The sequence below is a fragment of the Acidiphilium sp. JA12-A1 genome (assembly GCF_000724705.2).
In the GTDB taxonomy this organism is placed as follows: Bacteria; Pseudomonadota; Alphaproteobacteria; order Acetobacterales; family Acetobacteraceae; genus Acidiphilium; species Acidiphilium multivorum.
In genome coordinates this window covers 57,672-114,388 of sequence record NZ_JFHO01000053.1, presented here as the reverse complement: position 1 = coordinate 114,388, position 56,717 = coordinate 57,672, and the positions used below count along the sequence as shown (strand labels likewise).

Annotated in this window: 52 protein-coding genes, 1 tRNA gene and 1 pseudogene (2 of these 54 cut by a window edge); 32 read left to right on the top strand and 22 right to left on the bottom strand. The window is 68.4% G+C overall.

Annotated elements, in window-relative coordinates; translation table 11 throughout:
- The 3 genes in view from parC to RT91_RS10590 are tightly spaced (each overlapping or abutting the next) and all read left to right on the top strand, a layout consistent with a single transcriptional unit that may run on beyond the window.
- A protein-coding gene (gene parC, locus RT91_RS10600) for a DNA topoisomerase IV subunit A (RefSeq protein ID WP_035187166.1) crosses the window boundary here: on the top strand, positions 1-1,040 show its end. It extends 1,195 nt beyond the left edge of the window; only the last 1,040 of its 2,235 coding nucleotides appear in the window; its start codon lies off the left edge, out of view; its stop codon occupies positions 1,038-1,040.
- Positions 1,027-3,093, top strand: a complete 2,067-nt coding sequence (locus RT91_RS10595; protein ID WP_035187165.1) for an FUSC family protein — start codon at positions 1,027-1,029, stop codon at positions 3,091-3,093. The genes parC and RT91_RS10595 overlap by 14 nt, the downstream gene beginning before the upstream one ends.
- The gene (locus tag RT91_RS10590) at positions 3,090-3,617 is read left to right on the top strand and encodes a YqhA family protein (RefSeq protein WP_007421475.1); all 528 of its coding nucleotides are present in this window, start codon (positions 3,090-3,092) and stop codon (positions 3,615-3,617) included. Before RT91_RS10595 ends, RT91_RS10590 begins: the two co-directional genes overlap by 4 nt.
- Here the strand turns inward: RT91_RS10590 and RT91_RS10585 are convergent.
- Positions 3,608-4,606 (bottom strand): DUF563 domain-containing protein, encoded by a 999-nt coding sequence (locus RT91_RS10585; protein ID WP_240314263.1) that lies wholly within the window; start codon positions 4,604-4,606, stop codon positions 3,608-3,610. The genes RT91_RS10590 and RT91_RS10585 overlap by 10 nt on opposite strands.
- An 82-nt stretch (positions 4,607-4,688) precedes the next feature.
- A complete protein-coding gene (locus RT91_RS10580; RefSeq protein ID WP_011942073.1) occupies positions 4,689-6,233 on the bottom strand; it encodes a leucyl aminopeptidase in 1,545 nt (514 codons plus the stop codon).
- A gap of 92 nt (positions 6,234-6,325) precedes the next feature.
- Between RT91_RS10580 and cysQ the strand changes: the two genes are divergently transcribed.
- Positions 6,326-7,096, top strand: coding sequence for a 3'(2'),5'-bisphosphate nucleotidase CysQ (gene cysQ, locus RT91_RS10575; RefSeq protein ID WP_035187163.1), 771 nt, complete (start codon positions 6,326-6,328; stop codon positions 7,094-7,096).
- 9 nt (positions 7,097-7,105) lie between these two features.
- Here cysQ and RT91_RS10570 read toward each other — a convergent pair whose 3' ends face one another.
- Positions 7,106-8,002 (bottom strand): ROK family protein, encoded by an 897-nt coding sequence (locus tag RT91_RS10570; RefSeq protein WP_011942071.1) that lies wholly within the window; start codon positions 8,000-8,002, stop codon positions 7,106-7,108.
- A gap of 85 nt (positions 8,003-8,087) precedes the next feature.
- Between RT91_RS10570 and RT91_RS10565 the strand changes: the two genes are divergently transcribed.
- The 6 genes from RT91_RS10565 to RT91_RS10540 all read left to right on the top strand — a co-directional run bounded on the left by RT91_RS10565 (position 8,088) and on the right by RT91_RS10540 (position 12,154).
- Positions 8,088-8,366 (top strand): sulfurtransferase TusA family protein, encoded by a 279-nt coding sequence (locus RT91_RS10565; RefSeq protein WP_011942070.1) that lies wholly within the window; start codon positions 8,088-8,090, stop codon positions 8,364-8,366.
- A 28-nt stretch (positions 8,367-8,394) separates the two neighbouring features.
- Complete coding sequence (locus RT91_RS10560) at positions 8,395-9,324, top strand: histone deacetylase family protein (protein ID WP_013639561.1); 930 nt, start codon at positions 8,395-8,397, stop codon at positions 9,322-9,324.
- 38 nt (positions 9,325-9,362) lie between these two features.
- Positions 9,363-9,629, top strand: coding sequence for an exodeoxyribonuclease VII small subunit (locus RT91_RS10555; protein WP_011942068.1), 267 nt, complete (start codon positions 9,363-9,365; stop codon positions 9,627-9,629).
- Entirely contained in the window at positions 9,626-10,531 is a 906-nt protein-coding gene (locus RT91_RS10550) for a polyprenyl synthetase family protein (RefSeq protein ID WP_007421467.1), read from the top strand. Before RT91_RS10555 ends, RT91_RS10550 begins: the two co-directional genes overlap by 4 nt.
- Positions 10,532-10,541: 10 nt before the next feature.
- Positions 10,542-11,504 carry a glycosyltransferase family 2 protein gene (locus RT91_RS10545; RefSeq protein WP_035187162.1) on the top strand — a complete coding sequence of 321 codons (963 nt, stop codon included), beginning with the start codon at positions 10,542-10,544 and terminating at the stop codon, positions 11,502-11,504.
- A gap of 71 nt (positions 11,505-11,575) precedes the next feature.
- Positions 11,576-12,154 carry a TMEM175 family protein gene (locus RT91_RS10540; RefSeq protein WP_240314262.1) on the top strand — a complete coding sequence of 193 codons (579 nt, stop codon included), beginning with the start codon at positions 11,576-11,578 and terminating at the stop codon, positions 12,152-12,154.
- A gap of 7 nt (positions 12,155-12,161) precedes the next feature.
- Here the strand turns inward: RT91_RS10540 and RT91_RS10535 are convergent, their stop codons facing one another.
- On the bottom strand, positions 12,162-13,787 hold the full coding sequence (locus tag RT91_RS10535; protein ID WP_035187161.1) for an acyl-CoA synthetase: 1,626 nt from the start codon (positions 13,785-13,787) through the stop codon (positions 12,162-12,164).
- Between the two features lie 202 nt (positions 13,788-13,989).
- Between RT91_RS10535 and RT91_RS10530 the strand changes: the two genes are divergently transcribed.
- From RT91_RS10530 to RT91_RS10515, 4 genes are all read left to right on the top strand, one after another.
- Positions 13,990-14,547 (top strand): hypothetical protein, encoded by a 558-nt coding sequence (locus RT91_RS10530; RefSeq protein WP_039889184.1) that lies wholly within the window; start codon positions 13,990-13,992, stop codon positions 14,545-14,547.
- Positions 14,548-14,675: 128 nt separating this feature from the next.
- On the top strand, positions 14,676-16,175 hold the full coding sequence (gene guaB, locus RT91_RS10525) for an IMP dehydrogenase (RefSeq protein WP_011942064.1): 1,500 nt from the start codon (positions 14,676-14,678) through the stop codon (positions 16,173-16,175).
- A gap of 3 nt (positions 16,176-16,178) precedes the next feature.
- Positions 16,179-17,459 (top strand): RsmB/NOP family class I SAM-dependent RNA methyltransferase, encoded by a 1,281-nt coding sequence (locus RT91_RS10520; RefSeq protein ID WP_035187158.1) that lies wholly within the window; start codon positions 16,179-16,181, stop codon positions 17,457-17,459.
- Positions 17,456-17,989, top strand: a complete 534-nt coding sequence (locus RT91_RS10515; RefSeq protein WP_007424781.1) for a GNAT family N-acetyltransferase — start codon at positions 17,456-17,458, stop codon at positions 17,987-17,989. Before RT91_RS10520 ends, RT91_RS10515 begins: the two co-directional genes overlap by 4 nt.
- 2 nt (positions 17,990-17,991) lie before the next feature.
- Here RT91_RS10515 and RT91_RS10510 read toward each other — a convergent pair whose 3' ends face one another.
- The 9 genes from RT91_RS10510 to RT91_RS10470 form a co-directional block, all read right to left on the bottom strand.
- Complete coding sequence (locus tag RT91_RS10510) at positions 17,992-18,933, bottom strand: tyrosine recombinase XerC (RefSeq protein ID WP_035187157.1); 942 nt, start codon at positions 18,931-18,933, stop codon at positions 17,992-17,994.
- The gene (locus RT91_RS10505) at positions 18,899-19,312 is read right to left on the bottom strand and encodes a biopolymer transporter ExbD (protein WP_035187156.1); all 414 of its coding nucleotides are present in this window, start codon (positions 19,310-19,312) and stop codon (positions 18,899-18,901) included. Before RT91_RS10505 ends, RT91_RS10510 begins: the two co-directional genes overlap by 35 nt.
- A gap of 3 nt (positions 19,313-19,315) precedes the next feature.
- A complete protein-coding gene (locus RT91_RS10500) occupies positions 19,316-19,987 on the bottom strand; it encodes a MotA/TolQ/ExbB proton channel family protein (protein WP_007424784.1) in 672 nt (223 codons plus the stop codon).
- Positions 19,984-21,816: an ABC transporter ATP-binding protein gene (locus RT91_RS10495; protein WP_240314261.1), complete on the bottom strand. Its 1,833-nt coding sequence runs from the start codon at positions 21,814-21,816 to the stop codon at positions 19,984-19,986. The genes RT91_RS10500 and RT91_RS10495 overlap by 4 nt, the downstream gene beginning before the upstream one ends.
- Complete coding sequence (locus tag RT91_RS10490) at positions 21,813-22,676, bottom strand: ABC transporter permease (protein WP_013639572.1); 864 nt, start codon at positions 22,674-22,676, stop codon at positions 21,813-21,815. The genes RT91_RS10495 and RT91_RS10490 overlap by 4 nt, the downstream gene beginning before the upstream one ends.
- Positions 22,673-23,617, bottom strand: a complete 945-nt coding sequence (locus RT91_RS10485; RefSeq protein ID WP_011942059.1) for an ABC transporter permease — start codon at positions 23,615-23,617, stop codon at positions 22,673-22,675. Before RT91_RS10485 ends, RT91_RS10490 begins: the two co-directional genes overlap by 4 nt.
- 5 nt (positions 23,618-23,622) lie before the next feature.
- A complete protein-coding gene (locus RT91_RS10480) occupies positions 23,623-25,257 on the bottom strand; it encodes a peptide ABC transporter substrate-binding protein (RefSeq protein ID WP_138919257.1) in 1,635 nt (544 codons plus the stop codon).
- A 42-nt stretch (positions 25,258-25,299) separates the two neighbouring features.
- Positions 25,300-26,049: an energy transducer TonB gene (locus RT91_RS10475; protein ID WP_011942057.1), complete on the bottom strand. Its 750-nt coding sequence runs from the start codon at positions 26,047-26,049 to the stop codon at positions 25,300-25,302.
- Between the two features lie 66 nt (positions 26,050-26,115).
- A complete protein-coding gene (locus RT91_RS10470) occupies positions 26,116-26,985 on the bottom strand; it encodes an ATP-binding protein (protein WP_007424790.1) in 870 nt (289 codons plus the stop codon).
- 110 nt (positions 26,986-27,095) lie between these two features.
- Here RT91_RS10470 and yajC point away from each other — a divergent pair, with 110 nt between their 5' ends.
- Positions 27,096-27,455: a preprotein translocase subunit YajC gene (gene yajC / locus RT91_RS10465; protein ID WP_007424791.1), complete on the top strand. Its 360-nt coding sequence runs from the start codon at positions 27,096-27,098 to the stop codon at positions 27,453-27,455.
- Positions 27,456-27,524: 69 nt separating this feature from the next.
- Here the strand turns inward: yajC and RT91_RS10460 are convergent, their stop codons facing one another.
- Positions 27,525-28,130: a superoxide dismutase gene (locus tag RT91_RS10460; protein WP_007424792.1), complete on the bottom strand. Its 606-nt coding sequence runs from the start codon at positions 28,128-28,130 to the stop codon at positions 27,525-27,527.
- Between the two features lie 117 nt (positions 28,131-28,247).
- On the opposite strand from RT91_RS10460, the gene RT91_RS10455 reads away from it, so the two are divergent.
- From RT91_RS10455 to RT91_RS10425, 8 genes are all read left to right on the top strand, one after another.
- Entirely contained in the window at positions 28,248-28,958 is a 711-nt protein-coding gene (locus tag RT91_RS10455) for a squalene/phytoene synthase family protein (protein WP_035187155.1), read from the top strand.
- 45 nt (positions 28,959-29,003) lie between these two features.
- Positions 29,004-31,736: a DNA gyrase subunit A gene (gyrA, locus tag RT91_RS10450; protein WP_013639576.1), complete on the top strand. Its 2,733-nt coding sequence runs from the start codon at positions 29,004-29,006 to the stop codon at positions 31,734-31,736.
- Positions 31,729-32,238 carry a pantetheine-phosphate adenylyltransferase gene (gene coaD, locus RT91_RS10445; RefSeq protein WP_011942052.1) on the top strand — a complete coding sequence of 170 codons (510 nt, stop codon included), beginning with the start codon at positions 31,729-31,731 and terminating at the stop codon, positions 32,236-32,238. The genes gyrA and coaD overlap by 8 nt, the downstream gene beginning before the upstream one ends.
- The gene (locus RT91_RS10440; protein ID WP_007424414.1) at positions 32,235-32,789 is read left to right on the top strand and encodes a peptidylprolyl isomerase; all 555 of its coding nucleotides are present in this window, start codon (positions 32,235-32,237) and stop codon (positions 32,787-32,789) included. The genes coaD and RT91_RS10440 overlap by 4 nt, the downstream gene beginning before the upstream one ends.
- 70 nt (positions 32,790-32,859) lie before the next feature.
- Positions 32,860-32,935 (top strand) — tRNA-Lys (locus tag RT91_RS10435).
- Positions 32,936-33,023: 88 nt separating this feature from the next.
- Entirely contained in the window at positions 33,024-33,266 is a 243-nt protein-coding gene (locus tag RT91_RS21470) for a hypothetical protein (RefSeq protein ID WP_152982821.1), read from the top strand.
- 1,705 nt (positions 33,267-34,971) lie between these two features.
- Complete coding sequence (locus RT91_RS10430) at positions 34,972-36,171, top strand: Hint domain-containing protein (protein WP_205408964.1); 1,200 nt, start codon at positions 34,972-34,974, stop codon at positions 36,169-36,171.
- Positions 36,172-36,538: 367 nt separating this feature from the next.
- A complete protein-coding gene (locus tag RT91_RS10425) occupies positions 36,539-36,862 on the top strand; it encodes a hypothetical protein (RefSeq protein ID WP_055726015.1) in 324 nt (107 codons plus the stop codon).
- 3 nt (positions 36,863-36,865) lie between these two features.
- Here the strand turns inward: RT91_RS10425 and RT91_RS10420 are convergent, their stop codons facing one another.
- From RT91_RS10420 to gcl, 8 genes are read right to left on the bottom strand one after another with little or no spacing between them, the layout of a single operon-like run.
- Positions 36,866-37,789, bottom strand: a complete 924-nt coding sequence (locus RT91_RS10420) for a LysR substrate-binding domain-containing protein (protein ID WP_007422275.1) — start codon at positions 37,787-37,789, stop codon at positions 36,866-36,868.
- A 19-nt stretch (positions 37,790-37,808) separates the two neighbouring features.
- Positions 37,809-38,732, bottom strand: a complete 924-nt coding sequence (gene puuE / locus RT91_RS10415; protein WP_011942040.1) for an allantoinase PuuE — start codon at positions 38,730-38,732, stop codon at positions 37,809-37,811.
- 37 nt (positions 38,733-38,769) lie between these two features.
- The gene (locus RT91_RS10410) at positions 38,770-40,014 is read right to left on the bottom strand and encodes a M20/M25/M40 family metallo-hydrolase (RefSeq protein WP_007422273.1); all 1,245 of its coding nucleotides are present in this window, start codon (positions 40,012-40,014) and stop codon (positions 38,770-38,772) included.
- A 2-nt stretch (positions 40,015-40,016) separates the two neighbouring features.
- Positions 40,017-41,312: an allantoate amidohydrolase gene (locus RT91_RS10405; RefSeq protein ID WP_035187154.1), complete on the bottom strand. Its 1,296-nt coding sequence runs from the start codon at positions 41,310-41,312 to the stop codon at positions 40,017-40,019.
- A 5-nt stretch (positions 41,313-41,317) separates the two neighbouring features.
- Complete coding sequence (locus RT91_RS10400) at positions 41,318-42,637, bottom strand: glycerate kinase (RefSeq protein ID WP_035187153.1); 1,320 nt, start codon at positions 42,635-42,637, stop codon at positions 41,318-41,320.
- The gene (locus RT91_RS10395) at positions 42,637-43,515 is read right to left on the bottom strand and encodes a 2-hydroxy-3-oxopropionate reductase (RefSeq protein WP_035187152.1); all 879 of its coding nucleotides are present in this window, start codon (positions 43,513-43,515) and stop codon (positions 42,637-42,639) included. The genes RT91_RS10400 and RT91_RS10395 overlap by 1 nt, the downstream gene beginning before the upstream one ends.
- A complete protein-coding gene (hyi, locus tag RT91_RS10390) occupies positions 43,512-44,318 on the bottom strand; it encodes a hydroxypyruvate isomerase (protein ID WP_035187150.1) in 807 nt (268 codons plus the stop codon). Before hyi ends, RT91_RS10395 begins: the two co-directional genes overlap by 4 nt.
- Positions 44,319-44,337: 19 nt before the next feature.
- Positions 44,338-46,122, bottom strand: a complete 1,785-nt coding sequence (gcl, locus tag RT91_RS10385) for a glyoxylate carboligase (RefSeq protein WP_035187149.1) — start codon at positions 46,120-46,122, stop codon at positions 44,338-44,340.
- 169 nt (positions 46,123-46,291) lie between these two features.
- Between gcl and RT91_RS10380 the strand changes: the two genes are divergently transcribed.
- The 9 genes and pseudogenes from RT91_RS10380 to guaD all read left to right on the top strand — a co-directional run.
- Positions 46,292-47,197, top strand: a complete 906-nt coding sequence (locus tag RT91_RS10380; RefSeq protein WP_240314260.1) for a LysR family transcriptional regulator — start codon at positions 46,292-46,294, stop codon at positions 47,195-47,197.
- Between the two features lie 94 nt (positions 47,198-47,291).
- Positions 47,292-48,848: a xanthine dehydrogenase small subunit gene (gene xdhA / locus RT91_RS10375; RefSeq protein ID WP_035187147.1), complete on the top strand. Its 1,557-nt coding sequence runs from the start codon at positions 47,292-47,294 to the stop codon at positions 48,846-48,848.
- Positions 48,845-51,283 carry a xanthine dehydrogenase molybdopterin binding subunit gene (gene xdhB / locus RT91_RS10370; RefSeq protein WP_035187146.1) on the top strand — a complete coding sequence of 813 codons (2,439 nt, stop codon included), beginning with the start codon at positions 48,845-48,847 and terminating at the stop codon, positions 51,281-51,283. The genes xdhA and xdhB overlap by 4 nt, the downstream gene beginning before the upstream one ends.
- Positions 51,280-52,152 carry a xanthine dehydrogenase accessory protein XdhC gene (gene xdhC, locus RT91_RS10365; protein WP_035187145.1) on the top strand — a complete coding sequence of 291 codons (873 nt, stop codon included), beginning with the start codon at positions 51,280-51,282 and terminating at the stop codon, positions 52,150-52,152. The genes xdhB and xdhC overlap by 4 nt, the downstream gene beginning before the upstream one ends.
- An 88-nt stretch (positions 52,153-52,240) precedes the next feature.
- Positions 52,241-52,591 carry a hydroxyisourate hydrolase gene (uraH, locus tag RT91_RS10360; RefSeq protein WP_011942030.1) on the top strand — a complete coding sequence of 117 codons (351 nt, stop codon included), beginning with the start codon at positions 52,241-52,243 and terminating at the stop codon, positions 52,589-52,591.
- Positions 52,592-52,596: 5 nt separating this feature from the next.
- Positions 52,597-53,796 carry a urate hydroxylase PuuD gene (locus RT91_RS10355; protein ID WP_011942029.1) on the top strand — a complete coding sequence of 400 codons (1,200 nt, stop codon included), beginning with the start codon at positions 52,597-52,599 and terminating at the stop codon, positions 53,794-53,796.
- Positions 53,793-54,335, top strand: a complete 543-nt coding sequence (gene uraD, locus RT91_RS10350) for a 2-oxo-4-hydroxy-4-carboxy-5-ureidoimidazoline decarboxylase (RefSeq protein WP_007422261.1) — start codon at positions 53,793-53,795, stop codon at positions 54,333-54,335. The genes RT91_RS10355 and uraD overlap by 4 nt, the downstream gene beginning before the upstream one ends.
- Before the next feature lie 39 nt (positions 54,336-54,374).
- Complete coding sequence (locus tag RT91_RS10345; protein WP_007422260.1) at positions 54,375-55,763, top strand: cytosine permease; 1,389 nt, start codon at positions 54,375-54,377, stop codon at positions 55,761-55,763.
- Between the two features lie 9 nt (positions 55,764-55,772).
- Positions 55,773-56,717, top strand: a pseudogene (guaD, locus tag RT91_RS10340) (guanine deaminase) (its annotated part continues 357 nt past the right edge of the window); the annotation flags it as partial.

The following is a 56,717-nucleotide window of genomic DNA, read 5'->3' as shown; positions in this document are numbered from 1 at the left end:
TCCGCACCGAGGACGAGCCGAAACCCGCGCTCATCGCCGCCTTCACCCTGACCGACACCCAGGCCGAGGCGATCCTCAACATGCGGCTGCGCAGCCTGCGCAAGCTCGAGGAGATGGAAATCCGCAAGGAGCACAAGGCGCTGACCGCCGAGCGTAAGGCGCTGGATGCGATGCTGGCCGACCCGGCCAAGCGCTGGGCGCGGATCGAGACCGAAATCGAGGCGACGGCGAAGACATTCGGCGGCGGTCCGGGCGCGCGGCGCACCACGATCAGCGGTGCTGTGCCGGTGACCGAGGTGGCGGTCGAGGCGCTGGTGGAGCGCGAGCCGCTCACCGTGATCCTGTCGGAAAAAGGGTGGATCCGCGCGCTCAAGGGCCATGCCGTGGCCGAGGCCGAGCTGAAGTTCAAGGAAGGCGACCGGCTGAAGGCGCTGTTGCGCTGCTCCAGCCTCGACCGCGTGACGGTTTTCGCGACCAATGGACGCGTCTACAGCCTGCGCGCCGCCGACCTGCCGCGCGGGCGCGGCGATGGCCAGGCGATCCGGCTGATGGTCGATCTCGGCAACGAGGACGAGGTGGCGGCGCTTTTCATCGCCGACCCCGAGGCGCGCTATCTCGTTGCCGGCACTGACGGACGGGGCTTCATCATCGCCGGTGCCGAGCTTGGCGCGGAAAAACGCACCGGCAAGCAGATCCTCACCGTCCGGCCGGGGCAGGAGGCAATGCTGTGCCGGAAGGTCGCAGGCGATCATCTCGCGGTGATCGGGCAGAACCGCAAGCTGCTGGTCTTCCCGCTCGAGCAGGTGCCGGAGATGGCGCGCGGTGCCGGCGTGATCCTGCAGAAATACAAGGATGGCGGGCTGGCCGACGCCAAGGCCTTTACCCTTGCGTCCGGGCTGAGCTGGCGGCTGGGCGACAAGCAGCGGACGGAAACGCGGCTCGCCGAATGGCTCGGCGCGCGCGGCCAGGCCGGAAGGCTGCCGCCGACGGGCTTCCCGCGGTCGGGCACGTTCGGCCCGCCGGACGATGACGCCGGCTGATGCGCCCTCCCGGCTGACCGATCGTGCAGGGTTGCCGCTGACGGGCGGCAGCCTCGCGCTGAACTTCCGCGCCGTCTCCCTGCTCGAGGGAATTCGTGCCGCGATTGCGGTCGCCGGCACGCTCGCGGCGGGTGCCCTGCTGGACCAGCCGCAACTCGCCCTCGCGGCGCTCGGCGCGCTGCTCGCCTGCTTTACCGATCCAGGCGGCGCGCTGCCGGCGCGCCTGCCGCCGATGCTGATCTTCGGCGTGGCCGGCGCGATCTGCCTCGGAGGTTTCGGGCTGCTGGACGGCGCCAGCCCGTTGCTTGCCATTCCCGTCGCGGGGCTTGCCATCTTCTGCTGCAGCCTTGCCCGCATCTACGGGCAGGGCGGATTGCTGACCGGCAACCTGCTTGCCGTCACGATCGTGCTGGCGCTCGACATGCCGACCGGCTCGCCGGTCGCCGCATTGCATGCGGCCTTCGGCTTCTGGGCCGGCGCCGCGGAAGCCGCGATCCTGACCCTTGCGCTCTGGCGCATCCGTCCGTTCGGCCCGGCGCGCGCGGCCCTGGCGGATGCGGCGCTCGCGCTGGCCGAGCTCGCCCGCGATCTTGCCGAACGCGAGGCCGATGCCGGCGGCGAGACCGGGTTCGATTTGCACGCCCGCGGCCATCGCCGGGCCGTGCGCGAAGCGATCGAGCGCGCCCGCGCCGTCACCCAGGCCACCCTGCGCCGGCGCGGCGTGGCAAGCCAGCGGGCGAACGCGCTCGTTCTTCGCCTGGCCACTTTTGACCAGCTGTTCGGCGCGCTGATCGCGCTGGGTGAGGAAATGGCCGCGCGCGGCGCCGACGATCCCGCCGCTCGCCGCGCCCTCGCCGGCATCGGCGACCTTCTGGGAGCGATGGCGCCCGAACTCGAAGCCGGCCGCACGCTGGATACGGCGCCGCTCCGTGCCGGGCTGGAGGCTCTGCGCGGCACGGTCTCCGCGGCGAAGGGCGATCCCGCGCTGCGCCGTCCGCTGGCCGCCGCGCTCGACCGCCTTTCGGTGCTCATCACCGTCTCGAATGCGCCGGGCGTCACGGCCGCCGACGAGATCGTGCCGCCCGACCTGATGGCCACGATCCTTGGCCCGTTGCGGTCCAATCTCAGCCTGGCCTCGGTGCCGCTGCGCCACGCCCTGCGCTCCATGCTGGTCGCAATCCCGGCGCTCGCCTTCGTCGCCTGGCTCGGCAACCCGTTCGGCCATTGGCTCGCCATCACCGTGATCCTTGTGCTGCAGCCGCATTTCTCGGCCACATGGATCCGCGCGATCGAACGCGTCGGCGGTACCGCGGCGGGCGGGCTGGTTGCCGCCGCCATCGGCCTGCTGGTTCACACCAGGCTGGAACTCGCGGTGGCGATGGTGCCGCTCACGCTGTTCGCCTTCGCCGTGCGCGGGGTGAACTACAGCGCCTGGGTCGTTCTGCTCACGCCGATGATCGTGCTGCTGATCGAGCAGATCGATCCGGGGGCGAATCAGTGGGTCGTCGCCGCCTCGCGCGTCGGTTTCACGCTGGCCGGCGGCATCCTCGCGGTCGCCGCCAATCTCGTGCTCTGGCCGAGTTTCGAGGGTAACCGGCTTGGCGCGGCGCGGCGCGACGCCATTGCCGCGCACCGCGCCTATCTCGTCGCGACCTTCGCGCATCTGACCGCCGACGCGCCGCCGCCTGAGGCCGCGCGCCGGCAGGCGGGGCTGGCCAGCAACAATCTCGAAGCCTCGATTGCGCGGGTGATGATGGAGCCGCATCGCGACGACGACCCGCTGCTGCGCGCCGCGATCGTCACCGATGCCGCCCTGCGCCGCACGGCCGGCAGGCTGGCGGCACTCGCCCTCGAGCCCCGCCCGGAGGCAGCGGCCCGGGTCGGCTGCCGGGCCTGGGCCGAGGCGCTCGCCGCCTGGTTCGATCCCGACCTGCCGGACCCGCCGCCCTTGCCGCCGCCGGTGGGCCTGCCCGCGATCGATGACGGGCTTGCGCGGCTGGCCCGGCAGGCGGAACTTGTCCGTGAACCCGTGACTTCGGAGACCATCGCATGAGCGATCAAGGCCCAACCCGCCGCAATGGTGGCGTGGTGCGCATTATCGAGGCGCTGCTGTTTGGCGGGCGCTGGCTGCTGGCGCCGCTCTATCTCGCGATGCTGGTGCTGCTGGCGCTGATCGTCGCCCGTTTCATCGTCGAGCTCATCCATGCGGCACCCGGACTGATCGCGATGAGCGAGACGCAGGTGATCATGGCGACGCTGTCGCTGATCGACCTCTCGCTCACCGCCAACCTGATCGTGCTCGTGATTCTCTCGGGCTACGAGAATTTCGTCGCCCGCATCACCCTGGCGGAGGGCGACCGCCGGCCGGAATGGATGGGCAGCATCGATTTCGGCGCCCTCAAGCTGAAAATGCTGGGGTCGATCACGGTCATCGCCGCGGTCCATGTCACCCGCGTCTTCCTCGAGGTGCGCACCGAATCAGACCGCGTCGTGCTGTTCCAGTCCGGGCTGATGCTCGCGCTGGTGCTCACCGGCGTGCTTCTCGCGCTGACCGACCGGCTCGCCGGTCACGACTGAAGCAGCGCCGCGAGGAAGCGGCGGAACCGGTCGGGCTCGACCCTGTAGGCCTGCGGCGCGGTCTCGTGGATGCCTTCGCTCAGCAGGCCGATCCGCTGGCCGCGCAGTGCGGCGATCGCCGACTGGTCGAGCGCGTGGCAGCGGATCACCCCGGTCACGCAGTCCGGCCCGGCGAAGATCGCGTTGTGCAGGCCCGAGCCCATTGGCCCCACGATCGCCCGCGCGCCGGCGAACAGCCCGACCTGTTCGGCGAAGGGCAGGGTTTCCGGCCGCAGCACGGCGAAGCCGAATTCGTCGCGGGCGATGGCGGCGATCTCGCTCTCGTTGACGTAGCGGCGTTGCGGCGCATCGGGATTGGCGAAATCGCCGCGGGCGACGAAGATCCGTGGCACGGGTGCTGCGGGCGGGCGGGTTGTGCGGGCGATGAAATCGTCGATCAGCGATCCGGTCAGCGGATGATACCCGCCGCGCCGGCCGAGCAGCGGGAGGATGATGGCGCGGTCGAGATCGAGTTGCTCGTGCGCCGAGTCGAACCAGATGGCCTGTTCGGGATCGATGCCGAGATGATCGTGCAGGATCGCGCTGAACCAGTCCGGCATCTGGCGGTCGAGCACCGGGAGGGCGCCAGACAGCAGCGGCGAAAACCAGGCGGCGAGCAGCAGCTTCGGCAGCATCTCGATCAGCAGGTGGCCATAGACCCGAACGCCCCAGCCGTGAAAGACGAAGGCCGGCCGCGCCTCGCGCCGCGGCAGCAGGGTGGCGAGGCGCGCCGGCATCGCCCCGTCATCCTCATGCACGATGCGGCGGACATAGACGGGCATGACGCTCTCTTCATCGAGCAGCGCGCCGCCATGCCATACCAGCCCCGGCCCGGCGAGGCGCGCCCGCATCGGCCCGAGCAGGGCGAGATCGAAGGCCTCGCGCGGCGCCTCGGCGTGGAGCCGGATCCATTCCGGCGCAATGAATTCCGGATCCGCCGGGTGTGGCATGGGAAGCGGCGCCGGCATCGCGGCGGCGGCGAGGCGGATCCGCGGGATCGCGCCGCCCGCCGCGCGCAGCAGGCCGGACGGTTCAGCGCTCGTAATGGTCCGCCACCAGCCGGTCGAGCAGGCGGACGCCGAAGCCGGTCGCCCCCTTCGGGCCGACGGCGCCGTCCTTGGTCGCCCAGGCCATGCCGGCGATGTCCAGATGCGCCCAGGGCACCTTGTTGACGAAGCGCTGGAGGAACTGCGCCGCGGTGATCGAGCCGCCGGCGCGGCCGCCGCCGATATTCTTCATGTCGGCGATGTCGCAGTTGATCAGCTTGTCATAGGCCTCGCCCATCGGCATGCGCCATACGCCCTCGCCGGTGATCTTCGCCGCCTCGGCGAGTTGCCCGGCCAGCGTGTCGTCGTTCGAGAACAGGCCGGCGTTCTCGTGGCCGAGCGCCACGATGATGGCCCCGGTCAGCGTCGCGAGGTCGATCATGAAGCGCGGCTGGAACCGCTCCTGCGCGTAGGCCAGCACGTCGGCCAGCACCAGCCGGCCCTCGGCGTCGGTGTTGAGCACCTCGATCGTCTGGCCGGAATAGGAGGTCACGACATCGCCCGGCCGCTGCGCGCTGCCGGAGGGCATGTTCTCGACCAGGCCGACCAGCCCGACCGCGTCGACCCGCGCCTTGCGCCCGGCGAGTGCCGCCATCAGGCCGATCACCGTGCCGGCGCCGGCCATGTCCCATTTCATGTCCTCCATCCCGGCGGCGGGCTTGAGCGAGATGCCGCCGGTATCGAAGGTCACGCCCTTGCCGATGAAGACCAGCGGATCGTGCGGGACGGCGCGCTCCTTGCGCGCGGGTTTCGCCGCCTGCTTCGCCTGTGCCTTGCGGCCGCGCGCCGGCGCCTCGGGCTCGGAGGCGCCGAGCCATTGCATGACCACCACGCGCGGCTCGTTCACGCTGCCGCGGGCGACGCCCAGCAGCGCGCCGAAGCCAAGTTTCTCAAGGTCGCGCTGGTCCATCACCTCGACCTTTACGCCGAGCGATTTCAGCGTCTTCGCGCGGTCGGCCATCTCGGCCGGGGTGAGGATGTTGGCGGGCTCGGAAACGAGATCGCGGGTCAGCTCCACGCCGGCGGCAAGGGCGGCGAGCGGGGCGAAGGCGGTGCGCGTCGCCGCCGTATCGGACGCCAGCACGGCGAGATTCGCGAGTTTCGGCTTCTGCTCCTCCTTCTGGCGGGTGCGGTAGCGGTCGAACCGGTAGCTGCGCAGCCGCGCGCCGAGGGCGGCATGGGCGAGCAGGGCGGGGTCGAGCGCGTCGGCGGCGAGCGAGGCGGACGGCTCCTTCAGCAGTGCCGCGGCGGCGGTCGCCCCGGCGCTCTCGGCGCGGTGGGGGGTGACGTCGTCGGCGGCGCCGAGGCCGACCAGCACCACGCGGTCGAGACCGGCGCCGGGCGCGATCAGGGTTGCTGTCTGCCCGCGCTTGCCGGTGAAGCGCGCCGCCGCCATCGCGCGGGTGAGCCCACCTTCGAGGGCGGCGTCCAATGCTGCTGCAACACCGTCGAGCGCCGCACCCTCGGCCAGCAGCAGGGCGAGCGCACCGCTTTCGGGCAGCGCGGGCTTTGCAAATCCGATATCGATCATGCCGTCTTGTCCCGTTTTCCGTTTCGTTTAGCGACGCAATCCAGCATGCTCGCCAATTTGGTGTTTTCCAAGCCCCGGGATATCAGGCGGGCATGAACGACAATCAACTGCTCGAACTCGCAGCCTCGCTGGCCGAGGCCGCGGGGCGCGAAATCCTTGCCGTCCGTGCCGGCGGCTTCACCGTTGACCGCAAGGCCGACGAAACCCCGGTGACGATCGCCGACACGCGCGCCGAACGGGTGATCGTCGAGGGGTTGCGCCGTGCCGTCCCCGAGATCCCGGTGGTTGCCGAGGAAGAAGTCGCCGCCGGCCGGCAGACCGATCCCGGCCGCCGCTTCTGGCTGGTCGATCCGCTCGACGGCACGCGGGAATTCGCCGAGGGGCGCGACGAGTTCGCGGTCTGCATCGGCCTTGTGGTCGATGGCCGGCCGCATCTCGGCGCGGTCGGCGCGCCGGCGCAGGGTGCCGTCTATGGCGGGATCGTGGGGCAGGGGGCCTGGCGGCAGAACGGTGCCGGCCGCCACCCGATTGCCGCCCGCATCCCGCCGGCGGAGGGGATCACCGTCTATGCATCTCGCCATTACGCGGACGATCCGCAACTCGCCGCCTATCTCGCCCGCTACAAGGTAGCGAAGCTGACGAATATCGGCTCGGCGCTGAAATTCTGCCGCCTCGCCGAGGGCGCGGCCGATTTCTATCCCCGCCTCGGCCGGACCATGGAGTGGGACACCGCGGCGCCGCAGGCGGTGCTGGAGGCGGCGGGTGGCCGCGTCGTCACCATGGCGGACGAAACCCCCCTCCGTTACGGCAAGAAGGGGTTCGAGAACCCCCACTTCCTCTGCTTCGGCCGCGCCGCCGGCTGAAGGCGTGGCTCAGGGCGCCGGCCAGAGCCAGGCCGCGCCCCGCACGCCCGAGGAATCGCCGTGCTTGTTGCGGACCACCGGCGTGTCGAACGTGTCGCTGATGATGTAGGGTTTCATCAGCCCCGGCAGGTCGGTGTAGAGATGGTCGAGATTCGACAGTCCGCCGCCCAGCACGATCACGTCCGGATCGAGGATGTTGACGATCATGGCGAGGCCGCGCGCCAGCCGGTCCGCATGGATGGCGAGGGCGCGGATGGCGCGTTCCTCGCCGGCGGCGGCGCGTGCCGGCACAGAGCCGGCATCGCGGGCGCCCGGCCCGTCCGCCTCTGCGGCCAGAGCCGGCCCGGCGATGTAAGTCTCGAGGCAGCCCGGCTTGCCGCACCAGCAGCGCCGCAACGGCATTTCCTCCATGCGTGGCCAGGGCAGCGGGGTATGGCCCCATTCGCCGGCGATGTGATGCCGCCCTTCCAGCACCTTGCCGTCGATCACGATGCCGCCGCCGCAGCCGGTGCCGATGATCACGCCGAAGACGCAATGCGCGCCCGCGCCCGCGCCGTCCGCCGCCTCGCTCATCGCGAAACAGTTCGCGTCGTTCGAGACGCGGACGGGCCGGCCGAGCTTCGCCTCGAGGTCCTTGTCGAACGGGTTGCCGTTCAGCCGCTCGGAATTGGCGTTCTTCACGAGGCCGGTGGCCGGGCTGATCGTCCCTGGAATGCCGATGCCGATGCCATGCGCCGGGCCGAGCCTGGCCTCGGCATCCTGAACGAGGCCGGCGATCGTGTCGATCGTCCGACCGTAATCCTGCGGTGTCGGAACCCGCACGCGATGCGCCAGCGAGCCGTCGGGCATCAGCGCCGCGATCTCGATTTTGGTCCCGCCCAGGTCGATGCCGATGCGATAGGTCATGATCTGTCCCGTCCATTACGTCCGGCGCCTCTATCACGCCATTGGGCCTATTGCTCAAGAGGCGGCGAGGCGTCACCATGTTCCCATGGCGGACAGACAGCTCGACGCGCGCTATCTGAAAGGGCCGATGCCGGTGCTGCGGGCGGCCCGCGAGCTGCGCTCCCTTGCCCCTGGCACGCGGCTGCGCGTGCTCGCGACAGATCCCCGCGCCGTCGTCGATTTTCGCGATTTCTGTCGCGATGCCGGCCACGCGCTGATCTCGTGGAGCGAGGTAAAGGGCGTCTTCAGCTTCACCATCCGCGCCGGCGGCGCGAAACAGGAGGCCGCCGCGAAAGAAGCGGCCCGGCACGACGCCGCCAGATAAGCAAACCCACAGGGAGACTCCGAGACAGATGCCCGTTGCCCTGATCACCCATCCCGCCTGCTTCGACCACGATACCGGCCCGCACCACCCCGAGCGCCCGGCGCGGCTGCGGGCCGTGCTGGGCGCGCTGGAAACGCCCGAATTCCAGCATCTGCTGCGCGAAGTGGCGCCGGAGGCGCCTGAATCCGCGCTGCGCGCGGTGCATCACGACGCTTATGTCGATTCGATCCTGGCGATGGCGCCAGCGGAAGGCGAACCGGTGCATCTCGATGCCGACACGCTGATGAGCCATGGCAGCCTCGCCGCGGCGCTGCGCTCGGCCGGCGGCGCCATGCGCGCGGTCGACGCGGTGATGGAGGGCTGGGCCCGCGCCGCCTTCGTTGCCACGCGGCCGCCGGGGCATCACGCCGAGCCGAATCGTGCCATGGGCTTCTGCCTGTTCGCCAATGCCGCGATCGCCGCGCATCATGCCCGCGCCCATGGTCTGAAGCGCGTTGCCGTGGTCGATTTCGATGTCCATCACGGCAACGGCACCCAGGCGATGTTCGAGACGGATGCCGACCTGTTCTATGCCTCCTCGCACCAGTATCCGTGTTATCCGGGCACCGGCCGCCCTTCCGAGCGCGGGGTTGCCGGCAATATCGTCAACGCCGCGCTGCCGCCCGGCTCGGGCTCGGCCGAGTTCCGCGCCGCCTGGCAGGACACGCTGATCCCCGCACTCGAGCGGTTCGCGCCGGAACTGCTCATCATCTCCGCCGGGTTCGATGCCCACCGGTTCGATCCGCTCGCCGAACTCAATGTCGAAACCGCCGATTTCGCCTGGCTGACCGAGGCGCTTGTGCGCGTCGCCGACCGGCATTGCGGCGGCAAGGTGGTTTCCCTGCTCGAGGGCGGCTACGATCTCGAGGCGCTCGCCGCTGGCACCGCCGCCCATGTCCGCGCCTTGATGCGGCATTGATCCGGCGCTATCGCGGGGAAAACTTGGGAGTTTCGATCATGGCCGCAGCCAAGCCGGACGCCGGCGCCCCGGAGTCGGGACCGGACATCGACAAGTTGTCCTTCGAGGATGCCCTGGCCGAGCTGGAGCGCATCGTGCGCGGGCTCGAAACCGGGCAGCAGAAGCTCGAGGACGCCATCGCCGCGTATGAGCGCGGCAGTCGTCTGAAGCAGCATTGCGAGGCGCGGCTGGCCGAGGCGGAGAGCCGCGTGCAGTCGATCGTCGCCCGCGCCGACGGCTCCCTTGCCCTGAAGGACGACCAATGACCGCCACCGAGTCCGACGCCGCTCTCGCCGCTGCCCTCAGGGACGCGGCTGCCCTGATCGAGACCGAACTCGACGTGCTGCTGCCCCTGCCCGAGGGTGAGGAGCGCCCGCTGGTCGAGGCGATGCGCTACGCCGTGCTCGGCGGCGGCAAGCGGATGCGCGGCTTCCTCGTGATCGAGACGGCACGGCTGTTTTCGGTCAACATCACCTGCGCGGTACGCGTTGCCGCCGCGGTCGAGATGCTGCACGCCTATTCGCTGGTGCATGACGACCTGCCGGCGATGGACGATGACGATCTGCGCCGCGGCAAGCCGTCCTGCCACAAGGCCTTCGACGAGGCGACCGCGATCCTGGCCGGCGATGCGCTGCAAACCCGCGCCTTCGAGGTGCTGGCCGAGCCGGACACCCATTCCGATCCCGAGGTGCGCTGCGAACTGGTGCTGGCCCTCGCGGCCGCCTCCGGCGCGCGCGGCATGGTCGGCGGCCAGATGATCGACATCGTCTCGGAAGGCCGGCAGCTCGAACCGCCGGTGATCACCCGCCTGCAGGCGCTCAAGACCGGGCGGCTGATCCAGTTCAGCGCCGAGGCCGGTGCCATTCTCGGTCGCGCGCCGGGGCCGCAGCGGCACCATATCGCCGGCTACGGGCGGGATCTCGGCGCCGCCTTCCAGATTGCCGACGACATTCTCGACGAGGAGGGCTCGGATGCCAGCCTCGGCAAGACCGCCGGCAAGGACGCTGCCCAGGGCAAGGCGACGATGGTCGCGGTGATGGGGATCGAGCGCGCGCGCACCCATGCGGCGCATCTCGCGAGCCAGGCCGCCGCCTATCTCGACAGTTTCGGCGCGAAGGCGGATCTGCTTCGCGCGCTGGCCGCCTTCACGGTCAACCGCCGGAACTGACCGGCGGACGATGCGGATCGTCATCGCCAGCCGGATCCTGAACGAGGAGGACATCGTCGAGGCCTTCGTGCGGCACAACGCGAGCTTCGCGGCGCACATGCTCTTCCTCGACAATGGCAGCACCGACCGCACGCTCGCGATCCTGCGGGCGCTGCGCGACGAGGGGCTTCCATTGTCGGTGTTCCAGGCCCGCGCCGTCGGGTTCGACGAGGCGCGGGTGAATTCATGGCTCTACGAGACCGCCGACGGGCTGCACCACCCGGATTGGGTGGCGTTTCTCGATGTCGATGAATTCATCGTCGCGGGCGAGGGCGGGCTGGGCGGCGCGCTTGCCGCGACGGTGGCGGGCGCGGCGACGGTGCCGCTCGTGCATTATTTCGACACCGTGGACGACGATCCGGCCGAACCGGTCGTCCCAAGGCGGATGCGCTGGCGCGCGCGGCAGACCCCGCCGGTGCCCAAGGTCATCGTGCGCGGCGGCTTCGGCGCGCGCTGTGCCGTGGCACCCGGCAATCATGGTGCGTCGGTCGATGGCGTCGCGCTGCCGCAAATCGGCCTGCCCGGCGCCGCACTCGCGCATTATCCCCGCCGCTCCGGCTGGCACGACCTGCAGAAATGCGGGATCGGCTGGCTCAAGGTGCTGGCGGCCGGCGCGGCTGCGCTGCAAAACCGCTATTCGGAACACTATCAAGTGCCGTTCGAGCGTTTGCGTGATGCTCCCGCGAGCCTGATCGGCGACCCGGCCTATCTCGCCCAGCCCGTGGACCCGGCGCGGATGGTGTTCGACCCGATCGACTATCGCGGTGGCGAGCTGCGCCATACGGTGCCGTCCGACCCGGCGATGCGCGCGCTCGCGGCGGCGTTGCACCATGCCGAGGCGCTGGCCCGTGCCCATGGCCGCCTGCTTGACGAGTCGGCCGAGGCGCGCGGCCTGGTCGCACGATGGAACGCGGAGCGCGAATTCCTGTTCTGACCGGAGCCGCGGCGACCGGCATGGAGGGCGGCATGGACCATGAGGCGAGGGGTGGAGCGGGGCGCCGGCGCATGGATCGCGATCGCCTTGCCGCGTTCAGCGACGGGGTGCTCGCCATCATCATCACGGTGATGGTGCTCGAGCTGAAGACGCCGTCCGGCCCCGAGCTTGCCGCGCTGTCCGCCAGCTTGCCGACGCTCGCCGGCTACGTGCTGAGCTTTCTCTATGTCGCGATCTACTGGAACAACCACCATCATCTCTTCCAGCTGGTCGAGCGGGTGAATGGCACGATTCTCTGGGCCAACATCCACCTGCTGTTCTGGCTGTCGCTGATCCCCTTCGCCACCGGCTGGCTCGGCGATTACCCCCGCGCCTCGGGCCCGGCGGCGCTCTACGGCTTCGTGCTATTGATGCCGGCGATTGCCTGGAAGATCACGCAGGCGGCGATCATCCACGCGCAGGGTCCAGACTCCCCTCTGGCGACGGTGCTTGGTCGCGACGTCAAGGGGAAGATTTCACCGCCGCTCTATCTCGCTGGCCTGGTCCTCGCCTTCGTCTCGCCCTGGATCGCCGATGGACTCTACGCTCTGGTCGCCCTGTTGTGGTGCGTGCCGGACCGTCGGATCGAAGCGTTGTTCGACGGGCGCTGAGCGCCGCTCAGCCGGCCCGCGCCCGCTCGCGCAGCACGTATTTCTGGATCTTGCCTGTCGAGGTCTTCGGCAACTCGCTGAACACGATGCGCTTCGGCGCCTTGAAATGGGCCATGTTCTGCCGGCAGAAGGCGATGATCTCCTCGGCCGTGGCCGTCATGTCCGGCCGCAGCACGACGAAGGCACACGGCACTTCGCCCCATTTCTCGTCCGGCGCGGCCACGACCGCCGCTTCCAGGACCGCCGGATGGCGATAGAGCACGGTCTCGATCTCGATGGTCGAGATGTTTTCCCCGCCGGAAATGATGATGTCCTTCGAGCGGTCCTTGAGCTCGATGTAGCCGTCGGGGTGCATCACGCCGAGATCGCCGGTCGCGAACCAGCCGCCGGCGAAGGATTTTTCCGTGGCGGCCGCATCCTTCAGGTAGCCCATCATCACGATGTTGCCGCGCAGGAACACCTCGCCCATCGTCGTCCCGTCCGCCGGCACCGGCGCGCGGGTGGCCGGATCGGCGACCATCGCCCCTTCCTCGACCGCATAGGTCACGCCCTGTCTTGCCCGCAGCGCCGCGCGCTCCGCCGCCGGGCGGCCGTTCCAGTCCTCCTGCCAGGCGCAATAGGTCACCGGGCCGTAGGTTTCGGTCAGCCCGTAGACATGGGTGAGATCGACACCGAGCCCTTCCATTGCCTCGATCACGGCGGCAGGCGGCGGCGCGCCGGCGGTCATCATCGCGACGCCGCGCCCGGCATAGACGGCACGCTGCGGTTCCGGCGCGTTGATCATCATGTTCATGATCACCGGTGCGCCGCAGAGATGTGTCACCCCATGCCGCTCCACGGCGGCGGCGATACTCGCCGCGTCGATCCGCCGCAGGCAGACATGCGTTCCCGCCAGCGCGGTGATGGTCCAGGGGAAGCACCAGCCGTTGCAGTGGAACATCGGCAGCGTCCAGAGATAGACCGGATGCTGGCGCATGTTCCAGGTGATGGCGTTGCCGAGCCCGTTCAGATAGGCGCCGCGATGATGATAGACGACGCCCTTGGGCTTGCCCGTGGTGCCCGAGGTGTAGTTGAGCGCGATGGCCGACCATTCGTCATCGGGGAAGCGCCAGTCGAAATCCGCCGTGCCGGTGGCGAGGAAATCCTCGTAATCCATTGCTCCCAACCGGGCGCCGCCTGGGCCCTCGGGATCGTCGATATCGATCACCGGAGGCGCATTGTCACTGAGCTCGGCCAGGGCCGCGGCGATCACCGGGGCGAATTCGGTGTCGCTCAGCAGGAGTTTCGCCTCGCCGTGGCGCAGGATGTAGGCGATGGTCGGCGCATCCAGCCGGGTGTTCAGCGTGTTCAGCACCGCGCCCGCCATGGCGACGCCGAAATGCGCCTCGACCATTGCCGGTATGTTGGGCGCCATGACGGCGACGACGTCGCCCGGTCCGATTCCCCGTGCCGCCAGTGCCGCGCCCAGCCGCTTGCAGCGTTCGAAGGTTTCCGCCCAGGTGCGCCGGATCGAGCCGTGAACAACCGCCGTTCGCTCCGGCCAGACTTTCGCTGTCCGCGCGAGGAAGGAGAGTGGCGACAGCGCCTGGTAGTTCGCTTCCGTCTTCTCGAGGCCGGTGATGAAATCGGTCATGGTCGTGTCCTCGGCGTGGTGTGGCGTTTCGTTGCGGACAGGATACCAGCCGCCCCATGCTACCGCCATCCCGGCGGCGCGCGACGATGTGAACGAACGCGTCGCCTTCCGCGCTGGACTTCCGCGCGCCGCGCACCAAGATCCGCACCACGCGGCAATGACGCCCGCCGAAGCTGAATTCCGAGTTCGAGGAGTCGCGTTGATGAACCGCAAGATCCTGCCCCTTGCAGCTGCCGTGGTCGCATTGCCGGCCGTGGCGCTTGCCGCCTCGCCCGCCGCCGTGCCGGCGGAAATCGTTGTTGTTCCGGTTGCGATGGCGCCGGTGCCGTTCATGGCCGCGCCGGCGATCCCGGTGGCCCTGATTCGCCAGATGAACGAGATGCAGCGCGCGATGCAGGTTCAGATGGCGGCCCTTGAGCAGCTGGCCGCCGCCCCGCTCGCCCCGACCCTGGCGATGGCCGGCCCTGCCGCCCTGCAGGGCGGCACCACCCGCATCACCATGGTCAGTTCCGGCGGTCCCAGCGGCGTGTGCAGCGAGCAGATGGAGATCATGCCCGGAAACAACGGCCGGATGCACGTCTTCGTCCGCCGCAGCGCCGGATGCACGCCTCAGGCCGCGGCCCTTCCGGGTCCCCATGAAGGGCCGAAAGCCCTTCATCCCTCGGCCCACGCGCATCTGCCGCCGAATGCCCTGCCGCCGCCCTCGAAGGTCATCGAGGCGGATTACGCCGTCCCCGGCCGGGCGCGCGCCGAAGGCTGAACCTTCAAGGTAGGATGAACCTTCAAGGTCCGGCGCTGCGCGGGCTGCCCTGCGCCGCCGGCCTTGCCGGATTGCCGGGAGCCGGATAGTAGGGATCGCCAAGGTCCGCAAACCGGCAAGGACGCACCATGGCTCCCAGCAATGAGACTTTTCTCCCGCGAGGCTCCGACCGCATCACGGAGGCTTATGCCTTCGACGATGTGCTCCTCGTTCCCGGCTATTCCTCGGTGCTCCCCGCCGCGGTCAACACCCGCACGCGGCTGACCCGCTCCATCTCGCTCAACATTCCCGTCATCTCCGCCGCGATGGACACCGTGACGGAGGCGCCGATGGCGATCGCCATGGCGCAGCAGGGCGGCATCGGCGTGGTGCACAAGAACCTCTCGATCGAGGATCAGGCGGACCAGGTGCGCCAGGTCAAGAAATTCGAGAGCGGCATGGTGGTCAACCCGCTCACCATCCACCCCGAGCAGACCCTGGCCGAGGCGCAGGCGCTGATGGCCCAGCACCGGATTTCCGGCGTTCCCGTGGTCGAGCGCGACACCAACCGCCTTGTCGGCATCCTTACCCATCGTGACGTCCGCTTCGCGACCGACCCGGCCGCCCGCGTGTATGAGCTGATGACGCGGGAAAACCTCGTCACCGCGCCGGCCAATGTCGCGCCCGAGGTCGCGCGGTCGCTGCTCCACAAGCACCGGATCGAGAAGCTGCTGGTGGTGGACGAAGACTATCGCTGCGTCGGCCTGATCACCGTGAAGGACATGGACAAGGCCGAGGCGCATCCCCTCGCCAACAAGGACGAACTCGGGCGCCTGCGCGTTGCCGCGGCGACCGGCGTCGGCGAGGACGGGGCGCGCCGCGCCGAGGCGCTGATCGCCGCGGGGGTGGATGTCGTGGTGGTGGATACCGCGCATGGCCATTCAGAGGGCGTGCTGCGCGCCGTCGCGCGCATCAAGGAGCGTTCGAACGCGGTGCAGATCGTCGCCGGCAACGTCGCGACGCCCGAGGCCGCCGCGGCGCTGATCAAGGCGGGTGCTGACGCGGTGAAGATCGGCATCGGCCCGGGCAGCATCTGCACCACCCGCGTGGTTGCCGGCGTCGGCGTGCCGCAGTTCTCGGCCGTGATGGAGACCGCCGCCGCCTGTCACGAAGCCGACGTGCCGGCGATCGCCGATGGCGGGATCCGCACCTCGGGCGACGTGGTCAAGGCGCTCGCCGCCGGGGCGGACTGCGTGATGATCGGCTCGCTCCTCGCCGGCACCGACGAGGCGCCCGGCGAGGTGTTTCTCTACCAGGGCCGGTCCTACAAGTCCTATCGCGGCATGGGCAGCCTGGGTGCGATGGCCCGCGGCTCGGCCGACCGCTATTTCCAGCAGGACATCAAGGACTCGCTGAAACTTGTGCCTGAGGGGATCGAGGGGCGCGTTGGCTACAAGGGCCCGATGGCCGGGGTGGTGCACCAGCTGGTCGGCGGGCTGCGCGCCGGCATGGGCTATACCGGTTGCGCCACCATCGCCGACCTGCAGACAAGGGCGCAATTCCGCCGCATCACCGGCGCCGGCCTCCGCGAGAGCCACGTTCATGACGTGGCGATCACCCGCGAGGCGCCGAATTACCGGCAGGACTGAGCCTTGACCCCCGCGGGCCGGCTGCAGGCGGCGATCGAGCTGCTCGGCACGATCGAGGCCGATCGCCGGCCGGCCGATGCCATCGCCAACGACTTCCTTCGCACGCGCCGCTTCATCGGCGGCGGTGACCGGCGCGAGATCGGCGAGATCGTCTGGTCGGTGCTGCGTGCCCGCCGCCGGCTCGGCTGGTGGCTGGAGCGTGTCGGCGCCGAGGCGACGCCGCGCCTGCTCATCGCCTCCCTGCGCGTGCTCACCGGCATGCCGGCGCCGCGCGTCGCCGGGCTGTTCGGCGTGATGCGGTTCGCCCCGCCGCCGCTCGACGCCGCCGAGCGGCGCGCGCTCGACCGGCTCGACACCCATACGCTCGACCATCCGTCGATGCCCGAGGCGGTGCGGCTGGAAATGCCCGATTTCGTGCTGCCTTTGCTGCGCGAGCGCTTTGGCGACAAGCTCGAGTCGGAATGCGCGGCGCTAATGCAGCCCGCGCCGCTCGATCTGCGGGTCAACCTGCTCAAGGCCACGCGCGAGGAGGCGCTCGCCGCCCTGGCCGCCGCCGGGCTGAAGGCCGAGCCAACGCGGCTCAGCCCCTGGGGCCTGCGCCTTCCTGGCCGTCAGAACATCACTGTTGCGGCACCGTTTCGCGACGGGCTCGTGGAAATCCAGGACGAGGGCAGCCAGCTCGTCGCCCTGCTCGCCGGGGCGCAGCCGGGCATGCGCGTCGCCGATTACTGCGCTGGCGCTGGCGGCAAGACGCTGGCTCTGGCGATGACGATGGCCAACAAGGGCCACATCATTGCCTGCGACGTGTCCGCGCCGCGGCTCGATGGGGCGATCCGCCGCCTGCGCCGCGCCGGTGTGCACAATGCCGAGCGACACCTGCTCGAATCCGGCGACAAATGGGTGAAGCGGCAGGAGAAGAAATTCGACCGCGTGCTGGTCGACGCCCCCTGCACCGGCGCCGGCACCTGGCGCCGCAACCCCGATGCACGGCTGAAGCTGACCGAGACAGATCTCGCCGAACTCACCGCCAAGCAGGCGGCGATCCTGGATGCCGCGCAACGCCTGGTCAAACCCGGCGGCCGGCTGGTTTATGCCACCTGCTCGGTGCTGCGCCCGGAAAACGAGGCGCAGATCGAGAGTTTTCTCGCGCGGCATTCCGATTTCGCGATCGTCCCCGTCGCCGACGGCCTGCCGGCCTATCTGCATGGGGACATGCTGCGCCTGTCCCCCGCGCGCGACGGCACCGACGGGTTCTTCGCCTGCCGGATGGAGCGGCGCGGATGATCGCCATCCGCCGCGCCCGCACCGCGGATGCGCCGGGCATCGGCGCCGTCCATGTCGCGAGCTGGCGCAGCGCCTATGCGGGCGTTTTACCGGAGCCGGTGCTCACCGGTCTCTCGGCGCCGGATCAGGCCGGCTATTACGACCGGGTGATCCGCAGCGGGGCGGTGGTGCATGTTGCGGTCGCTTCCGGCACCGATCTTTCCTCCGCCGTGGGCCGCGGCGAGGTCGTCGGCTTCGTCACCGGCCGCCGCCGCCGCCGCGCTCTCGCCGATGCCGAGATCGAAACGCTCTACGTCCTCGATGATTATCGCGAGCGTGGGCTCGGACGCGAGCTCCTCTCGGCTGCGATGGCCCATCTCGCCGGACGTGGCTGCGCCTCCGCGGTCCTCTGGGTGCTGGCGGACAATCCCGCCCGCTGGTTCTATGAGCGCATGGGCGGGCGCCGCGTTGCCGAAGGCAGCGTCGAGGTCGGCGGCGTCGACGTGCCGCAGATCGCCTATCGCTGGGACGGCATCGAGCGTTTCATCTGACGTCAGGTCTTCGCTCGCGGATGCGCCGCCTGCCAGACCGCCATCAACCGGTCGGCATCCACCGCTGTATAGCGCTGCGTGGTGGAGAGGCTGGCGTGGCCGAGCAGTTCCTGGATCGCCCTGAGGTCGGCGCCATTGGCCAGCAGATGTGTCGCGAAGGAATGCCGGAGCGCGTGCGGCGTGGCGTGTTCGGGAAGGCCGTTGAGCCGGCGGAAATCCCGCAGCCGCCGCTGGACCACGCCGGGATTGAGCCGCGCCCCGCGCGCACCGAGAAAGAGCGGCGCGTCCGGCGTGGGGGCGGGGTGGTGCCGCAGCCAGGAAGCGATCTCCCGTCGCAGCACCGGCAGCAGCGGCACGATCCGTTGCCGCCCGCCCTTGCCGCGCACCGAAAGCGGCGCGCCCTCCGGCGGCAGATCGCCGATATCGAGCCCGAGCGCCTCGTGTATCCGCAGCCCGGCGCCGTAGAGCAGCGCCATCAGCGCGGTGTCGCGCGCCGCGAGCGCCGGGCTCGCCGCATCGTCGCCCAGGCTGTCCACCACGGCGGCGGCGTCCGGCGCGGTCAGCGCGCGGGGGAGGGGGCGGCGCGATTTCGGCGTGCGCAGCAGCCCCGGCGCCTCGTTGATCATGCCGTGACGCTGCCGCAGCCAGCGGAAAAAGCTGCGCACCGCGGAAAGTTTCTTCGCCCGTGTTGCGTTGCCGACGCCATCGCTCGCCGCCTTCGCCAGCCAGGCCCGGAAATCGGCGAGACTCAGCGCCGCGAGATCGGCGCCGGTTGGCTCGGCGCCGATATGCCGGGTGACGAAGCCGAGAAATTCCGCGAGATCGGCACCATAGGTCGACACCGTCAGCGCCGCGGCTCGCCGCTCCCCGACGAGAAAGTCGAGAAATTCGACCCGCAGCGCCTGGGCGTCAGTTGCCGGGCCGCTTGGTCGCGAGCCCGACATTGACGATCCCGGATTTGCGCACGGTGTCCATCACCTGCATCAACCGCTGGTAGCGGATATCCTTGTCCCCGGCGATGACGACATCGACCTTCCTTTTCGCGGCCACGACCTGGCCGAGATAGGTCTGCAGCCCCGCCAGCGTGACCACCTGGTTCTTCACGTGCAGTTTGCCGGCGGCGTCGATCATCACCACCACCTGGGCCGGTTTCATCTCCTTCGCCGTCTGCGCGCCCGGCAGCTTCAGCGCGACGCCGGAATCGGGGATCATCTTGAGCACGATCATCACGAAGAACACGAGCAGGAACATCATGATGTCGATCATCGGCACGATTTCCAGCCGGGGGCGTTCGCGCTCCAGATGATCGCGTCTGCGGCGCATCGCTCAGACCCTGGCCATGCTGGCAGCGCGCCGCTTGGGCGGATCCTCCACCGCGTCGTCGCCGGCCAGCCCGCGCCCGTGCAGACGGTTGATCAGCACCACCTTGATGAGTTCGAGCTGCAGGACGATCCGGCGGCTGAGATTGTTGAAATAATTGACCAGATAGACGGCGATGATCGCGATCAGCAGGCCCGCGCCGGTCGAGACCAGCGCATCGGCGATCCCGCCTGTCACCTTCGCCGGCCCTCCGTTGCTCGACAGCACGTCGAAGGCCTGGATCATGCCGATGATCGTGCCGAACAGCCCGAGCAACGGCGCGATCGTCACCGCGGTATCGAGAATCCACAGGCCCCGGGTGATCCGCGGCATGGCGTCCATGATCTCTTCCTCGAGGTGATTGTCGAGTTCGTCGGCGTTTTCCCCGCGCGAGGCCAGCGCGGTTGCGATCAGGTGGCCCTGCAGCGTGGCGCCGTTCGTCTCGGCGAGCTGGCGCAGCCCGGCCGGATTGCCATAACCCACGGCGCGCAGCGCGGCATGGATGCGCCGCCCGGCGCCGAGCGTGCGCTTGAGCAGCCAGAACCGTTCGAGCCCGACGACGAGTGTCACCAGCAGCAGAACCGGCATCACCGCCAGCAGACCACCCGTCATCATGACGAGGCGGACGATTTCATTCATGAGCTAAGCTCCTCGGTGTGTTCGGGCCCGCGCCAGCGCGCGGACGCGCCGGCAGCGATCAGTTCCTTCGTATAGTCGGATTTCGCACCGGCAAGTAAATCCCCCGCGACCCCGGCCTCGATGACGTGGCCTTCCCGCAGCACGAGCAGGCGGTCGGCCATGTGGAACACCGTCGCGATATCGTGGCTGATCAGGATGTAGGAGAGCCCCTCATCACTTGCGAGGTCTTTCAGCAGGTTGAGCAGCAGCGCCTGGGTCGACACATCGAGGCTCGACGTCGGTTCATCAAGCACGATGACGTCCGGCGCCGCCGCCAGCGCGCGGGCGATCGCCACGCGCTGGGCCTCGCCGCCCGAGACCTGGCCGGGCAACAGGTCGAACAGGCGCGCGCCGAGCCCGACCCGGTCGAGCAACGCCGCGGCCTGCGCGCGTCTCTCGTGCTTGCGGACGCCAGCGAGGCGCAGCGGCTCGGCCACGATGTCGCCGATCCGCATACGCGGGTTCATCGACTCGCGCGGATCCTGGAATACCGCCTGGATGCGCCGCCTTGCCGCGGCAAGCGCCTTGCCGCGCATCCTCTCGAGGTCGGCACCGCCGAGCCGCACCGTGCCTTCATGCGCCAGCATCTGCAGCACCGCGCGGCCGAGGCTCGACTTGCCCGATCCGCTCTCGCCAACCACGCCGAGGCATTCGCCCCGCCGCAGCGTAAAGGAAACCGGGGCGAGGGCGAGAAGTGACGGTGGACGCCGGAAAGCGAAGTCCGATCGGCAGCGGTCATATTCGACGCGCAGTTCCGAAACCTCCAGAACCGGCTCGCCTGCCGCCTCCACCGGCCGGGCAACACGCGTCGGGTTCCGTTCCGGCACCGGCGACGGCTCACGGCCGCGACGGCAGGCGAAGGCGGTCCCGCCCAGCGTATCCGTCGCGGGAAACCCTGCCTCGCAGGCGGCCTCGCGCAGGATACAGCGCGGAGCGAACCGGCAACCCGGCGGAAATGCCGCCGGATCGGGCAGGGTGCCAGGAATGGTGACCAGCCGCGCCTGCTCAGGCCCCGGTACCGCACCGAGCAGGGCGCGTGTGTAGGGGTGGCGCGGCGTCGCGAACAGGTCGGCGGCGCGGCCCCATTCCACCGCCCGCCCGGCATAGAGCACGGTCACCCGCGCTGCATGCGCCTCGACGATCGAGAGATCGTGCGTGATGAACAGCACGCCCATGCCCCGCTCCCGGCACAGTCGCGTGATCAGCGCCAGGATCTGCCGTGCGACCAGCGCATCAAGCCCGGTGGTCGGCTCGTCGGCGATCAGGAGCCTCGGACCACAGGCCAGCGCCATCGCGATCATCACCCGCTGCCGCATCCCGCCCGAGAACTGGTGCGGGAAATCGTCCAGCCGCTCGGCGCCGCGCGGAATCCCGACCTCGTCGAAGAGCGCCCGCGCCTGCGCCCGCGCGGCATCCGGCCCGGCGCCGGTATGAAGGCGGTAGACTTCCTCGACCTGCCTGCCCACCCGCATCGCCGGGTTGAGGGCGGCGAGCGGATTCTGGAACACCATCCCGATCTCGCCGCCGCGCACCCGCCGCATTTTTTCCCGCGGAAGTGTCAGCAGATCGGTGCCGGCCAGCAGGACCCGCCCGGTAGCTTCCGCCCGGCGCGGCAGCAGGCCGATCATGCCGAGTGCGGCGATCGTCTTGCCCGAGCCGCTCTCGCCGACCAGCGCGGTCATTTCGCCCGCCGCGACCGAGAGGCTCAGTCCCTCCAGCAGCGCGAGGCGGGTGCCGTCGCGCCGGCGCAGCGTGACCGAAAGCCGGTCGAGGTCCAGCACGGGGCTCACCGCCCGGTGTCCTGCCGCGCGAGCAGCCCCTGGCCAATCAGGTTGGTGGCGAGGATCGAGAGAAGGATCATCAGTCCCGGCGGCAGGATCATCCACCATGGATCGAGCGCGATCAGGTTCAGTCCGGATTCCAGCAGTCCGCCCCAGCTTGCCATCGGCGGCTGCACGCCGAGACCGAGAAAGCTGAGGCCCGAGAGCGCGAGGATCTGGTCGCCCACCAGAAACGTGCCGTTCACGGCGAGGATCGGCGCGATCACCCGCAGGATGTGCACCCGCGCGATGTAGGCGGAACCGCCGCCGAACTGCCGGGCCGCAAGGATGAAATCGCGCCCGCGCTGCGCGATCGCCTCGTTGCGCACGAGCCGCGCGAGCCCCGGCCATGCCGTGAGGCCCAGCAGCAGGATCAGCGTGAAGGTGCCCGGCGTGAACAGGGCGGCGAAGAAGATCAGGATCACGAGGCCCGGCAGCGCCAGCACGGCGTCGAGCAGGCGCATCAGCGTGGCATCCAGCCAGCGCGGACCGAGGGCGGCCGCCAGCCCGTAGGCGATGCCGAGGAGAAACCCGAGCATCGACGCCGGCAGTGCGACGATCAGCGTCGCCCGCCCGCCCGCGATCAGCCGCGCCAGCAGGTCGCGGCCGATCTGGTCGGTGCCGAGCGGGAATGCGCGCGTCGGCGCCATCAGCGTGTGGTGGCCGTGGATCGCATAGGGGCTGGCGTGCCAGGCGAGGCCGCCAAACAGGCTGAAGCCGCAGATCGCGAGCGCGAGCGCCGCGCCGCCCGCGAGTGTCCCACGGGCACCGACCCATGCGGCCAGCCGCGCCGAAACCGGGCGGGGCAGGGCGCCCTTCGTTGCGCTCATTCGAAGCGCTCCCGCGGATCGAGCCAGCCATTGACCAGGTCGGCGAGCAGGTTGCCGATCACCGTCAGCACGCCGATCAGCAACACGATCGCGGAAATCACCGGATAATCCTGCGACAATGCCGATCGCCACAGCAGGAAGCCGAGCCCCGGATAGTCGAACACGGTCTCGACCAGCACCGAGCCCGCGAAGATGTAGGGAAAGGACAGGCCGAGAATCGTTACCAGCGGTCGCAGCGCGTTGCGCAAGACGTGCCGGCGCAGCACGGCGCCAAACCCGAGCCCCTTGGCCAGTGCCGTGCGCACGTAGTCCTTGCCGAGTTCCTCATGCACCGCCGCGCCGAAATAGCGCGACAGCCCGGCGGTTCCCAGCAGCCCGACGGTGACCACCGGCAGGATCAGATGTCGGGCGTAATCGGCCACTCCCGGTGCGGCGTGCCGGATATCGGCAATGCCGCCTGCCGGCAGCCAGCGCCATTTCACCGCGACATAGAGGATCAGGATCGTGCCGGCGAAGAACACCGGCATGGCGTAGAGAACGAGCTGCGCCGCACCGATCAGCCGCGCCGGCCACTGGCCCCAGAAGGCCCCCTGCACCAACCCGATGGCGATCGAAAGCAGCACCGAAAGGGTGATGGCGCCGAGATAGAGGGCGAGGGTGTTCGCCGCGTATGCCGCGATCAGGCCGGCCACCGGCCGGTTCAGCAGATAGGAATAGCCGAGCCGCCCTTCGAGAAGATGCGCCCACCAGACCAGATACTGCCTCCACAACGGCGCCGAGAGGCCGAGCCGGACATTGAGCTGGCGCACCGCCTCCGGCGTCGCCTTCTGGCCGAGGATGGAATAGGCCGGGCCGCCGGGCGTCGCATGCACCATGAAGAACACGATCGTCACCAGCAGCACGAGCGTCAGCGCCGAAGCGGCGAGGCGCGAAAGGATCACCCGCCTCACCGGCGCCCACCACACGCGCCCGGCGCCCAGTGCAGGTATTGCGGTGACCACGCGCCGGTCGGGCTGAGGAACTTCCGCACGCCCTCGAGCCCGTTGCGCACCAGCACCACGCTGCCAGGCTCGGGCAGGAAAATTTCCGGCTGCTGTGCCGCCGCATAATCCTGATAGGCGTAGAGTGGTTCCAGGCCCGGCTTCGTCTGCACATCCTTCAGCAGCGCGTCCATCCGCGCGTCGCTGTAGCCGGACTGGTTGAACGCGCCATCGCTTGCAAGCTGGGCGGAATCGTCGGGGTAGACGCCGAGCGCCCAGCCGAACTGCATCGCCTCCCATTGAAGCGGCTTGTAGCTGAGCACCAGCATCTGGCTGAACGTGACCTCGCGGATCGTCATCGCGATGCCGACGGCGCGCAGATCCGCCTGGATCAGCTCGGCGCCGAGCTGGCCGGTCACGTTGCCGGAGGGAATCACGTCGGTGAAGGCAAGACGCTTGCCGTCCTTCATCCTGATGCCGTCCGGTCCCGGTTTCCAGCCCGCGGCGGCGAGCAGGGCCTTCGCCTTTGCCGTGTCATAACCCACGGGATATTTCCCGGCCTTCGCCGCGGGCGAGAGAAAGGTCGGCGGGTCCACCGGCACCGGCCCGTGCTGCGGCTTCGTTGTCCCGTGCAGGAGCAGGCGGATGATTCGCTTCTGGTCGATTGCGTCGGCAATCGCCTGGCGCACCCGCACATCGCGGAAGAAGGCGACTTTCGGGTTGCGATAGCTCAGTTCCATGTAGTCGAAGCCGAAATTTGGCGGCAGTCGCAGCTCCCGCGCGTCGGGCAGCTTCCGCTGCGCCCGCCACAGCGAGAAGGGCAGGTTGCCGGCATCGAGCGTGCCGGTGCGCAACCCCTCGAACACCGCGCCGTCCGAATTCAGGAAGACCATGATGAACCGACGGATGTCCGGCTTGTGGCCCTGATAGGTCGGGTTGGGCACGAAACTGATGTAGCGGCCCATGACGTAGCGGCCGATCCGGAAGGGGCCGTCCACCACCCGGAAGAACGAGGGCGTCGATTGCAGCCGCCACATCTGGTTGACGGAATAGCGGGTCCAGGCATGGGCGGGAAACGGGGTCAGCTGGCTGAGGCCGGTCAGTTCGAACCAGGTCGGGTTCACGCTCCGCTTCAGCACCACCCGGAAGCGGTGCGGCCCGAGCACGTTGAGCGACTTCACCAGCCCCGGCATGCCGCCCTGGCCGTAGCCGGTATAGGTTTTCCCGAGCTTGCGGATCAGGTCGAAGGTGAATTTCACGTCCTCCGCCGTCACCGGTACGCCGTCCGACCAGGTGCGAGGCTTCATCGTCACGGTGAAGGTGGTCTTGTCATCGGAGACCTCGATCGCCGATGCGATGCTGCGCGACCAGGTGATGGTGTGGTTGCGGCTGATCCAGAGCAGCCCGTCATAGAGCAGGCCGGCGGCTTCGGCATCGTAGGCGGAGCCGATCAGGAACGGGTTGAGTGAATCGACGCTCGCCGGCGGCGTGCCGAGCCCGAGCCCCGGCGGCACCACCACCGTGTCGCAGCGTCCCGCGCTGAAGCTCGGCCCTGCCGCGACCATGGCCAGAATCACCGCCGCCAGCAGGCGCGATCGCATCAGGACTGAACCGCGCCGCATCGGCTCAGCCGGTCTGGATTGTCACTCCCCGACCCTGATCTCGATCGGCACCGCGAAGGTCTTGTCCTCCGTGCCGGGGAAGGGCGGGAAGCGGTGGTGCCGGACGGCATCCAGCGCCGCGCGGTCGATCAGCGGGTTGCCGCTGCTGCGGTAGACCTGCGCCGAAAGCAGCTTTCCGTTCGGCGCCAGGGTGAACTCGATGAAGGCCGTGCCATTCACGCCGAGCATGCGCATTGTCTGCGTCACATGCACTTCGCGCTGCAGCGGCCCGCGAAGTCCGGCGGCGTATTGCGCGAAATCGAAGGCCGGTTGCGGCGGTGGCCTCTTTGCCCTGGGTGGCGGCGGCGCCGGATGCGGCACCGGGCGATGGACCGGCTGCGGCTTGGGCCGCGGGTGCGGTGGCGGTGGCGGATGGTGCACCACGTTCGGCAGCGGCTTGGGCGGCGGCATGGGTGAGGGTGCGGGCGGCGGTGGCAGCGGTTTCGGCTGCGGCGGCGGCGGAACCGGCGGGGGAGGCACGGGTAGCGGCGGTGGCGGCGGCTGCACCGGCTGCGGTGGCAAGGGCAGGGGGGGCGCGAGCCGGACCAGATGCACGGTGGTGGCGGGCGCCAGCGGTGTGCGGTAGCGCGGCAGATGGCGCGCGGCGTAGAACGCCGCGGCGGCGATCAGCCCGACAATCACCAGCCCCGCCGCCGTCGCCCGCGGCAGGCCCAGCTCGTCCGGCTGCCAGGGCGGAATGGCGCCGTTCGCGGTCGCCCCCTCCGTCCTCATGCGTGGCACCGGCGCTGATCGGTCTCGTCCGTCACGTCCTTGTCTTCAGGGGCGGGCCCTCGGCTGTCAAGGCGCCGCGCCGGCCTCGATCCGGCGGCCGAGCCGCCCGGCGAGATCGCAGATGAACTGCCAGGCCACCCGCCCCGACCGGGCGCCGCGCGTCACCGACCATTCCACGGCCTCCGCATGGAGGGTTTCGGCGTCGACATCGAGGGCGAACGCCTTCGCATAGCCCTCGATCATGGCGAAGAAGGTCTGCTGATCACAATTGTGAAACCCGAGCCAGATGCCGAAGCGATCCGACAGCGATACTTTTTCCTCCGTCGCCTCCGAGGCGTGGATCGCGGTGCTGCGTTCGTTCTCGATCATGTCACGCGGCATCAGGTGCCGCCGGTTCGAGGTCGCGTAGAACAGCACGTTGTCCGGCCGGCCCTTGATGCCGCCATCGAGCACCGATTTGAGTGCCTTGTAGTCGGCATCCTCGCGCTCGAAGCTGAGATCGTCGCACAGGATCAGGCACTGGCGGGGCTGGCCGCGCAGGATGTCGAGCAGCGCCGGCAGGGTGGCGATGTCCTCGCGATGGATCTCGATCAGCGCGAGGCTGCCGGGAAACGCCCGGTTCGCCGCCGCATGCGCCGCTTTCACCAGCGAGGACTTGCCCATCCCGCGCGCGCCCCAGAGCATGGCGTTGTTGGCCGGCAGGCCGCGGGCGAAGCGCAGCGTGTTCTCGGTCAGGATGTCCTTCTGCCGCTCCACGCCCTGCAGCAGCCCGATCGGCACGCGCGAGACCTGATCCACCGGCTCCAGCGCCGCGCGCTCGGGATGCCAGACATAGGCATCGTGCGCGCTCACCTCGGCCGGCGGCGGCGGCGGCGGGGCGAGGCGGTCGAGCGCATCGGCGATGCGGGCGAGCAGGTCGTGTGTCGGCTGGTCCATGACGTCTCCTCAGGCAGGCGCGCCCCGCGCGGCTTGACGGGGCGGGCGTGCAAACTATGGTCCCGCCCGACCAAGGACAAGCTTCACCACATCAGATCAGGGTATCCCGCATGTTCATCGCCACCGCCTATGCCGCTGCCTCGTCATCACCTTCCGGTGCAATGGCGGCGGTGATCAATTTCGCACCGCTGGTGCTGATCGTCATCGTCTTCTACTTCATCCTGATCCGCCCGCAGCAGCAGCAGGCCAAGACGCAGAAGGCACGCCTCGCCGCCATCCGCCGCGGCGACAAGGTGGTGACCGGCGGCGGCATTGTCGGCCAGGTGGCCAAGGCTCTGGATGGCGCCGAGGAAATCGAGGTCGATATCGCCCCCAACGTCCGCATCACCGTGCTGCGCAGCACCATCAGCAGCGTGCTGACCGACTCGAAGCCGGCCGAGACCAAGGCGGCCGAGCCGAAGAAGAAGTAAGCCCGGAAACGGGAACGGCCCCGGCGGTTCGCGCCGGGGCCGTCCTGCAACGGCGGGTCTTGCCCGGCCTCAGCCCAGCAGGTGCTCGGCGTGGGCATAGTTGGCGAGCTTGTCGAGCCAGTTCTGGATATAGTCCGGCCGGCGGTTGCGGAAATCGAGATAGTAGGAGTGCTCCCACACATCGAGGCCGAGCAGCGGCTTGCCCTCGCCGGTGGCGACCGGGTTGGAGCCGTTCGGCGTCTTTGTCACGGCGAGCTTGCCGCCGGGGGTCAGGATCAGCCAGGCCCAGCCAGAGCCGAACTGGGTGGTGCCGGCGGTCTTGAACGCGTCCTTGAACTGCGCGACGCCGCCGAAGTCCTCGGCGATTTTCGCTTCCAGCCGGCCCGGCAGCTTGCCGCCGTCGGTCGGCGACATGCACTGCCAGAACAGATTGTGGTTCCAGTGCTGCCCGGCATTGTTGAACACCGGCGCGAGATCGGCCTTGTTGTAGGTGAAGGCGACGATCTCCTCAAGGCTCTTGCCCTGCAGGTCGGCGTTCTTCTCGACGAAACCGTTCAGCGCCGTCACATAGGCCTGATGGTGCTTGCCGTGGTGCAGTTCGAGCGTTTCCTGGCACATGCCATGCGCGGCAAGGGCTGCGTGCGCATAGGGCAACGCGGGGAGTTCAAAGGCCATGGGGCATCTCCGATCCGGTTTGGGCTTCTGTTTCGGCGCCGGCACGGTGCGTGCCGACCGCTCGTCCGGTAGCTATGGTCCGGCCCTGCCAGCGTCAAGCATCGAAAGAGTTCCGCAATGAACGAACCCGATCTCGCGGCCCAGGTCCGCTGCGCCGATCCCGACCGCTTCCTCGGCGCGATCTTCGCCCCGCCGCAATCGCGACGCTGGCTGTTCGTGCTCTACGCCTTCAATCATGAACTGGCCCGGGCGCGCGAAGTCGCGAGCCAGCCGCCGCTCGCGCTGATTCGCCTGCAATGGTGGCGCGAGGTCGTTGAAGGCGCCGATCGCGCCCATCCGCTCGCCGTGGAACTCCGTGCCGGGCTGGCCCAAGGCATCTTTTCCGATGCCGCCCTCACGGCGCTGATCGACGCGCGCGAGGCCGAAGCCGAACCGATTCCCGACCGCGCCGCCTTTCTCGACTACGCGCGCGGCACGGCGGGGGGGCTGGCGCGGATTGCCGGCACGGTGCTCGGCGTGACCGAGTCCGCCGAACTCGCGGCGCTGGAGGACCTCGGCACCGGCTATGGCATTGCCGGCATTCTCCGCGCCGCCCCCGCGCTTGAAGCCGCCGGCCGCGACCTGCTGCCGCAGGATGGCACCGACCCTGCGGCCTTGCGCGACGAGGCGGCCCGCCTGCTGCGCCGCCGCGCGCCGCGTGCCGGTTTGGCCGCCGCCCTGCCGGCGGTGCTCGCCCGGCGCGACCTGCGCCGCCCGACCGGTCCGGCGCCGCGCGGCCTCGCGGACCGGATTGCCGTTGTCATCGCCGGGCTGACCGGCCGCTGTTGAGCCGCACCCCTCGCCCCCGCGCGGCGCAGGTGATATGACGCCGCCATGACTGACACGACCGACCAGACCGAAGGGCCAAGCGGCCAGGTGCCCGTGACGATCGAGCAGGAGATGCGCCGCTCCTATCTCGATTACGCCATGTCCGTGATCGTCTCGCGCGCCCTGCCGGATGCGCGGGACGGGCTGAAGCCGGTGCATCGCCGAATCCTCTACGCGATGCAGGAGGCCGGCAACACGCCGGACAAGCCCTATCGCAAATCCGCCCGCATGGTCGGCGACGTGATGGGCAAATACCACCCGCACGGCGACGCCGCGATCTACGATGCCGCGGTCCGCATGGCCCAGGGCTTCTCGATGCGGGTGCCGCTGATCGACGGCCAGGGCAATTTCGGTTCGGTCGACGGCGATCCGCCGGCGGCGATGCGCTACACCGAGGCCCGCCTCGCCGATGCCGCGATGGCCCTGCTCGCCGACATCGACAAGGATACGGTCGATTTCCAGCCGACCTATGACGAGAGCGACAGCGAGCCCCGCGTCCTGCCCGCCGCGTTCCCCAACCTGCTGGTCAATGGCGGCAACGGCATCGCCGTGGGCATGGCGACCAACATTCCGCCGCACAATCCCGCCGAGATCATCGACGCGACGCTGCATCTCATCGCGCAGCCGGAGGCAACGCTTGATGACCTGATGCGAATCGTCCCCGGCCCGGATTTCCCGACCGGCGGCATCATTCTCGGCCGCTCCGGCATCCGCAGCGCCTTCGAGACCGGCCGCGGCGGAATCGTCGTGCGCGCGCGCACCAGCATCGAGGAAATCCGCAAGGACCGCATGGCGATCATCGTCAGCGAGCTGCCTTATCAGGTGAACAAGGCGACGCTGCTCGAACGCATCGCCGAACTCGTGCGGGCCAAGGAAATCGAGGGCATTGCCGACCTGCGCGACGAGAGCGACCGCGAGGGCATGCGCATGGTGATCGAGCTGAAGCGCGACGCCACGCCAGAGGTCGTGCTCAACCATCTCTACCGCTTCACCCAGATGCAGACCGGCTTCGGCATCAACATGCTCGCCCTCGATGGCGGCCGGCCGCGCCAGCTCGGCCTGCGCGATGCGCTGGATTGCTTCATCGCCTTCCGCGAGGACGTGATCCTGCGCCGCTCGCGCTTCGAGCTGAACAAGGCGCGCGACCGGGCGCATCTGCTGGTCGGGCTCGGCATCGCGGTGGCGAATATCGACGAGGTGATCGCCCTTATCCGCGCGGCGCCGGACGCGGCCTCCGCCCGGATCGCCCTGATGGCGCGGGACTGGCCGGCCGGCGATGTTCGCCCGCTGCTGGAACTGATCGACGATCACGGCAACCAGATCTCGGCGGATGGCACCGTGCGCCTGACCGAGGCGCAGGCCCGCGGTATCCTCGAACTGCGCCTGCAGCGCCTCACCGGGCTCGAACGCGAGAAGATCCAGTCCGAACTCGCCGAGGTCGGCCGCCGCATCGGCGAATTGCTCGAAATCATCGCCTCCCGCCCGCGCCGGCTTGAGGTGATGCGCGACGAACTGCTCGCCGTGCGCGCCCGCATCGCCGCCCCGCGCCTGACCAGCATCGAGGACAGCGTCGCCGACCAGGACGATGAAAGCCTGATCGAGCCGGGCCAGATGGTCGTCACGATGACGCGCGACGGCTTCATCAAGCGCACGCCGCTCGAAGCCTTCCGCGCCCAGAACCGCGGCGGTCGCGGCCGCGCCGCCGCCTCGATGCGCGGCGACGACGTGATCACCCGCAGCTTCAACGCCCATACCCACCAGTTCGTGCTGTTCTTCAGCCAGGGCGGCAAGGCGTTCCGCGAGAAGGTCTGGCGCCTGCCCGAATCGGCGCCGGCGGCGAAGGGCAGGGCGATCGTCAACATCCTGCCCGAGCTGAATGGCGATGCCGTCACCGCCGTGCTGCCGCTGCCGCAGGACGAAAGCCTGTGGAACGACCTGCACCTCGTCTTCGCCACCGCCTCGGGCAATGTGCGGCGCAACCGCCTCGCCGATTTCCGCAATGTCCGTTCCACCGGCCTGATCGCGATGAAGCTCGACGACGGTGACCGTCTGATCGGCGTCGCCACCTGCCGCGAGGGCGACGACGTATTCCTTGCCACGCGTCAGGCCCGCTGCATCCGCTTCCAGATCACCGATGACACGCTGCGCGTCTTCGCGGGCCGCGACTCCAGCGGCGTGCGCGGCATCCGCCTCGGCGCCGGCGACGAGGTGATCTCGCTCTCCGTGCTCCGCCATGTCGAGGCGAGCGTGGATGAACGCGCAGCCTATCTCAAATACGCCGCCGCCCAGCGCCGCGCCGGCGGCGAGGAGGGCGAGCTGGATGCTGTCGAGTCCGACGAGGCGGCGGCTGACATCCAGCTGACCCCCGAGCGGATCGCGGCCCTGCAATCGGCCGAGGAAATGATCCTCACCGTCACCACCGGCGGGTTCGGAAAACTCTCCTCGGCCTATGAATACCGCGTCACCGGCCGCGGCGGGCAGGGCATCGCCAATATCGCGCTCGCGGCGCGCAACGGCCGCGCGGTGGCCGCCAGCTTCCCCGTCCGGCCGGGGGACGACATCATGCTCGTCACCGACCAGGGCAAGCTGATCCGCGCCCCGGTGGACCAGGTGCGCATCACCGGCCGCCAGGCGATGGGCGTGACGCTTGTGCGGGTGGAAAAGGACGAACAGGTGACCAGCGTCTTCCCCGTCCTCGACGACGGCGGAGACGAAGCGGGGGAGGAACAGGATGGCTGATGGCGGTCTGATCGGTCTGTATCCGGGAACTTTCGATCCGATCACCAACGGGCATCTCGACATTATCGGCCGCGCCGCCCAGCTCTGCTCGAAGCTGGTCATCGGCGTGGCCCGCAATGCCGGCAAGGGGCCGCTGTTTCCCACCGCCGAGCGCGTCGAGATGGTCCGCGCCGAGATCGCGCCGATCGCCGAACGCACGGGCACCGAAATCGATGTGCAGGCGTTCGATTCGCTGCTGATCGCCTTTGCCCAGCAGGTCAGCGCACAAGTGATCGTGCGCGGGTTGCGCGCCGTCTCCGACTTCGATTACGAGTTCCAGATGGCCGGGATGAATGCACGACTCGACCAGCGGATCGAGACGATCTTCCTGATGGCAAGCGAGCGGCACCAGTTCATCTCGTCGCGTTTCGTCAAGGAGATCGCCCAGCTGGGCGGCGACATCTCGAGCTTCGTTCCGAAACTGACGTTGGAGAGGACCCTTCGCCGGGTTGGCAGACCATGATCATCAGACGCCGCACGCTTCTCGCCGCCGCCGCTTCCACCCCCCTTGCCGGAGTTTTCATGTCCGAATCCGCTTCCGCCGCCAGCACGTCGAACACCATTCACATGACGCTGCCCTTCGGCGTCGTCACGATCGAGCTGCGCCCCGACCTCGCGCCGAAAACCTGCGAGCAGATCCGCACGCTGACCGCGCGCGGCTTCTACAACGGCTGCGAATTCTTCCGCGTGATCGCCGGCTTCATGGCGCAGACCGGCGACCCCACCAACACCGGCACCGGCGGCAGCAACCTGCCCAACGTGCCCGCCGAGTTCACCGACAAGGCAAAGTTCCTCACCGGTTCGGTGGGCATGGCCCGCACCAGCGACCCGAACAGCGGGAACAGCCAGTTCTTCATCTGCTTCGCTCCCGCCGCCTGGCTTGACGGCCAGTACACCCTGTTCGGCCAGGTTACGGCGGGCATGGACTATGTGGACGAGATCAAGAAGGGCCAGGGCCAGAGCGGCCGGGTCACTGACCCGACCAAGATCATCAAGATGGAACTCGCCGCGTAATACCGGCAATCCGTCTCAGCCTCTTGACGAACCCCGCCGGAATTGGTCTTTCCGGCGGGCACATTGGTGAGAGCCCGTAGCTCAGTTGGTAGAGCACGAGACTTTTAATCTTGGGGTCCAGGGTTCGAATCCCTGCGGGCTCACCAGTAAGGCAATCACTTGGTCGCTAAAGAAGTCCCCTGCGCGGAAATTCGGGCAATATGCCCCGAACGGCCATAGCGCTGGGCAGATCTGATGGACGATCCGCGCGATCTTCTCCTCGATGGCTCCGGTGGTTGCGTCGATCTTCGGGCGCCGCGGCTTCGCTGCCAGAAGATCCCGTTCACTGAACAAGTAGAGCGTCAGCCAACGCAAGCCGTCGTAATGACTGTGGAAGAACCGCCCCTCCTGGTGGCTGTGCGCGGGATCCCCGGGTCGCCGAGCAACAAACCGACGAACGGCGCCGCGATGGCCTCTGGGTCGGAACTGTTGCGATGATGCCGACGGCGCCTCGCGCTTCAGTTCCAGCGACTATAGCGAGGACTTGGCGGCCAGCGGTGCGCAGCCTGCCCGCCGCGCCCTGAACTCGCTGGCGCGAATTGCGCGCACCGGATCGTGTCGCAACTTCCGATCATCGATCACGTCATCGCAGCCAGGCGCATTGCGGGCGCCGCGCTGGGGTAACAGGACCACAGATCGTTCTTGATGTGATTCGTGGGGCGCTAGAGCACTTTCCGATCCTTTTGGATCGGATGTAGTGCTCTATCATGCTGATAAATCGAGCATTTTTATCCGATCAGATGACTCCATCTGATCGGATGATGCTCTAGTCGGTGAAGCGGGCGGCGAAGCGTTCGGTCAATCTGATCGCCCGATCGCCTGCTCCCGGCGGCTGCACGTCGGCATCCTGGGAGATCGCTCCGCCGGCGAACCCGATCGCGACTGAAGAGCTGCAAACGGTTCCTCTCTCGAATTTCTCCGCGACGACGCTCTGTCCGCATCGGGCGCACTGCGCTGTCTCGTATAATTGCTTTGCCGCAGATCAACTTTCGCCGATTCAGAACCTCTGGGCGCACGCCTGCGTGAGAAATGCAGGTTAGTGAGTTTTGCCTTTGGCACATTCCGATCCTTCCTGTTCGGATGATGATCTGGCCGCAGCGCAACTGCTTAACGGCCCGTTGCGTTAATGATAACGGAACGTCATTCTTTCGATGCATGTCCATACGAATTTGATCGGCAATATGTATATAAAAATATCTAACAAAATCTATACTATTATCAATATCTGTATGCATAAAAATCGTGAAGCGCGACGGCGCCTAAAATCGTATCATTAGTATTATTTTTTAACGTTGACCTCCATCGATACATCCGTGATAGTTAATTTCGAGTTAGTGATTCGGTCTGCTCATTCCATTTTCGAGTTTTTCATTTTTAATGAGACAAAATGCTATGTTGTTTGAGAGTTCTTAACAATGAAGCAAACTAACAATTTAGAGATATGTCATCTATTGTTAGAATTGAGGTCTTCTCAGGCTGCTTCTGGCTACATTTATCAGAATGATTGTCATTTTGACCGTTCCGTCTCCGCGGTGCTCGGGCCCTGGGGTGGCTGCGCGCAGCGTTTCTTGATCGCGCGACGGTTCGCGCGGAGGTCAACTCCATCTTCACCCGCAAGATCTTGCGCCGGCCTGCTCCGGCGCGTGGCTGGGAGCAGGCGCATGCAGCTTTACAATTCGAATTAAAGGCCGGTCGAGTCAGGCTGGTCGTTGTCAATTTAGGCATGCATTTCCTTTAATTTAGTCAGGATAGAAAAATGTCAGGTTCGATTACTGTAAGCCCCGCGACGGGAAGTTACGGCGATGTTGTTTTGAGCGGAAATTACACAGATGTAGCAGCGTATGGTACGCCGCTTGTGGCCGTACTGGTTACGGCAAATGGTGATAATTATACCTACACACAAATTGGTGTCATTTATGACTATTCCGATCCCAACAATGGTGATGACGCGTCGAGGAATGGTAATAATGGAGATCCATTTACATTAACTGTTTCTCTGCCTACCGGAACGTATTCTGTATATACGTATTCTGACTTTTCGGATAGTTCTGGAGCAAGTATCAGTAAAGTTCCCATAAGCACCGGCAGTGCAGGCACGATCGTTTTTATTGATCCGTCTAAAGCTGACCAAGTCACAAGCTTGGTGACGTCTCTGTCAATTTCATCCGTAGGGTCGCTGGGCCCGACCGGCCCGGCGGGCGCGACGGGTGCCACCGGAGCCACGGGCGCGACGGGTGCCACAGGCGCGACGGGCGCGATGGGTGCCACCGGCGCCACGGGCGCGATGGGTGCCACCGGAGCCACCGGCGCAACGGGTGCCACGGGCGCAACGGGTGCCACGGGTGCCACAGGTGCCACGGGTGCCACAGGTGCCACGGGCGCAACGGGTGCCACCGGCGCGACGGGTGCCACGGGCGCAACGGGTGCGACGGGTGGAAATCCCTGCTTCGCAGAGGGGACGCGGATTGCGACTGTGCGGGGTGACGTGCCGGTAGAGGAGTTGGTCGCAGGCGATGTGGTCGTGCTGCACGACGGTGGAACGGCGCCGGTGGTGTGGCTCGGCTATCGCACGATCAACCTCGACCGCCACGCCAGACCCGAGGCGGTGCAGCCGATCGTGATCGACGCCGGCGCCATTGCCGACGGCATCCCGGTCCGCGACCTGATCGTCTCGCCGGATCACGCTTTCTACCTCGACGGCGTGCTCATCCCGGCAAAGGCGCTGGTTAACGGCGCGACGATCCGGCAGCTCCGGCGCAGCCAGGTCACCTACTTCCATGTCGAACTGCCGCAGCATGCCGTACTTCTGGCGGAAGACATGGCCGCGGAGAGCTACCTCGAGACCGGCAACCGCCCGGCCTTCGAGAATGGCGGTGACGCGATCATCCTGCATCCGGACTTCGCGCAGGCCCTGCGCGAGACCGGAAGCTGCGCGCCCTTCGCCGAGGAAGGCGCGATCGTGGAACGGGTCCGGGCACGCATCTTGGCCCGGGCCGGGATCGAGACCACGGACGATGCGGATCTCAAGATCCGGTATCGGGCCGATGGCGCGGCGGTGATCACCTCGCGCACGGCGATCCCGGGCTACCTAACCCCGGATCCGCGTGACCGCCGCGTGCTCGGTGTCAAGATCGGCGCGATGATGCTTGGCGACGAGCCGATCGCGCTCGATCACCCGGCATTGACCGAGGGCTGGCATGACGTCGAGACCGACGGCCGCTGGACTGGCGGTGCGGCGGTGGTGCCGGCCAGCCTGATCAACGGCCGCACGCTCACGATCACCGTGGTGGGCACGCTCGCCTACCCGGCCCACGGCGCAAACCGCAGCGTCGAAGCCGGCTGATGCCTGGGCAGCCCGGCGCCTGAGACCGGGCATCGACCGATACGCCGCCGAGGCGACCTGCCCCTTCTCCGGAAGGGAGGGTCGCCGAGGCGGCTTTTCGTTTCCTTATCGTCTGCATCAGGAGCGCCAGGTCGGGTACTCGGGGCCGGCCGGTTCCTGAACCGGGTGAACAAAGGCGGATGCTCGTGATCCGGCCTCGAAATCCGGTGGGTTCCGAGGTTGTTGAACGTTTTTGGAAAGCAATGAACGCGAGAGTATGGCGGAGGCCGGAGAGTGCGGCACTGTGTCGGTCTTGAGCCGCCCTGTGTCTGGCGGCGACTGAAATCGGATGCTTGCCTCGGGTCGATCGTCTGTGCCGGCAGCTAGAATGGCATTCATGGTGGCAAGGAACTTTCCGGCGGTGGCAATGATTGCGGCCTTACGGATTGTCCCGCTGCCTGGACGGCCGTCGCCGATCGATCATGGCCCCGAGCGCCCTCCGCTGTTGCGCGAGACGGGAGCCGGGCTGGCAAGCGCGTCGATCGACCTGACCACTCTCAGGCAACTGCGCAATGAGCATGAGGGCAACGCCTGGTGCGGCGTGGAGCCGTCGGTCTATGGCAACCAACCCTGCGTCCGCGGCGATAGGTTTGGTCTGCTTGATCGCCTCAGGGACGCCATTTTCCACAGCCCTGCGAGACCGCGGCATTGATGCTCATACCGCGCTGGCGACGAGGTTGATCAACCACTGCACCTCATCGGAAAGGTGCCCGCGCGGATGCCAGAGGAGGTAGTATTCGACGGCAGGAAAATCGATCGGCGACGGCACGACCGCCAATGGCAGATGCCGTGCATGGAATTCGGCAAAGCGGCGCGTCGTGGTGAATATGAGATCGGTCTTGAGCAGCAGTGGCGGAGCAAGGCTGAAATAGGGAACGAGAATCTGCACGTTCCGTTTCAGCCGCGCGCGCGTGAGATGCGATTCGATCGGACCGCGCTGGGTCGGAGAATAGGGCGTGGGCGCGAGGTGCGCGGCGGTCAGATAATCCGCCTCGCTAATCGTCCCTCCGGCACGAAAGCGCTGCGCGAGCGGGTGATCGGCGGCAAGGAGGCAGACGACCTCGTCGGAAAACAGCGTGCGGCGCTGAAGCCTTTTCGGCGGCTCGGGCCAGTTGCCGAGCACCAGGTCGAACGTGCCACTGGCGAGCGATTCCTCGTAGTCGGCGTCCGATGTCAGCGGATGGAGTTCGAGCCGGGCATGCGGGGCCGCCGCGCGGAACCGCTCGACGAGGCTCGGAACGAAGAGGATGTTCAGATAGTCGGGCGAGCCGATGCGGAAGCTGCGGATCGAGTGTTTGGGGTCGAAGGCGTCCCTCGCGATCGCGATCCGGCTGATTTCGTGGAGAGCGTTCGTCACCGGCTCAAGCAGGGCAAGGCCCCGCTCCGTCGGCACCATGCCGGACTTGGCGCGCACGAGGAGGGGATCTCCGGTGATGTCGCGCAGGCGGCGCAACGCGGCGCTGATCGCGGGTTGCGACTGGTTGAGCCTGACCGCCGTGCGGGTCACGCTGCCCTCGACGAGCAGCGTGTGCAGCACTCGCAGCAGATAGATGTCGACCGTGTCGCGATAGCCCGTCAAATGTTCCGCCGCCTCCGCTTCATCCGCCCAGCACCTCCAGCCCCGTGTGATGGGCGTGGAAATGTTCGGCGACGTCGATCCGTCGCGCCACCCAGACGTTCTCGTGCGCCGCGACATGATCGAGGAAGCGCGCCAGCGCCGCAAGCCGCCCGGGACGGCCCGCGAGGCGGCAATGCAGGCCCACGCTCATCATCGCCGGCCTGCCGCTTTCGCCCTCGCGGTAGAGCACGTCGAACGTGTCTCGCAGATAGGAGAGAAAATCGTCGCCGCTGGCAAAGCCGGACGTCGTCGAGAAGCGCATGTCGTTGGCGTCGAGCGTGTAGGGAATGACGAGATGCCGGCCGGCCGGGCCCCGCACCCAGTAGGGCAGGTCGTCGGCATAGCTGTCCGACGAATAGCGGAAGCAGTCCTGTTCCATGGTCAGTGCCCGCGTGTTCATCGAACACCGGCCGAGATAGAATCCTTGCGGCGCCTCGCCGGTCACCTCGCGATGCAGGCGGATCGCCGCCGCCAGATGAGCGGCCTCGACGTCGCGCGGGACCGAGCGGTAGTCGATCCATTTCAGGCCATGGCAGGCGATTTCCCAACCGGCCTCCCGCATCGCGGCGGCCTGTTCGCGGCCGCGGTCGAGCGCCGTGGCGACGCCGAATACCGTTGTCCTGATCCGCCGTTCGGCAAACAGCCGCCACAGGCGCCAGAAGCCCGCCCGTGCGCCGTATTCGTAGATCGACTCCATGTTCCAGTGCCGTTCGCCGGGCCAGGGCGCCGCGCCGGGAATTTCCGAGAGAAACGCTTCCGACGCGGCATCCCCGTGCAGGATGTTGTTCTCGCCGCCTTCTTCGTAGTTGACCACGAATTGCACGCAGATCAACGCGCCGCCCGGCCAGCGCGGGTCGGGACGGTCGCGGCCGTAGCCCTTCATGTCGCGGGGATAGCCTGTCATCGGACGCGGCTCCGGTGATGTGTCGATGGTGCGGCGGTCAGCGTAACAGGCGGGCGAGGGCTCTGGCGACCACTTCGGTGGCCTTGAAGAGATCGTCGAGCTTCAGCCGCTCGTCGGCGCGGTGGGCGTTCGCCTCCTCGATCGTGTGCGGCCCGGCGCCGAACAGCACGATGGGCACGCCGGCGGCGGCATAATGCCGGGCGTCGGTGTACAGCGGCACGCCCCTGGTTGTGATCGTCTCGCCCATGATGCGGGAGGCTTCCTCGCACAAGGCGGCGGAAAGCACCTCGGCGCCGGGCAACGGCGTGAGCGGCTCGGCCAGCAGGATGCGCCGGATCGTCGCCCGCGCGCCGGGAACGGTGGCCACCGCCGCGCCGATCAGCCGGCGCAGGCCGTCCTCCACGTCCTGCGGGTTTTCCTCCGGGATCATCCGCCGGTCGAGCCGGAAGGTCACGCGATCGGGCACCACGTTGGTGTTGATCCCGCCGCTGATCAGCCCCACCGTAAGCTGCGGGCTACCGATGCCGGCGATCCGCGACACCGTTGCGGACAGCGTCCCGCGCGTCGCATAGAGCGCGGAGAGCGCCGCGTTCGCCGCCTGCAACGCGTCGACGCCGGTGAACGGCATCGCCGCGTGGGCGGAGCGCCCGTCGACCTGGACTTCCAGATGCAGGCAGCCGTTGTGGGCGTTGACGACGGCATAGGAAAATCCTGCGGCGATCGCGAGGTCGGGCTGCGAGATCTTCTCGCGCAGCAGGATGCCGGGGCCGATGGCGCCGCCGGCCTCCTCGTCATAGGTCAGGTGCAGTTCGACCGCGCCATCGAGTTGCAGCCCGCTCTCGCGCAGGGCGAGCAGGGCGAAGGCGTAGGTCGCGAAATCGGATTTCGAAACCGCGACGCCGCGGCCATACATCCAGCCATCGACGATTTCGGCGCCATAGGGATCGCGCGTCCAGCCCTCGCCGGGCGGCACCACGTCGCCATGCGCGTTGAGCGCGATCACCTTGCCGCCCGGGCCGAAACGGTGGCGGACCACCAGGTTCACGGCACTGATCATGCCGTTGGCGTGGACTTCCGCCTCGGGCACCACATGGCGTTCGACCGTGAAGCCCAGCCCTTCCAGCAATTCTGCCGTCCGCGCCGCATGGGCGGCGCAATCGCCGGGCGGGTTGTCCGACGGCAGCCTGACCAGGTCGGCCAGAAACCTTGTCTCCGCCTCCCGCGCGCCGGAAAGGTAGCGGGAAATCGCATCGGGAACGGGCATCGTCTCGGTATCGGCCATGGTCAGTCCTTTATCGTTTGGGCATGGGAGGCGAACGGGGCGGGGTCGAAGTGGCGCAGCGTATCCGCGAGGATGCAGGCCGCAAGCCCCGCATCCTCTTCGGCGATCGCTTCGGCCGGGTTGTGGCTGATGCCGCCGCGGCAGCGCAGGAACAGCATGCCGATGGGGCAGAGCGACGCGATGGCCAGCCCGTCATGCCCAGCGCCGCTCGGCAGGTGGCGGACGCGAACGCCGGCGCGGGTGACGGCGGCATCGAGCAGCGCCATCAGCGCTGGAGCGCAGGGCGCCGCTTCTTCCTCGAAATTCTTCCGGCTGGACAGGGTGACGCCGCGCCGCGCGGCAATCTCCCGCCAGTGCATGAACAGGCGCGCGACGGCATCCCGCCGCACCGCGTCGGACGGGCTGCGGATGTCGAGGCTGAACCGCGCGGCCGAGGGGATGACGTTCACCGCGCCCGGCAGCGCCGTCATCTGGCCGACGGTCGCGACGAGATCGGCCGTCTCGCGCGCGATCCGCTCGGCCGCGAGCACCATTTCCGCGCCCGCGGCCAGCGCGTCGTGGCGCAGCGCCATCGGCACGGTGCCGGCATGGCCGGCCACGCCCGTCACCTCGATCACGTGCCGTTCGGCGCCGGCGATCGCGGTGACGATGCCGACCGGCAGACCCTCGGCCTCCAGTACCGGCCCTTGCTCGATATGCAACTCGAGATAGGCCAGAACGTCGCGCTCGTGCCGCGCCGCCGCGGCGATCCGGTCCGGCGAACCGCCAAACGCTTCGAGTGCCGCGCGCATGGTGATCCCCTCGGCGTCGGTTGCCGCGAGGGTCGCCGGATCGAGCGTGCCGGCGAAGGCGCGCGCGCCGGTCAGGGCGGCGGGAAAGCGCACGCCTTCCTCGTCGCCCAGCGCGAGGATTTCGATGGCGAAGGGGAGGGGCGTGTCATTCAGCCGCGCGACGGCCTCGATCGCGGCGACGATACCGAGCGGGCCATCATATTTCCCGGCATTGCGCACCGTATCGACATGGGAGCCCAGCAACAGCGCCGGCAGGCCGGGTGCCGTGCCCTCGCGCCGGCCGATCAGGTTGCCGACCTCGTCCTGCCTGACCGCGAGTCCTGCCTCGTGCATCCAGGCGCCGAGCGTCGCGAGAGCGTCGCGATGCGCGTCGGTCAGATAGAGGCGGGTCAGGGCGTCCGCCTCGCTCGAATGCCGGGCCAGGGCGTCCAGCCGCGCCATGATCCGGGCTCCGGCCTCGCCGCGCCAGGCGGGAAGTCTGGCGGCCGCGCTTGTCAAGCTGTCCATGTCCCTCACTCTCCGGCCTCTTGTGCGGTGACCAGTATCACCCGGATGTCGTTCACGTTCGTCAGGGTCGGGCCGGTCACCACCTGAGCGCCGATCCTCTCGAACAGCGTGTGTGCGTCATGGGCCGCCAGGATCGCGCCCGGGTCAAGACCGGCGGCACGGCTGGCCGCCAGCGTCCGTGGCCCGATGACCGCGCCCGCGACCGGCTCGGTCCCGTCGATCCCGTCGGAATCGGCGGCCAGCGCATGGATCCCCGGCTGTGCGTCGAGTTCCAGCGCGAGCGCGAGGAGGAATTCCACGTTGCGGCCGCCGCGCGCCGCACGCGGCGTGTCGGGCCCGATCGTCACCGTCGTCTCCCCGCCCGAGATCAGCGCGCAGGGCGCGGCGGCGGGCACGCCATGACGCGCGGCCTGCCTGGCGATGCCGGCCATGACGCGCGCGACCTCGCGTGCCTCGCCCTCGATCGAATCGCCGAGAATGACCGGCGTGACGCCGTGATGCCGGGCAACGTCCGCGGCGGCCTCGAGGGCGAGCCGAGGTGTCGCGATCAGATGCGCCGATTGGCCGGCGAGGCGGGGATCGTCCGGCCGGACACCGCCCTCGTCGCGGGCGAGATGGAGGCGGACAGCATCCGGCAGGTCCACCCGGTATCGCGCCAGGATCTCGCGCGCCATCGCCGCGGTCGTCGAATCCGGCAGCGTCGGCCCGCTCGCCACGATGGCGGGATCGTCGCCGGGCACATCGGAGATCACGAGCGTGACCAGCCGCGCCGGATGGGCGGCGAGGGCGAGGCGGCCGCCCTTCACGGCGGAGAGATGCCGGCGCACGCAGTTCATTTCCGCAATCGTCGCCCCGGAGGCGAGCATGGCACGGGTGATCGCCTGTTTGTCCGCCAGCGTCAGTCCGGCGGCGGGCCGGGTGAGCAGCGCGGAGCCGCCGCCCGACATCAGCGCCAGAACCAGGTCGTCGGGGCCGGCCGAGGCGGCCAGCCCGAGCATTCGTTCCGTGGCCGCCAGCCCGGCCTCGTCGGGCACCGGGTGCGCCGCTTCCACAACCTCGATCCGGGCGCAAGGCACCGCGTGGCCGTAGCGCGTGATGACGAGACCTTCGAGCGGAGCGGTCCATACCGCCTCCACCGCCGCCGCCATCGACGCCGCCGCCTTGCCGGCGCCGACGACGATGGTCCGGCCCGGCGGCGGCGGCGGCAGCCATGGGGGCAACACCCGAGCCGGGCGCGCCGCATCGATCGCCGCATCGAGCATCCCGCGCAGCAATCCGGTTGCCCCGACCGGATCGGACCGGAGCGTGGCCGATGCCGCGTCCATCAGCTCAACTCATGCGCGGCCAGACGTTCAAGGGCACGCACCAGGGCGGAATGGTCCCAGTCGCGACCACCGGCCGCGATGCATGCGTTGAACAGAGACTGGCATGACGCCGTGTTGGGCAGGCTGACGCCCAGCTGGCGCGCGCCGGACAGCGCGAGTTCGAGGTCCTTCTGGTGCAGGCCAATGCGGAAGCCGGGTTCGAAGGCCCGGTCGATCATGCGCTGGCCGTGCACCTCGAGCACGCGCGAGGAGGCGAAGCCGCCCATCAGGGCCTCGCGCACGCGCGCCGGATCGGCGCCGGCCTTCGCGGCGAAGACCAGCGCCTCGGCAACCGCCTCGATGGTGAGCGCGACGATGATCTGGTTGGCGACCTTCGCGGTCTGGCCGGCGCCGCAGGGGCCGACATGGGTGATGGTCCTGCCCATCAGCCGCAACAACGGCTCCGCGCGGGCGAAGCCATCATCGGTGCCGCCGGCCATGATGGTCAGGCTGGCCGATTTCGCGCCGACCTCGCCGCCGGAGACCGGCGCATCGACAAATGCGCAGCCCGCGGCCTCGATCCTTTGTGCGAACTCCCTCGTCGCGAGCGGAGAGATGGAGCTCATGTCGATCACCATCCGGCCGGCGGCGAGTCCGTCGGCGACACCGTCGGTGCCGAACAGGACCGCCTCGACATCGGGCGTGTCGGGCAGCATGAGGATGATGGCGTCCGCCTGGCGGGCAACATCGGCGGGGGATGCGCACGCGGTGGCTCCGGCGTCCAGAAGGCGAGGGGGCACGCCGCTGCGCGAATGGGCGAACAGCACATGCCCGGCCGCCGCGATGTGCCCGGCCATCGGCAGCCCCATGATTCCAAGCCCGATGAATCCGACCCTCATGCCGCGATCTCCGGTCCCGCGGTGGGGCGCGCCAGCGTGTCGCGCCAGCCGAGCCCGGCGCTCGTGCTGGCTGCCGGCCGGTACTCGCAGCCGATCCAGCCCTGGTAGCCGGCGTTATCCAGCATGGCGAAGATGCGACCATACCCGATTTCGCCGGTGCCCGGCTCGCCGCGACCGGGATTGTCGGCAACCTGCACATGCGCGATGCGGTCGCGGAAGCGGCGGAACGTGGCGACGAGCTCGCCGGCGGAGCGTTGCTGGTGATAGATGTCGTACTGGATGAAAATGTTGTCCGACCCGGTCTCCTCGATCAGCGTCGCGGCGTCCTCGACGCGCTGCAACCAGAAGCCGGGAATGTCGTGGCCGTTGACCGGCTCGATCAGGAGGCGGATGCGAGCCTTGCCGAGTTCGCGCGCCGCGCGACCCAGGTTCGCGACGAGTGTCCGCCGTATTCGCGCGGGATCGGCGCCCGCCGGCGGAATGCCGACGAGGCAGTTGACCTGAGGGCAACCGAGCGCCGTAGCATAATCGATCGCCTGCGCGACGCCGGCGTGGAATTCGTCGGCACGGTCGGGATCGCAGGCGATGCCGCGCTCGCCGGCGTCCCAGTTTCCGGCCGGAAGATTGTGCAGGACCTGGACGAGCCCGTTCCGCTTCAGCCGCGCGGCGATCTCGCCGGCCGGGAATGCGTAGGGGAAGAGGAACTCGACACCGCCGAACCCGTCCGCCGCCGCCGCGTCGAACCGGTCGAGAAACGCATGTTCCCCGTAGAGCATGGAAAGATTGGCACAGAATTTCGGCATGACGGGTCGGTTCCTCCTGTCAGTCCAGAAACGCGAGCGCGGTTGGCGCATCGTCCTTGTGTTCGGCAAGTTCGTCATGTTCCTGAATCGAATCGATTTCAGGGCCCATGGCGATATTCGTCACCCGTTCGAGCACGATCTCGACGACCACGGGCACGCGATGCGCCTTCATCATCGCCGCGGCGCGGATCAGGGCGGGCGCGATACCGTCGGGTTCGGTCACCCGCAGCGCCTTGCAGCCGAGACCTTCCGCGACGGCGACATGATCGACGCCGCTGGCCGCCGCCCGGCCCTGTTCCGGCGCGTTGATGTTCTCGAAGGCGAGATCGACGCAGTAATCCATCCCGAAGGCGCGCTGTGCCTGGCGGATCAGCCCGAGATACGCATTGTTCACGACGACGTGCAGGTAGGGAATGCTGAACTGCGCGCCGACCGCGAGTTCCTCGATGAGGAACTGGAAGTCATAGTCGCCGGAAAGCGCGACCACGGGCCGGTCCGGCTCCGCCACCGCGGCGCCGAGCGCCGCCGGGATGGTCCAGCCGAGCGGACCGGCCTGGCCGCAATTGATCCAGTTGCGCGCGCGGAAGACGTGCAGGAACTGCGCCGCCGCGATCTGCGACAGCCCGATCGTGCTGACATAGCGGGTTTCGCGCCCGAACGCCTTGTTCATTTCCTCGTAGACGCGCTGTGGCTTTATGGGTGCGGCATCGAAATGGGTTCGCCGCAGCATCGTGCGCTTGCGGGCGCGGCAGGCTTCTGACCACCCGCGCCTGTCGGGCAGAAGTCCTGCCGCGCGCCGCTCCGCCGCCAGGGAAAGGAACAGATCGAGAGCCGCGCCGGCATCCGACACGATGCCATAATCCGGCTCGAACACGCGGCCGATCTGCGTCGGCTCGATGTCGACGTGAACGAAGCGCCGCCCCCTGGTGTATGTCTCGATCGAGCCGGTGTGCCGGTTGGCCCAGCGATTGCCGATGCCGAGCACGAAATCGGATTCGAGGAAGGTCGCGTTGCCGTAGCGGTGGCTGGTCTGGAGCCCGACCATGCCGGCCATCAGCGGATGATCATCCGGGATCGCGCCCCAGCCCATCAGCGTCGGAATCACCGGCACCCCGGTCAGTTCCGCGAAGGCGACCAGCCGGTCGGCGGCATCGGCGTTGATGACGCCGCCACCGGCCACGATCAGCGGGCGTTCCGCGCTCTCCAGCATGTCGAGCGCGCGCTCGATCTGCGCCGCCGTCGCCGCGGGCCGGTAGACGGGCAGCGGCGCGTAGGTTTCCTCGTCGAATTCGATCTCGGCCATCTGCACGTCGATCGGCAGGTCGATCAGGACCGGCCCCGGCCGGCCGGAGCGCATGACATGGAACGCCTGCTGAAACACCCGCGGCACCAGGGCCGGCTCGCGCACCGTGACGGCCCATTTGGTCACCGGCTTCGCGATGCTCTCGATATCCACGGCCTGGAAATCCTCCTTGTGGAGGCGGGCGCGCGGCGCCTGGCCGGTGATGCAGAGAATCGGGATCGAATCCGCCAGGGCGGAATAGAGCCCGGTGATCATGTCGGTGCCCGCGGGGCCGGACGTGCCGACGCAGACGCCGATATTGCCCGGCTTCGCGCGGGTGAATCCCTCCGCCATGTGGCTGGCGCCCTCGACGTGCCGCGCCAGGACATGCCGTATCGCGTTCGATCCGCGCATCGCCGCGTAGAGCGGATTGATCGCCGCCCCCGGCACGCCGAACAGGGTGGTCGCGCCCTCCCGTTCCAATACGCGGATCGCGGCCTCGGCCGCCCGCATCCTGCTCATCCTGTGTTCCCCCTTGGGCCGTCGTGCCGGGCCCATTCGATCCGTTCCGTTCCATGCCGGACCGGCGCAACTGCGGCCGACCGCCTGATCGAAACTTGCCGAAGGGAGACAATACGTCCAATATATTGTTCAGAATGATTGATATTTATTTCATATGGATCGAACCGGCATGGAACTGCGGCATCTGCGCTATTTCGTCGCCGTCGCCGAGACGCTGAGTTTCACGGAAGCGGCCCGCCGGCTCGCGATATCGCAGCCGCCGCTCAGCCAGCAGATCCGCGACCTCGAACTCGAGATCGGCACGACGCTGATCGCCCGGTCGAGCCGGAACGTGTCGCTCACCCCCGCCGGCGCGGCCTTCCTGACCCGGGCGCGGCAGATCCTGGCGGAAGCCGTCCGCGCGCGCGACGAGGCGCGGGTCATCGGCGCGGGCCGGTCGGGCACGCTGGATATCGGCATGACCGGCGCGGTCCTGCTCGGCGGGCTCGGCGGCCTGGTGGCCGCGTTCCAGATTTTCGCGCCGGGCGTGCAGGTGCGCCTGCACGAGATGCCACCCGGCGAGCAGGAGGCGGCGCTCGGCGCCGGGCGGCTCGATCTCTGCTTCCTGCGCACACCCGGCGCGGACCCGGCTCTCCTTGCCGAGCCGGCCTGGCACGAAGGCGTCAGCGCGGTGCTTCCCCGCGATCATCCCCTGGCTGTCCGGCGCCGCCTCGCCCTGGCGGACCTGCGCGACGAGCCCTTCGTGTTCTTCCGCCGCGCGGATTCGCGCTTCGCCGATCATCTCTGGACATGCTGCATCGAGGCCGGCTTCGCCCCGCGCATCGTGCAGGAGGTGGTCGAGGCTCATGCCGTGATGGCGCTGGTTGCGGACGGGTTCGGCATCGCGCTGCTGCCCGACTCCGCCCGCCGCCTCGCGCCGTCCGGTCTCGGCTTCCGCCCGCTCGCCGGCAATCCGGCGCGGGCCGATGTCAGCCTCGTCTACCCGCGGGAGCATTCCGCCGTGGTCGGCGAGTTTATCGGCTTCGCCCGGACCCGCCTCGGGCGCGGCGCGGGCAGCGGCGGGCCGGGATCATAAGCGCGCGCTTATATGTGTCATTTAAACTGCGACCCGCCCGTGCGATGGATTAGTCTGTTTCGTCGGAGCTGAAACGGGACGGGCCGCAAGGACCATGACACAACAGAAAATTCGCTTTCATTTCCGTGGCGGGATCGTCGCGGTCGGCGACCTGCCGATCACGACCACGGTTCTCGGCTGGCTGCGGGAGAGCGCGGGGCAATGCGGCACCAAGGAAGGCTGCGCCGAGGGGGATTGCGGGGCCTGCACGGTCATCGTCGCCGAGCTGGCGGAGGCCGCGCCGCCTGCCGGCGCCGTCCGCGTCGGCGGGCTCGATCTGCGGCCGGTCAATGCGTGCATCCGTTTCCTGCCGACGCTGCATGGCAAGGCGCTGCTGACGGTGGAGGATCTGCGTCCTCTGGCCGGCGGCGCGCTGCATCCGGTGCAGCAGGCGCTGGTCGACTGCCACGCCTCTCAATGCGGCTTCTGCACGCCGGGTTTCGCGATGTCGCTCCTCGCGCTGTATCTCGATCATCAGGGAGCCACGCCGCCGAATCGGCAGGCCATCGCCGACCGGCTGGCCGGCAACCTCTGCCGCTGCACCGGCTATCGGCCGATCCTCGATGCCGCCGAGCGGATGTTCACGCTTCCTCCGGTCGCGTTCGACGCGGCGCCGGTGGAAGCCTCCCTGCGCAGGATCGCGGCGGAAACGCCGCCGGCGTTCAGCTACGAGGCGGCCGATCCCGCCCTCGCGGGGGACGGCGTCCCCCGGTTCAACCGCTTTCACGCGCCGCGCACCGCCGAACGCCTGGCCGCGCTCTGCGCTGAAAAACCCGCGGCGCGCATCCTGGGCGGCGCCACCGATATCGGCCTGTGGGTGAACAAGCAGTTCCGCGACGTGGGCGATCTGATTTCGGTCAACGACGTCGCCGAACTGCGCGTAATCGAGGCGACGCCGGAGGGGCTGACCATCGGCGCCGCCGTACCGCTCGAGGATGCCTGGAACGCGCTCGTCGCCCTGGTGCCGGAATGTCGTGAAATGGCGCTGCGCTTTGCCGGGCCGCCGGTGCGCCATGCCGGCACGATGGGCGGCAACGTCGCCAATGGTTCGCCGATCGGCGATGCGCCGCCGGTGCTCATGGCGCTTGGCGCGACACTGGTCCTGCAACAGGGCGGGACGATCCGGCGTCTGCCGATCGACGCATTCTATCTCGATTACATGAAAACCGCCCGCGCACCTGGCGAGTTCCTGCGCGCGATCGAGATTCCCCGTCCCGATCCGGCGACGCGGTTCCGCGCCTACAAGATCTCGAAGCGCCATGACTGCGACATCTCGACCCTCAGCCTCGGCGCGGCGGTCACGCTGCGGGACGGCGCCGTGCGGGACGTCCGCCTCGCATTCGGCGGCATGGCCGCGACCGTGCGCCGCGCCGCGGCGGCGGAAGCCGCGCTGCGCGGCCAGCCCTGGAACGAGGCGACGATCGCGGCGGCGATGAACGCCCTCGGGGCCGATTTCACGCCCCTGACCGATTTGCGGGCGAGTGCCGATTACCGGATGCGCGTGGCGCGCAACCTGCTGCGGCGGCTCCATCTCGAACTGACGGCGTCCGCGGCTGGACCGGCGCTGCGCACGCGCGCCGTCCCGTCCGGCATGATGGCAGGTGCCGCATGAACGAGCAGAGCCGCCCTGGGTCAGCCACATCCCGTGCCACGAAGCCCGGCCTTGCCGGTTTCGCGGCGGGTGTCAGGGTTGCCTGGTCGGAAGCGGACGAGGCGGCGCTGGCCGCCGGCAGCCGCGTCGGTGTGGGTGTCCCGCACGAATCAGCGCATCTGCACGTTTCCGGCGCCGCGGCGTATGTCGACGATGTGCCGGAACGCGCGGGAACCCTGCACGCCGCGCTCGGCCTCTCTCCGGTCGCGGCGGGAACGCTGCTCGGCATCGACACGGCGCTTCTGCGCGCGCAGCCCGGCGTCGTCGATGTCATCATCGCGTCCGACATTCCCGGCGCGAACGAATGCGGCCCCGTCGTGCATGACGATCCGATCCTCGCCGAGGGCGCCGTGCGCTATCTTGGCCAGCCGGTCTTCATCGTCGTCGCCACCGCGCGCGATCTCGCGCGCCGGGCCGCGGCAAAGGCGCGCGACGCCGTGCGGGTCGAGCCGGCGGAGCCGGTCCTCGATTCCCGTGCCGCCCATGAAGCGGGCCGCCACCTGCGCGCGCCGATGGAACTCGTCCGCGAGTCGGAGCCGGGCGCCTGCCGCCGGGCCATCGCGGCGGCGCCGCACCGGCTCGCCGGGCGGTTCAGCCTCGGCGGCCAGGAGCAATTCTATCTCGAAGGCCAGATCACCTATGCGATCCCGACCGAGAATGACGGGATGCACGTGCTGTGCTCGACGCAGCATCCGAGCGAGATGCAGCATCTCGTCGCCCATGCGCTCGGCTGGCGCAGCCATCAGGTGCTGGTCGAATGCCGGCGCATGGGCGGCGGGTTCGGCGGCAAGGAATCGCAGTCGGGGCTGTTCGCCTGCGCGGCCTCGATCGCCGCTTCACGGCTCGGCCGGCCGGTGAAGCTGCGCCTCGACCGCGACGATGATTTCCTGATCACCGGCCGCCGCCACGGATTCGAATACGATTATGAGGTCGGCTTCGACGACAACGGCCGGATCGCGGGTCTCGTGATCACCATGATCGCCAATGCCGGCCACTCGACCGACCTGTCGATGGCCGTGCTCACCCGCGCGCTCTGCCATGCGGACAATGCCTATTTCCTGCCCGAAGTCGCGCTGACCGGCCATCTCGCCCGGACCGACACGCAGAGCAACACCGCCTTCCGCGGCTTCGGCGGCCCGCAGGGCGCGCTGGTCACCGAGATCATCCTCGACTCGATCGCCCGCCGCCTCGGCCGCGACGCGCTCGAGATCCGGTGCGCGAATTTCTATGGTCGCGGCGCGCGCGACGTGACGCCATACGGACAGACGGTCGAAGACAACGTGATTGCCGAGATCGTGGAACAGCTCGTCCGGAGCAGCGCCTATCACGAGCGCCGCGCCGCGGTCGCGGCCTTCAACGCGACCAGTCCGGTGCTGAAGAAGGGGCTTGCGCTGACGCCGGTGAAATTCGGCATTTCCTTCAACGTGCCGCATCTGAACCAGGCCGGCGCGCTGGTGCATGTCTATGCCGACGGCAGCGTGCTGGTGAATCACGGCGGCACCGAGATGGGGCAGGGGCTCAACACCAAGGTCGCGCAGATCGTCGCGGATGCGCTGGGGATCGGCTTCGACCAGGTGCGCTGCACGGCGACGGACACGTCGAAGGTCGCGAACACCTCCGCCACCGCCGCCTCCACCGGGGCGGATCTGAACGGCATGGCGGCGCTCGACGCGGCGCTCGCGATCCGCGGGCGGCTCGCCGCGTTCGCCGCGGAGCGTTTTGAAACCGGAATCGAAAGCATCCGCTTTTCAAATGGTCTCGTGCGGATCGGCGGCACATCGATCAGCTTCGCCGATCTCGTCCGCATGGCCTACGAAGCGCGCGTGCAACTCTGGAGCGACGGCTTCTACGCCACGCCGAAGATCAACTGGTCGCCACAGACGATGCGTGGCCGGCCGTTCTACTATTTCGCGTACGGTGCCGCGGTATCCGAGGTCGTGATCGACACGCTGAGCGGCGAATTCACGGCACTGCGCACCGACATTCTGCACGATGCCGGGCGGTCGCTGAACCCCGCCATCGATATCGGCCAGATCGAGGGCGGCTTCGTGCAGAGCATGGGCTGGCTGACATCGGAAGAACTGGTCTGGCATCCGAAGACCGGCATGCTGCTGACCCATGCGCCAAGCACCTACAAGATCCCCACCGCGAACGACGTGCCCGCGGTGCTGAACACGACCCTGTTCGACAGCCCCAACCGGGAACCGAGCATCCACCGTTCGAAGGCGGTCGGCGAACCGCCGATGCTGCTGGCCTTCTCGGTGCTGCTCGCGATCCGCGACGCGATCTCGGCCGCCGGCGGCCACCGCGTCGATCCGCCGCTGCGCGCACCGGCGACGCCGGAGGCGATCCTCGACGCGCTCGATGTCGTCCGCGCCGGCGGTGACGCACCGTGAGTACCGTTGCACAACCTCCACGCGGCGTGATCGTCGAGCTGCGGCGCGTTCGTGGCTCGGCGCCCCGCGAGCAGGGCACGCGCATGATGGTGACGGCGCACGCGACCGACGGCACGATCGGTGGCGGCGCCCTGGAACACGCGGCGATCGCGCGCGCCCGCGCGTTGCTCGGCGAATGGATCGCCCATCCCGATCTTGCCCGCGAAATGCACGAGCTTCACGCGCTCGGCCCGCAGCTTGGCCAGTGCTGCGGAGGCTCCGTCACCCTCGCCTATGCGCCGTCGGACTCGGGAAAGCTCGAAGCCCCGCCGCCCATGTTTCATCTGCAACTGCACGGGGCCGGTCATGTCGGCCGTGCCGTGGTCGCGGTTCTCGCGACTCTCGGCTGCACGATCGACTGGATCGACTCCCGCCTCGACGCATTTCCCGCCAGCCTCCCCGGCGGCAAGGCACAACTCGCCTGCCGCAGGCTGGCCGATCCGGTCGCCGCCATCGCGGATGCGCCGCCGGGTGCCGCGTTCCTGATCATGACCCATGCCCACCCGCTGGACGCGGCACTGTGCGCCGCGGTCATGCGGCGCGGCGATTTCGGCTATCTCGGCCTGATCGGTTCGGAAACCAAGCGCGCGCGCTTCACCCGCCAGTGGCGCCGGCAGGACATCCCGCCCGCGGCGATCGCGCGCCTGTGCTGCCCGATCGGGATTCCCGCGATCCAGGGCAAGCAGCCGGAACTCATCGCTCTCGCCGTCGCCGCGGAACTGGCATCGCGGTTTCCGGCGCGGCACATGCGCCAGCTTCCGCGCATCCCGATCGATCTCGACGCCGAGTGCAGCGCCTGTCGTGCCTCGGCGCGCTGCGCCGGATCATAAGCGGGGAATTATATCGACAATTTCGGATCGCGGGCGCGGCAGCGGGCTGCCACCATCGCCCGCGCATGAGAGGAAACGGACCGGATCGATGACTGACCTGACCACGCATGTTCTAGACACTGCCCACGGCATTCCGGCGGCCGGTGTGCGTATCCGCCTGTTCGCTGCCGGAGCGGCCGGAGGGCCCCTGGCCGAAGCCGAGACGGATGCTAACGGCCGCGCGAAGATTGTGCCCGCGAACGGCGTGGCCTTCGATTCCGGCAGCTATGACCTCGTGTTTTCCGTCGGCGCCTATTTCGGCGCGAAGGGCGCGGCCGAGCCGGCACCCCGCTTTCTGGACGATGTCGTGATCCGCTTCGGTCTCCGCGCCGGGGCCGCGCACCTTCATGTCCCGCTGCTGATCTCGCCGTTCGGCTACACGACCTATCGGGGACAATGACGACAATGACGGCCTATATGGCGCAATGGGCGATGGCCCTGCTGATCTGGCTCCACGTGATCGCGGCGATCGCCTGGATCGGCGAATCCTTCTACTTCGTCATGCTCGACAATGGGCTGAAGTCACCGGCCGAGGCCGAGGCCCGCGAACGCGGCGTGTTCGGCGAGATGTGGTCGGTCCATGGCGGCGGGTTCTACCACGCGCAGAAATATCTCGTCTCGCCCGCGCGCATGCCCGAAGACCTGCACTGGTCGAAGTGGAAATCCTACACGACCTGGCTGTCCGGCTTCGCGCTGTTCACGGTGATGTATCTGCTCCAGCCCGGCATCTATCTGCTCGATCCCTCGGTGGCGCGGATCGCGCCGGGCCTCGGCGTGGCGGCGGCGCTCGGCTTCCTGCTCGTCGGCTGGGTTGTCTATGATGTCCTGTGCCGCGCCTTCGGCGACCGGGATCTGCGGCTCGGCGTCGCCATCGCGGTCTATGTCGGCGCCGCCGCCTTCATCTCGACGCATCTGTTCGCGCCCCAGGCCGCCTTCCTGATCATCGGCGCCATGCTTGGCACGATCATGACGGCGAATGTCTTCTTCTGGATCATCCCGGGCCAGAGGAAGATGGTCGCGGCGCTCGCCCGCGGCGAAACGCCCGACCCGCTGCCCGGCAAGCGCGGCAAGCAGCGTTCGGTGCACAACACCTATTTCACGCTGCCGGTCGTCTTCGCCATGCTCAGCAGCCATTTCGGCATGCTGTTCAGCCATCCGGCCAGCTGGATCTATCTCTGGCTGGTCATGGTGGCGGGCGCGCTCATTCGCCAGTTCTTCGTGCTCTGGCACAAGGGGCAGCGCAATTTCGCCCTGCCGGTCGCCGGCGCGGTGCTGATCGTCCTGGTGATCGTCGCCGTGGCGCCGGGCGCGATGTCGACCGGCGCGTCGGCCGAAGCCGCGGGAGTGCAGGGCAATGTAACCGTCGCCCGGATCGAGCCGATCATCCATGAGCGTTGCGCGGCCTGTCATTCCGCCCATCCGACGCTGATGGCCAGCGCCCCGAACGGCATCATGTTCGACACGGCGGCCGAGATCCGCTCCAGGGCGTCGCTGATCGAACAGCAGGCGGTGAGCGCGAAGTCGATGCCGCCCGGCAACGTCACGCACATCACCAGGCGGGAGCGAGAGGAAATCGCCGCCTGGGTGAGGGGAGGTGCCAAATGAGCGCCGACGGCCCCGACATCGCCACCCTGAACGCCATGGCGCGCGAGGATTTCGTCGCAGCACTCGGCGATATCTACGAGCATGCCGCGTGGGTCGCCGAGGCGGCCGCGCCGCTGCGCCCCTTCGGCGACCGTGATGCCTTGGCCGCCGCGATGGCCCGCATCGTCCGCGATGCCGATCCCGCGCTGCAGACGGCACTCCTGCGAGCCCATCCCGAGCTCGGCCATCGTGGCCCGCTGGCCCCGGAGTCGGCGGACGAGCAGCGGGCGCAGGGCATCGACCGGCTCGCCGCCGGCGAGGCGGCGCGCCTCGCCGCGCTGAACGCCGCCTATCGGGAACGCTTCGGCTTTCCCTTCATCATCGCCGTGCGCGGCCAGCGCGACATGGCGGCGATCATGACGGCGCTGGAACGGCGCCTCGCCGGCACGCCCGATGACGAGCGCCGGATCGCGCTGGCGGAGGTGTGCAGGATCGCCGGCTTCCGCCTCGCCCGTCGCGTCGCCGCGCCGGCCGACTCCGCGACCGCCTTTTCAGAGTAATAGAAACCGGACCCAAACCGGAACCCACAGGAGGACGTCATGACAAACCAGGCCCAGAAAGCGGGCGATACGAAATCGGGCTTCTCGGTCGAATCCAAGGGCATCGCCCAGGTCACTCCGGAGGAAGCCTATGGCAAGCCCTCGCATCTCTTCGGACTCTGGATGGCGGTGAACGTCGAATTCGCCACCATCACCACCGGGGCGATCGCAACCGGCGTATTCGGCCTCTCGGTGCCCGACGCGGTCGTGGCGATCGTCGGCGCCAACATTCTGGGTTGCCTGCTGCTCGGCCTCTTCTCGACCTATGGCGTCGATTACGGCCTGCCGATGATGATCCTGTGCGAACGCTGGTTCGGGCGGTTCGGCAACCGGGTCCTTTCGTTCCTCAACTTTCTCAACGGCTTTTCATGGTTCGCGATCAACACCGTGATCGGCGCCTATTTCGTCCATCGCGTGCTCGGCGCCAGCCTGGTCGTCGGCATCGTCGGCCTCACGATCATCCAGGTGCTGATCGCGATCGTCGGGCATGACTTCATCATCAAGGCGGAAAAGGTCTTCTTCTGGTTCCTTGGCGCCGTCTTCGCGATCCTGACGGCGCTGACCCTCGCCCATATCCCGCATCTGCCGGTCGCCGATCCGAAGAAGCTCGCGGAAGTGGGAGGTCGTTCCGGCGCGATCCTGCTCACCGTCTCGATCATGCTCTCGTGGCTGGGCGGCTGGATCCTGTATTCGGGCGACTATTCGCGCTACATGTGCTACCGGCACAACCGCGAGGCGATCAAGCGCGGCGTCTTCTGGAACGCCTTCCTCGGCTGCTTCATCTCGTCGACCTGGCTCGAGGTGGTCGGAGCGGTCATCGGCGGCACCGTCGCGCTGAACAGCCCGGCCGACCTGTTCTCGTCCTGGCTGCCCGGCTGGTTCCGCGTTCCGCTGATCGTCGCCATCGTCATCGGCACGATCAGCCCGAACGTGCTGAACATATATTCCGCCAGCCTTTCCGCCCTCGCTTCGGGAATCCGCATGAAGCAATGGCAGGCGGCCCTGCTGACGGGCGGCGTCGGACTGATCATCTCGCTGCTCGCCTACCAGCATTTCTACAAGAACTACGAACTCCTGCTCTTCTTCCTCGGCTACGTGATCTTCCCGCGCTTCCCGGTGATGGCGATCGGCCATCTCCGCCCGCGCGTCTCGCGCTTCGCGTCGATCGACGTTACGACGGTCGGCTTCCTCTCCTGGCTCGCCGGTGTCGTCTGCAGCGTGCCGTTCTGGAACCAGTATCCGGTCTTCGTCGGCGCCTTCGCGGCCGTTCATCCGGAATTCGGCGACATTTCCTTCTTCATCGGCGCGTTCGTCGCCGCGATCGTCTATCTCCTCGCCACCATCCCGCGCACGGCGCCGATCCCGGCGGGTGCTGTGCCCAGCGCGTAAGGACGCCGCATGATGATCCCGCCCAGCCCCGGCCGTCTCGCCATCCGCGCTCAGCTGCTCGGCTACGACGGCAATCCCTTCGTGTCGGATCCCGCGGACTGCGTGCGGCATGAGAGCGACGGGCTGATCCTCGTCGCGGACGGGCGGATCTCCCATGTCGGTCCCTACGTCGCCGATCTCGTGCCCGAGGGCGTCGAACTGCATGAGTATCGTGATGCGCTGCTGATGCCGGGCTTCATCGACGCCCATGTCCATTACGCGCAGACGCCGATGATCGGCGCCTATGGCAAGCAGCTGCTCGACTGGCTGGAGACCTATGTCTTTCCCATCGAGCAGCGCTATGCCGATCCCGATTTTGCCCGCGCCATGGCCCGGCTCTTCTTCGCGCAGGAACTTGCCGCCGGCGTGACCACCACGCTGTCCTACTGCACGGTTCATCCCGGCTCGGTCGACGCCTATTTCGAGGAAGCGGCAAGGCTCGGCCTGCGCGCCGGCGCCGGCAAGGTCCTGATGGACCGCAACGCGCCCGAGCCGCTGCGCGACACCGTACAGCGCGGGTACGACGACTCCAGGCGCCTGATCGACCGCTGGCATGGCCGCGGCCGGCTGTTCTACGCCGTCACCCCGCGTTTCGCGCCGACCAGCACGCCGGCCCAGCTTGAGGCGGCCGGCGCGCTGTTCGCCGAGACCGACGGCGTGTGCATGCAGACCCACCTCTCCGAAAACCTCGCGGAGCTTGATTGGGTGCGCGCCCTGTTCCCCGATGCCCTGGACTACCTCGATGTCTATGATCGCGCGGGGCTGGTGGGTCCGCGCAGCCTGTTCGGCCATGCCATCCATCTTTCACCCCGCGAATGGGACCGTCTCGCCGGGGCGGGCGCCGCCGTCGTTCACTGCCCCACCTCGAACCTGTTCCTCGGCTCCGGCCTGTTCGACCTGCGCCGGGCGCTGATC

Bases quoted from the DNA above. Each gene is read 5' to 3' on its own strand.
- RT91_RS10595 (WP_035187165.1), top strand. From the start codon at position 1,027: ATGACGCCGGCTGATGCGCCCTCCCGGCTGACCGATCGTGCAGGGTTG.
- RT91_RS10590 (WP_007421475.1), top strand. From the start codon at position 3,090: ATGAGCGATCAAGGCCCAACCCGCCGCAATGGTGGCGTGGTGCGCATT.
- RT91_RS10585 (WP_240314263.1), bottom strand. From the start codon at position 4,606: ATGCCACACCCGGCGGATCCGGAATTCATTGCGCCGGAATGGATCCGG.
- RT91_RS10580 (WP_011942073.1), bottom strand. From the start codon at position 6,233: ATGATCGATATCGGATTTGCAAAGCCCGCGCTGCCCGAAAGCGGTGCG.
- cysQ (WP_035187163.1), top strand. From the start codon at position 6,326: ATGAACGACAATCAACTGCTCGAACTCGCAGCCTCGCTGGCCGAGGCC.
- RT91_RS10570 (WP_011942071.1), bottom strand. From the start codon at position 8,002: ATGACCTATCGCATCGGCATCGACCTGGGCGGGACCAAAATCGAGATC.
- RT91_RS10565 (WP_011942070.1), top strand. From the start codon at position 8,088: ATGGCGGACAGACAGCTCGACGCGCGCTATCTGAAAGGGCCGATGCCG.
- RT91_RS10560 (WP_013639561.1), top strand. From the start codon at position 8,395: ATGCCCGTTGCCCTGATCACCCATCCCGCCTGCTTCGACCACGATACC.
- RT91_RS10555 (WP_011942068.1), top strand. From the start codon at position 9,363: ATGGCCGCAGCCAAGCCGGACGCCGGCGCCCCGGAGTCGGGACCGGAC.
- RT91_RS10550 (WP_007421467.1), top strand. From the start codon at position 9,626: ATGACCGCCACCGAGTCCGACGCCGCTCTCGCCGCTGCCCTCAGGGAC.
- RT91_RS10545 (WP_035187162.1), top strand. From the start codon at position 10,542: ATGCGGATCGTCATCGCCAGCCGGATCCTGAACGAGGAGGACATCGTC.
- RT91_RS10540 (WP_240314262.1), top strand. From the start codon at position 11,576: ATGGATCGCGATCGCCTTGCCGCGTTCAGCGACGGGGTGCTCGCCATC.
- RT91_RS10535 (WP_035187161.1), bottom strand. From the start codon at position 13,787: ATGACCGATTTCATCACCGGCCTCGAGAAGACGGAAGCGAACTACCAG.
- RT91_RS10530 (WP_039889184.1), top strand. From the start codon at position 13,990: ATGAACCGCAAGATCCTGCCCCTTGCAGCTGCCGTGGTCGCATTGCCG.
- guaB (WP_011942064.1), top strand. From the start codon at position 14,676: ATGGCTCCCAGCAATGAGACTTTTCTCCCGCGAGGCTCCGACCGCATC.
- RT91_RS10515 (WP_007424781.1), top strand. From the start codon at position 17,456: ATGATCGCCATCCGCCGCGCCCGCACCGCGGATGCGCCGGGCATCGGC.
- RT91_RS10510 (WP_035187157.1), bottom strand. From the start codon at position 18,933: ATGTCGGGCTCGCGACCAAGCGGCCCGGCAACTGACGCCCAGGCGCTG.
- RT91_RS10505 (WP_035187156.1), bottom strand. From the start codon at position 19,312: ATGCGCCGCAGACGCGATCATCTGGAGCGCGAACGCCCCCGGCTGGAA.
- RT91_RS10500 (WP_007424784.1), bottom strand. From the start codon at position 19,987: ATGAATGAAATCGTCCGCCTCGTCATGATGACGGGTGGTCTGCTGGCG.
- RT91_RS10490 (WP_013639572.1), bottom strand. From the start codon at position 22,676: ATGAGCGCAACGAAGGGCGCCCTGCCCCGCCCGGTTTCGGCGCGGCTG.
- RT91_RS10480 (WP_138919257.1), bottom strand. From the start codon at position 25,257: ATGCGATCGCGCCTGCTGGCGGCGGTGATTCTGGCCATGGTCGCGGCA.
- RT91_RS10475 (WP_011942057.1), bottom strand. From the start codon at position 26,049: ATGAGGACGGAGGGGGCGACCGCGAACGGCGCCATTCCGCCCTGGCAG.
- RT91_RS10470 (WP_007424790.1), bottom strand. From the start codon at position 26,985: ATGGACCAGCCGACACACGACCTGCTCGCCCGCATCGCCGATGCGCTC.
- yajC (WP_007424791.1), top strand. From the start codon at position 27,096: ATGTTCATCGCCACCGCCTATGCCGCTGCCTCGTCATCACCTTCCGGT.
- RT91_RS10460 (WP_007424792.1), bottom strand. From the start codon at position 28,130: ATGGCCTTTGAACTCCCCGCGTTGCCCTATGCGCACGCAGCCCTTGCC.
- RT91_RS10455 (WP_035187155.1), top strand. From the start codon at position 28,248: ATGAACGAACCCGATCTCGCGGCCCAGGTCCGCTGCGCCGATCCCGAC.
- gyrA (WP_013639576.1), top strand. From the start codon at position 29,004: ATGACTGACACGACCGACCAGACCGAAGGGCCAAGCGGCCAGGTGCCC.
- coaD (WP_011942052.1), top strand. From the start codon at position 31,729: ATGGCTGATGGCGGTCTGATCGGTCTGTATCCGGGAACTTTCGATCCG.
- RT91_RS10440 (WP_007424414.1), top strand. From the start codon at position 32,235: ATGATCATCAGACGCCGCACGCTTCTCGCCGCCGCCGCTTCCACCCCC.
- RT91_RS21470 (WP_152982821.1), top strand. From the start codon at position 33,024: ATGGACGATCCGCGCGATCTTCTCCTCGATGGCTCCGGTGGTTGCGTC.
- RT91_RS10425 (WP_055726015.1), top strand. From the start codon at position 36,539: ATGGCATTCATGGTGGCAAGGAACTTTCCGGCGGTGGCAATGATTGCG.
- puuE (WP_011942040.1), bottom strand. From the start codon at position 38,732: ATGACAGGCTATCCCCGCGACATGAAGGGCTACGGCCGCGACCGTCCC.
- RT91_RS10410 (WP_007422273.1), bottom strand. From the start codon at position 40,014: ATGGCCGATACCGAGACGATGCCCGTTCCCGATGCGATTTCCCGCTAC.
- RT91_RS10405 (WP_035187154.1), bottom strand. From the start codon at position 41,312: ATGGACAGCTTGACAAGCGCGGCCGCCAGACTTCCCGCCTGGCGCGGC.
- RT91_RS10400 (WP_035187153.1), bottom strand. From the start codon at position 42,637: ATGGACGCGGCATCGGCCACGCTCCGGTCCGATCCGGTCGGGGCAACC.
- RT91_RS10395 (WP_035187152.1), bottom strand. From the start codon at position 43,515: ATGAGGGTCGGATTCATCGGGCTTGGAATCATGGGGCTGCCGATGGCC.
- hyi (WP_035187150.1), bottom strand. From the start codon at position 44,318: ATGCCGAAATTCTGTGCCAATCTTTCCATGCTCTACGGGGAACATGCG.
- gcl (WP_035187149.1), bottom strand. From the start codon at position 46,122: ATGAGCAGGATGCGGGCGGCCGAGGCCGCGATCCGCGTATTGGAACGG.
- RT91_RS10380 (WP_240314260.1), top strand. From the start codon at position 46,292: ATGGAACTGCGGCATCTGCGCTATTTCGTCGCCGTCGCCGAGACGCTG.
- xdhA (WP_035187147.1), top strand. From the start codon at position 47,292: ATGACACAACAGAAAATTCGCTTTCATTTCCGTGGCGGGATCGTCGCG.
- xdhB (WP_035187146.1), top strand. From the start codon at position 48,845: ATGAACGAGCAGAGCCGCCCTGGGTCAGCCACATCCCGTGCCACGAAG.
- uraH (WP_011942030.1), top strand. From the start codon at position 52,241: ATGACTGACCTGACCACGCATGTTCTAGACACTGCCCACGGCATTCCG.
- RT91_RS10355 (WP_011942029.1), top strand. From the start codon at position 52,597: ATGACGGCCTATATGGCGCAATGGGCGATGGCCCTGCTGATCTGGCTC.
- uraD (WP_007422261.1), top strand. From the start codon at position 53,793: ATGAGCGCCGACGGCCCCGACATCGCCACCCTGAACGCCATGGCGCGC.
- RT91_RS10345 (WP_007422260.1), top strand. From the start codon at position 54,375: ATGACAAACCAGGCCCAGAAAGCGGGCGATACGAAATCGGGCTTCTCG.